The sequence below is a fragment of the Tepidamorphus gemmatus genome, from assembly GCF_004346195.1.
GTDB lineage: Bacteria > Pseudomonadota > Alphaproteobacteria > Rhizobiales > Tepidamorphaceae > Tepidamorphus > Tepidamorphus gemmatus.
Genome location: NZ_SMAK01000014.1, coordinates 1 through 57,066 on the forward strand (window position 1 = coordinate 1; position 57,066 = coordinate 57,066).

Genomic DNA, 57,066 nt, shown 5'->3' on the forward strand with positions numbered 1-57,066 from the left:
GACCGCCGCGGGCTTCGTCGTGCTCAAGCGGCGCTGGGTGGTCGAGCGCAGCTTCGCCTGGATCATGAAGTGCCGCCGCCTGGTGCGCGACTACGCGCAACTCACCGCCGTCGCCGAAGCCCTCATCACCATCGCCGCAACCGCCACGCTGCTCAGAAGATGGCAGTGACCCTTCTCAAACACGCTCTCACGCCCGCCGCTCGCGCGGCCTTCAGGGCTTCCGCCGCGCTCATAGTCGTCCGCTCCACCCGGGCATGCCCGTTTTTTCCGGCTCGGATCGAGGCGGGCAATTTGCGTCCGCACCGTCCGCATCGGTCTCGCCGTTGGATTTCAACGGATTGCTGCGGACGGTTGCACCGTTGCCGCCCATTGCAGTGTCCGCAGGAGCGGCGACCGTCCGCGCCGATGGTGCTGCGAAGCCGTTGGCCGGATTGTTTTTCGGCCGAATCGCGGACGTTGCGGACGATGCGGACGGTTGTATCCCTCCGGTTTTTGGCGCGGATGATGGCCCCGCGATGCGGATGATCCGCGTGCGCGCCCGGCCTTCGCGCTCGAAGCCGATCTCGATGCCGATTTTGCGCAGGAAGGTCGCCGCCCGGCGCAAGCGGCCTGCGAGCGCCCGCGGGCTGTCCGGCCAGGTCTTGGACTTGGAAATGCGCTCGCCCGCCATTTCGGCCAGGGCGCCCAGAAGCTCCGAGGCGGTTCCCGTCCACTCCGTCCGCGCCGCCGTCAGCGCCCGCACCGCGGCGGCGATCGGGTCGGCTTCGATCACCCCCTCGACCGCCTCGTCGCGATTGCCGCAGTAGGCCGACCAGAACGTGCCGGTGGGCCATAGCGCAGTTTCGCAGGCCGAGGCCCACAACGCGAAGTCCGCCATGCGTGGGAGCTTGTTGAGTCTCGTTTGCGGCAGCATCGCCAGACCCTTCGCGACTGCATCGAGCAGCGCGCCGAGGATGCGTGGGCGCTCGGCCTCGAACGCTGCCCACAATTCCTGCTCGGGTCGCCGGCGTTCCTCGGGGATCGGATCGAGCGTGAGAAACAGGGCTCGGTCGGCGAGGTCGGGCCGCGCGACGATGTCCTCGATACCGTTGAGGATCACCGGGCGCGACGCATCGAACAGCATCTCGTCCTGATCGGTATAGAGCTGGCGCACCGCGAAGCCGCCGCCGGTGGCAAGGCGGCAAAGCGTGTCCGAGATCCACGCCGGCAAGCCCGATACGTTGTCGAAGGCAAGGACATGGCCGTTGCCGGCGGCGATGAACAGGTCGCGATCTTCTCGCGGCAACGCCCGTAACGGCGCGGTGTTCGGATCGAGCAGCGCCCTTAGGATCGCCGAGAAGGTGGACTTCGCCGAACCCTGTTCGCCTGAGAGCACCAGCACCGGATAGGGACCGCGATGGCGCAGGCAAGCCAAAGCCCAGGCGACCACCAGCTCGAAATCAGCGTCGGAGCGGACATTGAGGAACGATCGCAGCGTCGCGACCGAACCGCCGAGAACCGGCAACGGCAGGGCCAGCATGCCGGGCGCACGGCGAAAACGCACCGGCGGATTTTCGATCACCCGCCAGCCGGCGGCGTCGATCTCCACCGCCCGCCATGTCTCGTCGCCAAGGTCGAGATAAAGACAGTCAATAAGCGCAGCGACGCGAACATGAACGGTGCGCTCCGGCGCGTCGAAATGCGCCTTGGCCTCGATCACGTTCAACACCGATTGCAGCGCCTCCGAACTTGGCGCGCCGCCCGTTGCCTCGAAATAGCGGCGGGCGAGCCACCGGCGGAAACCCCTGTGGCGGATCGGCCAGGTTTCCCGATGGCCGTTGATGTCGAGGTCGGCGAAGCCGGTGCCGTCTGGCGTATGGAACAGATCGGCAGATTGCGCCAGCTCGATCAGGATGTCGGCCTGCGTCGGCCCGCGCCCGCCCGGCTCGCCGCTTTCCTCGGCGATCGCGTCGTCCAGCGCCGTCACCCGGCATCCAGCCTTCTTCAATTGCGCCCGCAGAGCCTCGAACGCGGCGCGATCGTCTCGCTTAAGTTCGGCGAGGCGTTCGAGCACCTCCGGTGCGAAGGCGGCGCCGGGATCGGCGGCTGTCCTTTCGACGAGGCCTTCCAGCGGGTCGCGAACCTCCTCGGCGGCATCGATGGCCGCGCAGATCGGATCGTCATTGTCGCCATTGTCCAAGGAGCCCATTGCGCCGCCTCCTCGATGCAAGGCGTGCGGCGCATCAGCAGGTCGTTGAAGTCCATACCTTGCGGCGGGCGGGCAATGCGCACGCGCCGGCCCTCTCGCTTCCAGCGCCAGGCGCAATCCTGCGCCGCCGTTTCGCCGGCTTCGTCGCCATCGGCGAGCACGATCACGTCGCGGACCTCGCGCGACAGGTCGAGGGCGCGAAGGCCCGATGTCGAAAGCGCGGCCCAGGCCGGACGACCGCTCGCCTGCTGCGCAGCCAGGCACGTCTCGATGCCTTCGCCGACCATCAGCACGTCACGCGGCTCGGCGAGGCGCACCGCGCCGCCGCGGCACGGCCCGAGCATCACCTTCGCCGGCTCAACCGGCGCTTTCGCGCTTCCGTCGCGTGCCAGGAACGTGCGGTGAATACCGATCGGGTTGCTGTCAACGCCGTGCGTCACCAGCGCCACCATCGCCGGCCAAACGCCGCCAGAAGGATGCTTCAGCCCGGCATGGAAGCGGATCGACGGCGGGATCGGAATGGCAAGGCCGCGCGATCCGAGATAAGTCTCGACTAGCGTCCCCTCGGCCGATTGCGCGCCACGCCAGAGGGCGAGCGCCGCTTCCGTTCGCTTGATGGCATCGCAATCGGGTCCGGCTGGCAGCGGTCGATCGGGCTTGCGGGAAAAGCGGTTTGGCCGTCGCGCGTCCGCGTCCCAGACGCCGCGCGCCCGAAGCGCGGCGATCACGTCGCGCTGATCTCATCCGGCATGGCAGCGCACGAGCACCTTGCCGTCGCGGGCGTCGGCGATCGAGAGGCTCGGTGCACGGTCGTCATGCGCCGGGCAGCGCGCCATCCACGCCGCACCCGCCTTGCGTCCGCCGAGCGCCCTGGCAATGGCTTCAGCGGTCATGGCGCACCTCGCAGTCGTTCGATTTGGAGGGCGCCTCATTATCGTTGGCCGCGGTCCGCTCGGCGTTCGACCATTCGGCAAGAACGGCAAAGAAGCCGGTGACGTTCTCGACGATCTGCCGGGCGTCTTCGCAACTCACGTCGCGGCCGAGGCGCGAACGCCAGAGCCTACGCGTCTGTTCGATCAAGTTGTCGTTTGCGGGTGATGGTTTCATCCGAAGACCTCACGGCCGGCGTCTCGCCGCTCCGTGCTCCTGGCCTCCGGTCTCGGAATCCCACCGATGACGCTGGACCGTAAGTGATCTGCATCTTCGGCGTCCCCGTCGCAGGGATCGCCGGTCGAACCGCCGTCAGTGCGGTACTTCCTCCGCGGGGATCGTGAACTTGTGGCTTTTGCCGGCGCGGATGACGAGGTGGCGCTTGCCGCCATTACCGACCTCGCAGGCGATCGAATAATCGAAGAAGCCGTGCTTCAGACCATCGATGACAAGCCCTTCCAGACGATCGAGCGCCTCGCGAACCTGTCCACGGGCGACTCGTTGAGACGAGGAAGCAATCGATGCCTCAACCATTGTGCAGAAGCCCTTTCATGTCCTTGATGGTGGCGGCGAATGCCTGCGGGCGGACCGTGGCGGCATCGCCGTAGAAAGCCATCACGTCGTCGCGCCGGGTTGGCCGGTCCTGAAACACGAAGACCTTGCGCCGGCCCTCGGAACGAAGATCGAGCAGCTCGTATCCCGCGCAGCGCAGGAAACAGGCGAGATAGAAGTCGCGGGTCTCGAACGCGGTTAGCCGCTCTTCGCCCGGCAGTATCGCTTGTTCAGTTGACACTCAACGGTCCCCTTAAAAAAGTGTCAGAAGCCTTCGGTCAGAAGCCGCTGGCGCGGCACGACACGGTGCAGCAGCCCGAGCTTTTCGAGCCGGATGCGCATCGCGATCGGCGACACAAGGAAGCGCTCGGCAAACGGCCGGGCGAAGCCATCCAGCACCCGATCTTCATCGTCGTCGAAATCGCGACCGATCTCGACTCAGGGATGTTCGATCGGCGTTTCCGGTTGCAGAACGCGCTGCTTGCGGTCGGGAAACGCCTCGTCCCAAGCGGCAAAGACCATCTTGCGCGGCATCAGCAGGCACGAAGCGTAGTAATCCGCCTGCCACTCCACCCGCTCCTTGGCTTGGCTTGAGCGGCAGATGACGGTTGGTCGCGGACGATCGACCAAGAGCGAACCTTGATCTCGGGTTGGACGGACCAGCGGCCGGTGCAGGCGCCAATGGCCACCGCCTTAATGGGCGAGCGTGAACCTGTAGCGCCCCTCGCGTTCGGGCCGTTCTTCGGGATCGAGGCTTTCGTCGATGACGATGCGGCCGGTTTCGAGCCAGATCGCGCCGAACATGTCCGGGTCGAGGCCGATCCCGCTGCGCGGAACATCGAGCAGCCGGTGCAAATCGTCGAGCTCGACATGAAGCTTCAGGTGCTTCTCGACGATATCCTCAATCGGGATCGGCGGGCGCACCTCGATCCCTTTGGCGCGAGCGAACTCGCCAAGCAGGGCCTCGGCGTCGCGCTCGATCACGTCATTGGGGATATAGGGCACTCGAAGGGTCATTCCTGTTCATTCTCATCTGCATCGTCGGTGCGCCGACCGGCGCCTACTTTTCCTTCGCCTTCTGTGCCTGCCGCGCCAGGCGGGCCATGTCCTCTGCCGTCAGCCCTCTTGCCGCCCGCAGGAAATCGGCCATTTCCCGCGGGCGCTCGCGGATGATGTCGGTCAGGTCGGATGCCACGCGGCCCGCCAGCGCCAGCAGCTCGTCGGCATCGTGATCGATGATCGCCGCGATCTTCCTCACCTTGTCCTCCGCCGGCGGCGGAAACTCGTCACGCTCTACCTTCGACAGATAGGTCGGGCTCACCCCGATCTTTTTCGCCATCTCCCGCAGCCCAATCTCCTTCGCCTCCCGCTGGCGGCGGATGAACGCGCCGAACTTTTCCCTCCCGGCCTTCATGGCTTCACGCTCCGTCGTCTGTTTAGGTGTCACTTCACACGCGATTCGCGGGCCGCTGTCAACCAACGACTAAACAGCGATCCAGGGACAATTCACGCCGCCAGCCGCATGTCCCAGATTTCTTCGAGAACGCGCCGAAAATGCGGTTCCGGGGCGAGGCACATGGTTCTATAAGCGTTCAGGAACGGCAGCCAAATCTCAGCTCAGGCCTCATTCGCCGTTTCGCCGGCCCCGTCGCAGGCGGGAGATGCTGCCGTATCCGCTGACAATTGAAGCAGTTGGCGAAGGGTGGCAACGGGTCACTTCCCGAATAGTGGTACAGTTCGGTGGAGGAAGCCGCTTGCGAGCGCACCCTTCGAGGTTCGTCGGAGCGAGTGGCTCGCGGCGATCATCGGGTACGAGCATGACCGGCATGTTCAAGCGCAGGCGTAGCCGGGTGTTCTTGTAACCTTACCCTGCTGCGCTCGGACGGAAGGACCGCGCGATGGAGCGCCGCTCCACCGCATGGCCCCTCGTCCAGCTCCAACTTGCGATCGAGATGATCTCGGTTCCCGTGTCCGACAGGATCGTCCCCGCCGTTCCATGAGCGTCTCCGCCAGCGCCTCGCGCATGCCGCAGAGGTCGAGACCAGGTTCGCCGGCCGCGTGCCACCGCCACGTCGCCATTTCGCTGGCCAGGTGCCTTTCGGCGGCTTCAAGCATCGGACGCAACCCTGGCGCGGCAGACCCGACCACCCCCTCGTCGTCGGCCGTGACGAAGTCTTCGGCTTCTGAACCGACTCGCGACCACTCGACGTCGTTGCTAACTCGGGTACGAACGTATACAATCGTGCGCAGAACGTGGGAGGGCGGAGATGCCGGGTTTCGATGTGGTTGTCGTCGGCGGCGGGAATGCCGCGTTCTGCGCAGCGCTTGCAGCCGAGGAACAAGGGGCGAAGGTCGCCGTTCTGGAGCGCGCGCCCGAAGAGGAGAGCGGCGGCAACAGCCGGTTCACGGCCGGCGCCATCCGCTTTGCCTATCGCGGCGTGGAGGACCTGCGCGAGGTCATGCCCGACCTGACGGAGGAGGAGATCGAGCGCACGGATTTCGGCACCTATACCGAGGACCAGTTCTTCGACGACATGTTCCGCGTCACGCGCTACCGCACCGATCCGGTGCTATGCGAACTTCTCGTCAGGCGCAGCTTCGAGACGATGAAGTGGCTGCGCGGCAAGGGTGTCCGCTTCCAGCCGATCTACGGAAGGCAGGCGTTCAACGTGGACGGCCGATTCAAGTTCTGGGGTGGGTTGACCGTCGAGGCATGGGGCGGTGGCCCCGGCCTCGTCGACACCGAGACCGAGATTGCCCGATCGAAGGGCATCGACATCCGCTATGGCTGCCGTGTGCTGGAGCTGCTCCACGATGGAGGGCGCGTGACCGGCGTGCGCGCGAAGCAGGCCGGACGCATTGTCGAGATCGCGGCAAAGGCCGTCGTGCTCGCCTCGGGAGGATTCGAATCTGATCCGGAACTGCGCGCCCGCTATCTCGGCCCCGGCTGGGAGCTCGCGCGGGTGCGTGGCACGCGCTTCAATACCGGCGACGGCATCGCGATGGCGCGCGCCATCGGTGCGGCCGCCTACGGCAACTGGTCGGGCTGTCATGCCGTCGGCTGGGACTTCAATGCACCGGAGTTCGGCGATCTTGCCGTCGGCGACGGCTTCCAGAAGCACTCCTATCCCTTCGGCATCATGGTCAACGCCAATGGCCGTCGCTTTGTCGACGAAGGGGCCGACTTCCGCAACTATACCTATGCCAAGTACGGACGGGTGATCCTCGAGCAGCCCGGAAACTTCGCCTGGCAGATATTCGACGCCAAGGTGACGCATCTGCTGCGCGACGAATACCGCATCAAGCAGGTCACGCGCGTCGTCGCCGACACGCTGGAGGAGCTTGCCGACAAGCTGGAGGGCGTCGATGCCGCCGCCTTCCTTGAGGAAGTTGCCGTCTACAATGCAGCGGTTTGCACCGAAATCCCGTTCAATCCCAACGTCAAGGACGGGCGCGCCACGCGCGGCCTCGCCGTGCCGAAATCCAACTGGGCCAACACGCTGGACCAAGGTCCGTTCCAGGCGTTCCAGGTCGGCTGCGGCATCACCTTCACCTTCGGCGGGCTGCGCATCAACGAGGATGCGCAGGTTCTGGATGTCGATCTCGCGCCGATCGGCGGTCTGTTCGCTGCCGGCGAGATCGTCGGCGGCCTGTTCTACTTCAACTATCCGGGCGGCACCGGGCTGATGTCCGGCGCCGTGTTCGGTCGCATCGCCGGCACCTCGGCGGCAAGGACAGCCAGGGCCGCTTGAAGGCGGCGGGACGGCATGACGGGCACGGCGCAATGGATGACGGCAGCCGATACGATCTGATCGTGCTGGGAAGCGGCGCTGCCGGCCTCACCGCTGCGCTCACGGCGCGCCTCGCGGGCCTGAGCTGTCTCGTGCTCGAACATGCCGAAACCATCGGTGGAACCAGCGCGCGCTCCTCCGGCACGGTCTGGATCCCCGCCAACCATCACCTCGAGGCGCGCGGCGTTCACAACGACCGCACCGCCGCCGAGACCTATCTGGCCTCGCTGGTTGGCGACCGTGGCGAGGCGGCGATGTGGCGCGCCTTCCTCGATGCCGCGCCGAAGATGCTGTACGATCTGGAATCGCGTTCGGGCCTTGCCTTCCGGCCGTTCATGGCTGCGCCCGACTACCGGCAGGATCATCCAGGCGCTGCTTCGGGCGGGCGGGCACTCGAACCTCCCCCCTTCGACGGCCGGTTGCTTGGCGCCAATTTTGCGCTGCTTGAACCGCCCCTGCCTGAGCTGATGCTGTTCGGCGGAATGATGGTAACGCGCGCCGAAGCGGCGGAGCTGCTACGCGCCGACCGCGCACCGCGCGCCGCGTGGCTTGGCCTCAGACTCATCGCGCGCTACCTCAGCGATCGGCTCCGCCACCACCGCGGCACGCGGCTGGTGCTCGGCAACGCGCTCGTTGCCCACCTCTTCTTCCGCTGCCGCGACACCGGAGTGGAGGTGTTGACAGCCGCGAGGCCGGACGACCTCGTGATCCAGGACGGCCGGGTCGGCGGCGTGCGCTTCACGCATGCCGGTATCGAGCGCATGGCGCATGCGCGCCGCGGCGTGGTCATGGCCGGCGGCGGCTTCCCGGCCAATCGGCAATGGTGCGAGGAGCAGCTGCCTAAGCCCGCGCCCGACCACAGTGTGGCCGCGCCCGGCTGCGACGGCAGCACGATTGCACTGGCGCTCGCTGCCGGCGGTACGCTCGGACCGTCGGGGCTCGACAATGCCTTTTGGTTCCCGGGCTCGGTGATGATCCGGCCGGATGGCTCAACCGCCCTATGGCCGCACATCGTGCTTGACCGGCCGAAGCCCGGTCTCATCGCGGTCGACCGCACGGGCCGGCGCTTCGTCAACGAGGCCGTCTCCTACCACGAGTTCGTGCGCGCGATGTATGCGACGGGGGCAGTTCCGGCCTGGCTCATCTGCGACCGCGCCTTCATCCGGCGCCATGGTCTGGGCCTGATCCGGCCTCGCAGCCCGAAACTCGCGCACTATGTGCGCAACGGTTATCTCAAGGAAGCGGACTCCATCGCCGGACTGGCAGCGCGGATCGGCATTCCGGCCGACGCGCTGGCCGCAACCATTGAGCGTTGGAACAACTTTGCCGCAAGCGGCAAGGATCCGGATTTCGGCAAGGGCGAGTCGATCTACGACAGGGCCGGCGGCGATCCCGATGTCCGGCCGAACCCTTGCGTCGGTCCGATCACAGTGCCGCCCTTCCATGCCGTCGAGATTGCACCGATGCCCCTCGGCACCAGCCGGGGCCTGCGCGCGGATGTCAATGCGCGCGTGCTCGACCGCGACGGCAAGCCGATCCCCGGCCTGTATGTCTGCGGCAACGACATGCAGTCCGCCTTTGGCGGCGAGTATCCCGGGGCGGGCGCGCAGCTCGGTCAGGGCATGACATTTGGCTGGATCGCCGCCAACCACGCGGCCGGTGAACGGAACTGAGGAGAAGGTTCGGAAATGGCACTGCGCAAGGGTGGCGACCTGATCGCCGAGTTCCTGGTCAAGGAGAAGATGCCATACGTCTTCGGCATCTGCGGCCACGGCAATGTCGGGCTGCTCGATTGCCTCTACGAGGTGCGCGACGACGTGAAGCTCGTCTCGCCGCGCCACGAGCAGACTGCAGCCCACATGGCGGACGGATTCTTCCGGGTCAGCCACAGGCCCGCCGCCACGCTGACATCGACCGGGCCAGGCTCGGCCAACCTGATCATGGGCCTCGCCGTGGCGCAGACCGATTCCTCGGCCGTGTTCTCCATCACTGCCAACGTGCCGACCTCGCAGTTCAACCGCGGCCCCTTCCAGGAGCTGAACCACCACCACCAGGCGGATTTCAATAACGTGATCCGTCCGGTGGTGAAGCGCAGCTTCCAGCCGACGCGCGTGGAGATGTTGCCGCTCGCCATGCGGCAGGCTGCCCAGACCATGACCACGGGCCGTCCCGGTCCGGTCAATCTCGACGTGCCCTACAACCTCTTCGTCGAGAGCGCCGAGGTTAAGGAGGAGGCGCCGTGGAACGGCTTCGGCACCCGCCGCAGCGGCACATCGCCCGAAGACATAGCGACCGTGCTCGACTGGCTGCTCGCCGCCGAACGGCCCGTTCTGTTCGTCGGCCACGGCGTGACGCTGTCGGAGGCCGGCAATGAGCTGACGGCGCTGGCCGAGCGCCTGTCGGTGCCCGTCATCTCGTCGCCGAACGGCATGGGCACGATCGACATGCGCCACGAGCTGTCCCTGGGCTTCATCGGGCGAAACGGCGCATATCCTGCCAATCAGGCCGGCCGTCATGCCGATCTGGTGCTCGCCATCGGCGTGCGATTCGATGACCGATCCGCCTCATCCTGGATTCCGGGCTATTCATGGAACTTTCCGCATACGCGGCTCGTCCACGTCGATCTCGACCATGCCGAGCTCGGCCGCAACTATCCGCCCGACCTTGCGATCCTCGCCGATGCTCGCACCTTCCTGCGCCAGCTCCTCGCCGGCGTCGATGCGCGCGGCATTCCGGAGGAACCGAGACTGCAGGCGTGGCATCAGGACATCGCTGGCTGGCGGACAGAATGGGAGGACTTCGTCCGGCCGGGCTTCGAGAGTCATGCGACTCCGATCCGGCCGGAGCGTATCGTTGCCGACTGCCGCGCGGTGCTGCCCGACGACGTCATCATCACGCTTGATTCCGGCGTCCACCACAACTGGTTCATGCAGTTCTGGCAGGCGAGACGACCGCAGTCGATGCTCAACACCTGGGGCTATTCGGGCATGGGTTTTGGCCCGAGCTCGGCGCTCGGCGCCAAGCTCGCAGCACCGGACCGGCCAGTCGTGTCGATCTGCGGTGACGGGGGCTTCACCATGGTGCCGCACGTGCTGTGCACCGCGGTGGAGTACGACATTCCGGTCGTCTGGGTGGTGTGGAACAACTTCGCCTGGGGTGCGATCCGCGATCTCCAGTATGCATACTTCGACAGTCGCGAATACGGCACAGCCTTCTACCACGGGCAAAACCGGGAACCCTACAATCCCGACTTTGCCGCCTGGGCGCGCGCGGCAGGCGTCGACGGCTACACCGTCACCCGCTCGCAGGATTTCGCCGGCGTGCTCGAAATGGCGGTCGCCGCCAACCGTCCGGCGCTGATCGACGTCCATGTCGACGCCAACATTCGCCCGCCGGCGACCGGCGCGTGGGAACTGCCGCCGATCCCGCCGAAGCAACCGGTGTTCGGCCGGCCATGGCGGCCCGGCGACCGCGACTGACATGGATCAACTAGGGAGGTCTACCGATGAGCAAGCCTTACGAGGCCAGCATCCGAAACATTGCCGAGGAGCCCTGGCAGCAGTTTCCCGACCATTTCGGCGGTGCGCTGTCCAAGGCATTGGTGCATCCCGACACGGTCGGCTCGCGCCAGCTTGACTACCGCATCTCCACCTACGCTCCGATGGCCTATGTGGCGAAGCATCAGCACAAGGTGCAGGAGCAGGTCTATCACGTCCTCGAGGGCGAGGGACTGATGGAAATCGGCGACGAGAAGCGGGTGGTGCGGCAACACGATGTCGTCTTCCTGCCGCCAGGCGTGCCGCATTCGATCCAGAACAGCGGGCTCGGCAACCTGACCTTCATCGTCGTCACGACACCGGTGAAGGACGCGTAAGACTCTCCCGTGACGGGATCGGGCGGCGGGCGTGCTTTCGACCGACGGTCCGGTGGCGCGTCGCCCGCTTCAGGCAAGGCATTCCTCAGCTCGCGAGCCGGCTGACGCTGCTGGCGCGCTGCGCCCGCGCCTCCTCGAAGCCTCGCCAGTTCTTGCTCTCGATCAGCTCGCGCGCGCACTCCTTGAGCTCGTTGGCCACCACAACCGCCGCAGCCGTCGACCGCTCTGGCGGCAGACGATGGAGATAGTTGCGGCGCCGGAAGCGCAGGTCCGAGAAGGACAGGCAGCGCCATTCCCGCCCGCGTGCGCCTTCCTGCATCACCGCGCCCATCGGCTTGATGGTCGCGCCCATGCCGCAGAACACGGCATTCATCAGCAGGGACAGCGAATCGATCTCGGCGACGACGTTGCTGGTCAGGCCGCGGTTCTCGAATTCGATGGCAATGCGCTGGCGCAGCCCGTGCGAGCCGGTTGGCAGGATCAGCGGCAGCTCCGCGGCCTCGGCGATCGTGATCGTCCTGCGATGCTGCGGCACCAGCGTTGAATGCGCTGGCAGCATCAGGAAAAGCTCCTCGATCATCAGCGGCTCGACGACGATCTCGGGCAGGTCCTCGCTGCTGAACAGCACCGCGAGGTCGAGCTGGCCCAGCCGCATGAGCTGGCCGATATGGCCGCTCATGCCTTCGACCACGTTGAGCAGGATCGCCGGATAGCGCTCGCGCACGCGGGTGACGAGCGGCAGGCCGATCGCGGCGACCGTGGTGGCAGGCAGGCCGACCGTGACCATGCCCTGCACGGCGGATTCGCTGCGCGCGATCGACAGTGCCTGGTCGAGCTGGCGCAACATGAACTTCGCATGATTGTAAAGGGCAAGCCCGTTCTCCGTCGGCGAAACGCCACGCGACGAGCGGTTGAGCAACGGCTTGCCGACGAGGCTCTCCAGCTTGGCCAGCTGCTGGCTTAGCGCCGGTTGCGCGATGTGCAGCAGGCTCGACGCCTTGGAGAGGCTGCCGGCCTCGACGATCTGAACGAAATAGCGAAGCTGACGGATGTCCATGCGACAGTGAAACTCCGGTTGTTGGTATAAGTTTGGCTTATACCAGCTTCCCTATTCCATATTTCCGCTCGCGGAAAGGGCCTTCTACACTGCCTGAAAAGGATCGTCCGGGCGCAGTTGCATTCGATGCCACGGCGCCAAGCGGTGCGATTCGGCGCATGACACGTCACGTCAGGGAGGAATGACGATGAAGATTTCCGACAGCGGTGCACCGCACGCGTCCGGATACTGGTCCAGGCGCGATGCCCTGAAGGCGGGCGCCGGCGCGGCGGCCGTAGGGTTGCTCGGGTTCCCGGCCATCGTGCGGGCTCAGCCCAAGGCGATTCGAATCGGCCACCTCACCCCGATGACCGGCTTTCTCGGCACGCTGGGCGAGTATGCCGTGCAGGGCATCCAGATGGCTGCGGAGGAGATCAACGCCGCCGGCGGCGTCAACGGTCGTCAGATCGACGTCATGTCCGAGGATTCGATTAATCCCGAGAACGCGGCCACCAAGGCCCAGCGCATGATCGAGCGCGATGGCGTCGACTTCATCGCCGGCGAGATCAGTTCCGCCTCCGCGCTTGCCATCTCTCAGGTCGCAGCGCGCCATCAGAAGCTGTTCATCGCTGTCGGCCCGCGCTCGGACGTTCTGCGCGGGGCAAACTGCAGCAAGTACATGTTCTGCATCGACATCCCGAACACGGTGATGGTCAATGCCGTCGGCAGCGCGCTCAAGCGTGACGGCATGGTCGACGGCAAGAACTTCTATACCCTGACGGCCGATTACGTATTCGGCCACGACCTTCTCGCGGCGGCCAAGAACTTCTTCGCCGCCAACAATGCGACGCTGATCGGCAACGAGCTGATCGCCACCGACGTCACCGATTTCAGTCCGTTCCTGATCAAGGTCCGTCAGGCGCGGCCCGACATCGTCTGCCTCAACCTCGCCGGCAACCAGGTGACGAACTTCATCAAGCAGTACGCCGAGTTCGGGCTGCCGTACCCGACGGTCGGTTTCAACCTCAATACGGCCGACGCCTGGGCGGCCGGTGTCGGCAACCTGACGGGTACGTGGCCGACGGTGTGGTATCACACGCTGGACAACCCGCGCTCGAAGACCTTCGTCGAGGCATTCCAGGCCAAATACAATCGCCTGCCCGAGAATCATGCATGGATCTCCTACATCACACTGAAGATCATGGCGCAGGCGATGGGGGAGGTCGGCTCAGCCGAGACCCCAGCCCTGATCGAGTATCTGGAATCGGGCGCCGAGTTCGACATCCTCAAGGATCGGCCTGCCCATTTCCGCTCGTGGGACCATCAGCTCATCCAGGAAGCATATCCGTTCACGGTGAAGCCCGCGGGCGAGGCGGCCGACGTCTACGACATGATCGTGCTCGGCGACCCGGTTCCGGACGCCTCCGAGCCGCTTGAGAACATCTATCCAACGGCGCAGCAGAACACCTGCACGTTCTGAGCATCGACCAGTCGCGGGCGGTCCATGACGGTCCGCCCGCAGGTCGAACCTCGTGGACCCGATGATGCAATTCGTCTTCCTGCTGGAGCAGGTGGTCAACGGCCTCGTGCTCGGAGGCTACTACCTGCTCATCGCCCTCGGCCTGTCGCTGATCTTCAGCGTCGGCGGCATTGTCAATCTTGCGCACGGCGCCTTCTATGCGCTCGGCGCCTATCTGTCGATCACCATCAGCCGCTGGCTGGGCTTCATGCCCGGCATCGTGATCTCGCCCGTGCTCGTCGCGATGCTTGGCATCGTCTTCGAGCGCCTGATCCTGCGACGCTTCTATCGCGAGGATCCGATCATCAGTCTCCTCGTCACATTCGGGCTCGCCATGGTGGCAGAGCAGGCGCTGCGCATGATCTGGGGCTCCGCGCCGCTGGTTCAGAACCTGCCCCCCGAGTTCCGCGGCCCGGTCATGCTCGGCGAATTCCTGTTCTCCCGCTACCGCCTGACCCTGCTCGCCGTGGTCGTGGTGGTGATGGCCGGTCTGTGGCTGCTCCTCAACAAGACGGCGTTCGGACGCGTCGTGCGCGCCGGCATCCAGCAGCCCGACATGGTCGCGGCGCTGGGTATCCGCCTCCAGCCTTACATGACGACGATCGTCATGCTCGGAGTCGGCCTCGCTGCGCTCGCAGGCGCGCTCTTCGCGCCGATCACCATCGTCCATCCGGCGATGGGCGCAGAAATCCTCACCATCGCCTTCGTCGTCGTAGTCATCGGCGGGCTCGGCAGCTTCTGGGGCGTCGTGCTCGCGGCGGTGCTGGTCGGCGTCGTGCGCGGCGTCACCATCCACTACGCGCCCGCCGCCGGCGAGGCATCCATGTATGTCCTGATGTTCCTCGTGCTGCTGCTGCGCCCGCGCGGCCTCCTCGGCGAGCCGATCGAGAAGTTCGAGAAATGAAGTCCAGACTTCTTGCCAAGTATCAGCCGCTGGTGATCGCCGCTGTCGGCCTGGCGGTGCTCCCCTTCGTTGTGCCGTGGTTCGGCCTGACGGTCAGCACGGCGACGGTGATCGTCGTCCTCACGATCGCCGCCCTCGGCCTGAACATGATGATGGGCTATGCCGGCCTCGTCTCGTTCGGCCATGCCGCCTGGTTCGGGATCGGTGGCTATGCTGCAGCGCTCGCCCAGCGTCACGTCCTTCCCGACCAGATCGTCCTGCCGATCCTGTGCGGCATGGCGTTCGTCGCGCTCCTGTCCGCGATCGTCGGCGCGGTGATGCTGCGCCGCCGCGGCGTCTACTTCGCCCTGATGACGCTGGCGCTCTGCGCGCTCACCTACACGATCTCCTTCCGTTGGACGGCCGTCACCGGCGGCGAAGATGGCCTCGGCGGCTTGCGGCGCGGCTCGATCGGGCCGTTCAGCCTCGACGTGCAGATGAACTACTACATCTTCGTCGCCCTTGTCGGTCTTGCCGCGCTTTACCTGCTCGTGCGCGTCGTCCACTCGCCGTTCGGCCACGTGCTGGTCGCCATCCGCGAGAACCAGGCGCGGGCGACGTTCCAGGGCTATCCGGTCCAGCGCTACAAGCTCGCGGTGTTCGTGCTGTCAGCCACCGTCACCGCGCTTGCCGGCGCGCTGTCGGGCTTCCAGCACTACATAGTGTCGGCCGAGGCGACCTCGATCGAGTTTTCCGGCGAACTTCTTGCCATGGTCGTCATCGGCGGGATGCACCATCACATCCTCGGCCCCGCCGTCGGCGTCATGTTCTACATCCTGTTCCGCGAGCTGTTCTCGATCTGGACGCAGGACTGGCTGTTCTGGTTCGGCCTGATCTTCGTCGCCTTCGTCATGTACTTGCCGGGTGGGATCGTCGGCATCGGCGCCCGGATTCGCGACCGTCTGCGGCCGCCGCCCGAGGAGGACGCGGCGATGAGTCGGCGCAGGATCTATCAAGGCCTGCCCGTGCCGGAGTTCCTGCGGCCACAGCGCCGCGAGGGCGCCGTGCTCGAGGTCGACGACGTGGCGAAGCGCTTTGGCGGCATCCAGGCCGTGAACGGCGCCAGGCTCGCCGTGGAGTCGGGGCAGATCCATGCGCTCATCGGACCGAACGGCGCCGGCAAGACAACATTGTTCAACTTGATTTCTGGCGCCTATGCGCCCGACCGCGGCACGGTCAGGCTCCATGGTCGGCCGATTCACGGGCTGTCTCCCGACGCGATCTGCCAGCAGGGGCTGGCCCGCTCGTTCCAGATCACCAACCTGTTCGAGGGGCTGTCGATCCTCGAGAACCTGCGTCTGTCCGCCCAGGCACGCCATCCAGGTCGCTTCAACTTCTGGCGCGACGTCGACAGCTACACGCAGGTGAACGCCGACACGGCCGAACTGATCCGCTTCCTTGGCCTAGAAGGCATCGAGGACATCAAGGGCAGGGACCTGTCCTATGGCGGCCAGCGGCTCGTCGATCTCGGCATCGCGCTCGCCTCGCGCCCGCAAGTGCTGCTGCTCGACGAGCCGCTGGCGGGCCTCGCCGCAGCCGAGCGCGAGCGCGTTTTCGACCTCGTGCGCACCGTGTCGTCGAACATCCCGGTGCTGCTCGTCGAGCACGATATCGACCGGGTGCTCGCCCTGTCACACCGGGTCACGGTTATGAACCAAGGCGAGGTGCTGGTCTCCGGAAGTCCCGAGGAAATCCGCAACGACCGGCGCGTGCAGGAAATCTACACCGGAAAGGGGGCGCATGCCCTCGCCGGGCGGCCGCCATGCTTGGTGAGCGGCAACGAGGTCGTCCTCTCGGCACAGAAACTCAACACCTTCTACGGCAAGAGCCATATCCTCAACGACGCGACGCTGGAGGTGCGCAAGGGCGAGATCGTCGCGCTGCTCGGCCGCAACGGCGCCGGCAAGTCGACGTTGCTGAAGTCTCTGGCCGGGCTGGTGCCACCGAAGTCGGGCAGCATCATCTTCGAGGGCCGCGAGATCGTCGGGCTGCCTGCCCATGAGGTCGCCCGTCTCGGAATCGGCTACGTGCCGCAGAATCGGGGTCTGTTCGCCGGCATGACGGTCGCCGAGAATCTCGAACTGGGGCGGCTCGCGCGTACCACCGAGTCGCGCGGCGGCGTGGTGTGGAGCGAGGAGCGCATCCTGGAGATGTTTCCGCGCCTTCGCGAGCGCCTGCACACCCATGCCGATTATCTCTCCGGTGGCGAGCAGCAGATGCTGTCCATCGCGCGGGCGCTCTCCGGCAATGTCAGACTGCTGCTGCTCGACGAGCCGTTCGAGGGTCTGGCACCGGCCGTCATCGACGAGCTGTTCGACGTGCTCGACCGGCTGCGCGCCGACCTGCCGATCATCGTCGTGGAGCACAATCTCGACCTCGTCCTGGCGCTCGCCGACCGGGTCTTCGCTCTCGAGCGCGGCGAGGTTTTCCATCAGGGGCCGGCCCACGCGCTGCTCACCGATCTCGAATACCGCAAGCAGATCCTGTGGCTGTGAACGAAGTACGGAAAGGTCCGGCCGTGAACGACACGACGACGAACGCCAACATTGCTGCTTCGCGACAGGCCGAGGCGCGGCTGCTGATCGCCGGACGCTGGGAGCAAGGTGAAGGCTCGCCGGTCCCGATCCTCGACAAGTTCCTGTTGTCGCAGATTGGCGAGGTGCGCCCGGCATCGGCCCGGCAGGTGGAGCTCATGGTGGAGTCGGCTGCCGCTGCCTTCCGCAAGGGGGCACCCATCGCCCACGAGCGCGGCGAGATCCTTTCCCGCGCGGCCGCGATTGTGGCGGCAAGACGCCGGGATTTTGTCGCCACGATGCAATCCGAAGCAGGTTTCACCATTGCCGACGCCGAGGGCGAGGTGACGCGCTGCCTGGAGACGTTGCGGCTTTCTGCCGAGGAGGCGCGGCGGCTGACCGGTGACATGCTGCCGTTCGAGGGGGCACCCGGCCAGGCCGGCCGCCTTGCCTTCACGCTTCGCGTGCCGCTCGGCGTCGTCGCCGCCATCACGCCGTTCAATTCGCCGCTCAACACCGTGGCGCACAAGGTTGCGCCGGCCTTCGCGGCCGGCAACGCGGTGATCCTCAAGCCCTCGACCAGCACGCCGCTGACGGCATGCCTTCTGGCCGAGGCGCTGGTCGAGGCCGGCCTGCCAACCGGCTTCCTCTCCGTCCTCCACGGAGGCGGCGAGGTGGCGCGCTTCCTCCTCGACAACGAGCAGGTGCGCTTCTTCGCCTTCACCGGCAGCACCGAGGTCGGCCGGATCATCCAGGCCGCGGCCGGCCTCAGACGCACGCAGATGGAACTCGGTTCCATCGCCTTCACCATCCTTGGCGAAGACGCCGATCTCGACCGCGCCCTGCCCAAGATCGTCAATGCCGGCTACCGCAAGGCCGGTCAGGTCTGCACGTCGGTACAGATTCTCCTCGTCCACGAGGCACGCCGCGCCGAGGTCGAGCGGCGCCTCGCCCCGATGGTCGCCGCGCTGCGCTGCGGCGATCCACGCGACCCGGCAACCTTTGTCGGGCCGCTGATTGGCGAGCGCGAGGCTGCGCGTGTCGAGGCCTGGATTGGTGAGGCGGTGGCGGGCGGGGCACGCCTGCTCGCCGGCGGCACGCGCAGCGGCCCGGTGGTGGCACCGACCCTGCTGACCGACATCCGTGCCGACATGAAGGTCGGATGCGCGGAAATCTTCGGACCGGTCATCTGTATCGCGCCGTTCGCGACGCTCGACGAGGCGATCGATCGCGTCAATTCCACACCATTCGGGCTGGCCACCGGGCTCTTCACCCAGCGGCTCAACGACGCCTTCGAGGCGGCTCGGCGGCTGGAGGTCGGCGGAGTGCACATCAACGAAACGTCGAGTGCCCGCGTCGACCTGATGCCCTATGGCGGCTCCAAGGACAGCGGCTTCGGGCGAGAAGGACCACACTACGCGATCCGCGAGATGACCGAGGAGCGCGTCGTCTCGATCTCCACCCGCTGAGAAGCGGCTGTTCCAACCAAACCGAGGAAAGCATGACCAGGAAGATCGCCTTCGTTTTCGGCGGCTCGCGCGGCATCGGCGCGGCTTGCGTGACGGCGCTGCGTGCCGACGGCTTCGACGTCGCCTACAGCTATGTGACCAATGCCCCCGTTGCCGCGGAAGACGGGCCTGGCAAGCGTGCCTTCCGGGCCGACATCAGCGATCCGGGCGATGTCGCCCGGTTCTTCGACGAGGCGGGCGCCGCGCTCGGCGGAGCGCCAGACTGCGTGGTCGCCAATGCCGGCATCAACGTTCCGCCGGTACCGCTGGCGCAGTTTCCGCCAGAGGATTTTCACCGACTCATGGAAATCAACGTCGTCGGCGCCTTCAACATCCTGTCGGAAGCGGCACGCAGGATTGCTGACAACGGCTCGATCATCGCGCTGACCACGTCGCTGGTGCGCCACGCTGTGCCGGGCGCCGGCCCCTACAGCGCCTCCAAGGCGGCGGTGGAATGCCTGGTGCGCTCCCTGGCGAAAGAGCTTGCCGGGCGGGGCATCCGCGTCAACGCCGTCGCGCCCGGTCCGGTAGACACCGACCTCTTCCGCACCGGCAAGGACGAGGCGGCGATCCAGCGGTCGGCGGGGCTCAGCCCGTTCAACCGCGTCGGCCGCCCGGAGGAGGTGGCGAACGTCGTGAGCTTCCTGGCGTCGCCGAAGGCGAGCTGGATTCACGGCCAGATCGTGCAGCCGAACGGCGGACTGATCTAGCCTCATCCGCCATTGCACAGCTGCCTCATGTCAACCGGCATGCAGGGGTCCGGTCTGGTCCGGCGCAGATGGGCTTCAGTAATGTCGGCACGCCGCGCGCCGCACGGCCGATTGCCCCGGCCACCGGAACGAAGACGATGGCGTCGTCGCCGACTGGATGTGACCGGCAATCCGTCTGCGCCGTGTCGCAGATCCGGGCGAGCGGCACCTGTTCAACAGTTTCTCATCAGCGAAGGTGGCGTTCGTCATATCGGTGCAGACGCCATTCGCCTCCTGGCCGGCGACCGCCGCCATGCGTTCGGCCGCATCGCTCAGGCGTGAAGGGCCGGGTCGCCTCCCGGCTTGCCCGGCGCTGGGCTCCGGCGCTCGGCAGCAACCTGTGGCGCGCGACCTGGACATCGACGAGCCGTGGTCTTCCGCGGCAGCGCAAAGAGCGGATCGGCCGTCGCCGGGCCGACAGTGAACCTACCCAGGGCCGCCGGACCGTCCTCCAGCCGCAGATGACATCGATGGAGCAGCAGATCGGACACCCTGCCCCTTGAAGTAGATCCGTCCGGGGACGCTCACCCAGGCCGTGAGGAACAATGTGCCGGCGCACGCAGTCGAGGTAGAACCGTCGCCGGTCGGCGTCATGACGCGCTCTCGTGCATGGCGGTGACAGACGGCAGGGAATTCAGCATACTCTTGTACGCATCCGGATACGCCAGTCTGCTCCGCTTGCACAGGCGCTGGGCTGCCTTAACGAACGGAGTTCCTGCCGAACTGGCATCGTGACAGCGCGGCACTCGGAGAACGGCGATGGCAAGACAGGCAAGAACCGCCCGGGACCGGGCCGAACCGCTGAGCACGATGGTGTATCGCAGCCTCGTCGACCGGCTCCGCGCGGGCACCCTCGCGCCCGGCAGCCGTCTGCGCGAGGAAGACATCGCCGCCGAAATGGGCGTCAGCCGCACGCCGGTGCGCGAGGCGCTGACGCGATTTCATGCGCGCGGCCTTGCTACGGCAAGCAGCTACGGTCTTACCGTCACCGAGCTCGATCGCCGGCAGGTGGGCGAGCTGTACGCGATGCGCGCCGTTCTCGAAGGAGCGGCCGCCCGCTTCGCGGCGGAGAATGCCTCGGCCGCCGACCTCGCCGCCATACGCCATGCAGCCGAAATCTTCGAGCAGGAGGCCCACGACGCAGCATCGCTCGCGCGAGCCAATGCGGCCTTCCATGAATCGATCTACCAGACCGCCCGCAACGACTACCTGATGCGGATGCTGGAGGATCTGAACGATTCGCTCGCGCTGCTGCCGCGCACCACCTTTCAGATTCCGGGGCGCAGCGAGGAAGCCAAGCGGGAGCACGCCGCCGTTCTCGACGCGATCGAGCGGCGCGACGCCGACGCTGCCGAGCAGGCGATGCGCAACCACATGCACAAGGCTCTGGTCGGCCGGCTGAAACTGCAGTTCTCGCTGGTCGCGCGGCCGGCATGAACGGCGCCAGGTATCCGCGTGGCCGTTGCGGACGGAGAATGGCCCGCGCGGCATCCGGCCGGAGCGCGCCGGGGACAGCCCGACTCCGGGGCTGCCTCGATGCCTCGACGAGGTGCCGGAAACCGCAAACGGCGGATGCCGATCGGACATGTGTAAATCTCGTGTTACATATGCTTCGTAAACGTGATAGAACACTCGCGAAGAGCAACAGCGCGGGATGGGTCCGATGCTACATGTCCCGGGCCATGGAAACGGCCGGCTCAGGGCACCGGTGGAGCAGCCTGCGGCCCGGTCCGACCGGTCTCGCTCTCACGCCGGCGGACAGCCGTCCGGCCGACGCCGGCATGTCGAGCAGGGCGGGCGGCCGGCGTTCCCGTTCTCGGCCATCGTCGCGCAGGATGACCTCAAGCGGGCTCTGATCCTCGCCGCGATCGACCCGACGATCGGCGGCGTTCTGGCGTTCGGCGATCGCGGCACCGGCAAGTCGACCATCGTCCGCGCACTCGCCGCGCTCTTGCCGCCGATCACTGTCGTCGCGGGCTGCCCCTACAATTGCCGGCCTGGCGCACCGCAGGAGCAGTGCGACACCTGTCGCGATGCGCGTGCCTCCAGAAGCCTCAAGGTGCCGGTTCCGGTCGTCGATCTGCCGCTCGGCGCGACCGAGGACCGGGTCGTCGGCGCACTCGATCTCGAGCGGGCGCTGGTCGCTGGCGAGAAGCGCTTCGAGCCCGGCATTCTGGCGCGGGCCAATCGCGGCTTCCTCTACGTCGACGAGGTAAACCTGCTGGAGGACCATCTGGTCGACCTGTTGCTCGACGTGGCAGCATCCGGCGAGAACGTCGTGGAACGCGAGGGCATCAGCCTGCGTCATCCGGCGCGCTTCGTGCTGATCGGCAGCGGCAATCCGGAGGAGGGCGAACTGCGGCCGCAACTGCTCGACCGCTTCGGGCTCGCCGTCAAGGTCGCGACACCCGATAATCTCGCCGACCGGATCGAGGTCGTCCGGCGGCGCGATGCCTACGACCGCGATCCCGGCGGATTCGCCGCCCTCTGGGCCGGCCGGGAGCGAAGCCTGCGGCGCCGGATTTCGGCAGCCCGGCGGCGGCTGGCGACAGTCGGGACACCGGACGCTGCCCTCGAATCCGCCGCCGGCCTGTGTATGGCGGTCGGCACGGACGGGCTGCGCGCGGAGCTGACGTTGATCCGCGCCGCCCGCGCACTCGCCGCATTCGAGGATCGGCCGGCGGTCGCCGGCGACCATCTGAAGGCGGTCGCCCCACTGGCGCTGCGCCATCGCCTGCGCCGCAATCCGCTCGACGAGACCGGTTCCGGCGCGCGCCTCGAGCGCGCGCTGACCGACCATTTCGGATGACCGGCAGCGGCCCATCGCCGCATGACTGGCCGGACGCGGTGCTGGCCGCCGGCCTCCTCGCCGTCGCCGGCCCGGCCCTGGGCGGCGCCGTCGTCAGGGCCGCGCACGGGCCGGCCCGCGAGCGCTGGAACGACATCCTCGCCGCTCTCATGCCGCCAGCCGCGCCGATCCGCAGGGTGCCCCTTCATATCGACGATGAGCGTCTGATCGGCGGCATCGACCTCGTCGCGAGCCTCGCCGTCGGCCGCCCCGTCGCCGAGCGTGGCCTGCTCGCGGCGGCGGATGGCGGCCTGCTGATCCTGCCAATGGCGGAACGGGCTGACCCGGCGACGGTAGCGAGGATCGGACAGGCGCTCGATAGCGGATCGGTGACGCTCGCGCGTGACGGGCTGTGCCGCCGCTGGCCCGCCCGCTTCGCTGTGGTCGCGTTCGACGAAGGGATCGGCGAGGACGAGACGGTCGCAGAGCCGCTGAGGGAGCGGCTCGGGCTGTGGCTGGATCTGTCGGACACATGTCCGATGGAGCTGGACGTCAAGCCGGCCGACATCGCCGCCGCCGTGGCGGCCGGGCGTGGATGCCTTGCGGCGACACGGCTCGCCAAGGGTGCACCGGACACCCTGTGCACCACCGCGGCGCTGCTCGGCATCGGGTCGCTTCGCGCGCCGATCCTGGCGGCGCGCGCCGCAACGGCAATTGCCGCCCTCGACGGTCGTGACCTGACGGACGAGCGTGATATCGCCCTCGCCGCGAGGCTGGTGCTCGGGCCGCGAGCGACGCAGCTGCCGCAGGATGGTGCGGCGCGCGGCGAGTCCGATCCGACGGGGACTGCTGCCCCCCCGCGGTCCGACCAGACCGCGGAACCCGATGCAGCGGACCGGCCGGTCGAGGAACACGCCGAGGACATCGCCGTCGCTGCCGCCTTTGCCGCCCTGCCCCCCGGATTGCTGGAACGGCTGCGCCACGGCGGCGGCCAGCGCCGGCAGGTGCGGCACGGCGGATCCGGCGCGACCGGCTTGTCCGCACAGCGCGGTCGCGCCCACGGCACGAAACGGACAGCCCCCGGCCGCCCCGATAAGATCGACATCCTCGCCACGCTCCGCGCGGCAGCTCCATGGCAGCGGCTGCGGTCGGCCGGGCGGACCGGGGGTAGCCGCCGCATCGAGGTACGCAAGGACGATCTGCGCGCGATCCGGCGCAAGCAGCGCCGGCAAACCACGACGATCTTCGTCGTCGACGCCTCGGGCTCCTGTGCCCTGCAGCGCCTGGCCGAGGCCAAGGGCGCAGTCGAACTCCTCCTTGCCGACTGCTACGTGCGCCGCGACCATGTGGCGCTGCTGGCGTTTCGCGGCTCCGACGCCGAGATCGTGCTGCCGGCGACCCGCTCCCTGCACCGGGCGCGACGCGACCTTGCCTGCCTGCCGGGCGGCGGCGGCACGCCGCTGGCGAGCGCCATAGAGCGGGCTGCCGAGCTCGCCGACCAGGAACTGCGCCGCGATCGCTCACCGGTGATCGTCCTGCTGACGGACGGACGGGCCAATGTCACCCGCGACAACCGGCGCGACCGCGTGACAGCAACGCGCGAGGCGATCGACGCCGGCAGGGCGCTGGCCAAGGCAGGCGTCGCATCGGTGCTGATCGACACGGCGCTGCGCCCCGACCCCCGGGCGCTCGAACTCGCGCAAGCGATGGGTGCAATCTATCTGCCCATGCCACATGCCGACGCCGCCGGTCTGTCGAGCGCGGCGCGCAAGGCAGCCGGAGCGATGCGGAGCGCTGCGCCATGGCAATGACCGCGAGCCTTCCGGCCTGGCCGGACTGGCCGGGTCGCGATTCGAGCCGTATCGTCGAGGCGGGCGGCGTTTCGTGGCATGTCCAGCAATCCGGCCGCGGCCCCGACCTGCTGCTCGTCCACGGCACGGGTGCCTCCACCCATTCCTGGCGAGGGCTGATGCCATACCTCACCGAACGCTGGCGCGTCACCGCGCCGGACCTGCCGGGACATGGCTTCACCGATCCGATCCGCGACGGCCAGCCGACCTTGCCGGCGATCGCCCATGTGCTGACCGCTCTGGTCGAACAGCTGGCGATCCGGCCGATGGTCGCGGTCGGACATTCGGCAGGGGCCGCGATCCTCGCCCGGATGGCAATCGACGGAGGTATCCGGCCGGCGCTCCTCGTTGCGATCAACGGTGCATTCCTGCCGTTCCGAGGCATCGCGATGCGGATGTTTCCGCAGCTCGCGCGCCTCCTCGTCGCCAACCCCCTCGTCGCGCGAACGCTTGCCCTGTCGTCGAGCGAACGGACGGTGAACCGGATGATCCGCGGCAGCGGCTCCAGCATCGACGAGCACGGGATCGACCTGTACGGACGGCTGTTCCGCGATCACCATCACGTCGCCGGCGCGCTGGAAATGATGGCGAACTGGGACCTCGCGCCGCTGGTGCGCGATCTTCCCCGCCTCGACATTCCCACCCTGCTCATCGTCGGCGAGGGTGACCGCTACGTGGACCCGTCGGAATCCCGGATCGTCGCCCGCCTGATTCGGCAGTGCGAACGGGTCCTGCTGCCCGGTCTCGGCCACCTCATGCACGAGGAGGCACCCGCCAAGATCGCCGACCTCATCCTCGACCGGGCCGAGGCAGCCGGTGCGGATGCCGCGCCATGACGCGCCACGCCCCTCCCCCGGCGTTCCGGGCTGCGGCGGCGGCCAGCCACTCGGCCCCGCACGCGGTCATCATCGGCAGCGGTTTCGGCGGGCTTGCGGCAGCTATCCGGCTGGGTGCGCGGGGCTACCGGGTCACCGTGCTCGAACAGCTGGAGCAGCCCGGCGGGCGGGCTTCGGTATTCCGGCAGGACGGCTTCACCTTCGACGCGGGACCGACCATCGTCACGGCACCCTTCCTGTTCGAAGAGCTCTGGTCGCTGTGCGGGCGCAGGCTCGCGGACGATGTAGACCTGCGACCAATATCGCCCTTCTACGAATTGAGGTTCGACGATGGCAGCCGGTTCCGCTGCGATGCGGACCCGGAATTCATGCGCGCCGAGGTCGCCCGCCTGTCGCCGGGCGACGTGGCCGGATACGAGGCCTTCATGCGGCGCAGCGAGGCGATGTGCCGTGTCGGGTTCGAGGAACTCGGCCATGTGCCGTTTCACCGGCCCGGCAGCATGGTCCGCATCCTGCCCGATCTCGTGCGGCTTGGCGGCCACCGTTCGGTCTATGGCCTCGTTGCCCGCCACGTGCGTGACGAGCGGCTGCGCACGGCGCTGAGCTTCCATCCGCTGCTGATCGGCGGCAATCCGTTCCGGGCGACCGCCATCTACTGCCTGATCGCCCATCTCGAGCGCAGATGGGGGGTGCATTTCGCCATGGGCGGCACCGGCCGGCTGGTGGCGGGCATGGTCCGGCTGATCGAAGACCAGGGCAACGAAATACGCTGCCACGCCCGCGTCGAGAGGATCGCCGTCGACTCCGGCCGGGCGGTCGGCGTGAGGCTCGCCTCCGGCGAGACGGTGGCCGCAGACGTGGTCGTGTCCAACGCCGATTCCGCCACCACCTATCGCGCACTCCTAGCGCCGGGCCGGCGGCGGCGCTGGACGAACCGGCGGATCGACCGGGCGCGCTACTCGATGAGCCTGTTCGTCTGGTATTTCGGCACACGGCGGCAGTTCCCCGAGGTCGGACACCACACGATCCTGCTCGGCCCGCGCTATCGCGGCCTGCTCGCCGACATATTCGACCGCAAGGTGCTCGCGGACGATTTCAGCCTCTACCTGCATCGCCCGACGGCCACCGATCCTTCTCTGGCGCCGGCCGGCTGCGATGCCTTCTACGTGCTGTCGCCTGTACCGCATCTCGACAGCAGGATCGACTGGAGCGTCGCCGCCGAGCCCTATCGCCGGCGCATCGCCGCCTTCCTCGACGCTCGCCTGATGCCGGGTTTCGAGGCCGATATCGTGACCTCGCGACTGATGACGCCCGCCGACTTCCGCGATCGGCTCGCCTCCCACAAGGGGGCGGCGTTCGGGCTCGAACCGGTGCTCACCCAGAGCGCATGGTTCCGGCCGCACAACCGCAGCGAGGAGATCGAGAACCTGTTTCTCGTCGGCGCCGGCACGCATCCCGGCGCGGGCATCCCCGGCGTGCTGTCGTCGGCACGCGTTCTCGACAGGGTCGTACCCGATGCTGTCGCCGCCGCATGACGCCCGGGTGTCCACCGCCCTCGCCGGGGACTTCGTCCACTGCCGCGAAATGATCCGCGGCGGATCGCGGAGCTTTCACGCCGCCTCGCTGCTGTTGCCGACACGCGTGCGGCGGCCGGCCTATGCGCTCTATGCCTTCTGCCGCCTGTCCGACGATGCGGTGGACCTGAACGGCAGCCGGACAGACACGCTCGCACGCCTGCATGAGCGGCTGGAGCGCGCCTATGCGGGACGGCCGCTCGACCATCCGGTCGACCGCGCCTTCGCGGCTACCGTCAGCCGCTTCGCGATCCCGCCCGACCTGCCGCTCGCGCTGCTGGAGGGGCTCGCCTGGGACGCGGCGGGACGGCGCTACGACACGATCGCCGATCTCGAGGCCTATGCGGCGCGGGTGGCAGGCTCGGTCGGCGCGATGATGGCGCTTCTGATGGGCGTCCGTGATCCGCGGCTGCTGGCGCGGGCCTGCGATCTCGGCGTTGCCATGCAATACACCAACATCGCCCGCGACGTCGGCGAGGATGCGCGCAACGGCCGCCTCTACCTGCCAAGACAGTGGCTGACGGAGGAAGGCGTCAATCCAGCCTCCTTCCTCGCCGCGCCCGCCTGCACATCGGCGATCCGGCGCGTGGTCGCCCGCCTGCTCGGCGAGGCGGACCGCCTCTATGCCCGTGCCGATGCCGGCATCGCCGGCCTGCCGATCTCGTGCAGGCCCGCCATCACTGCCGCACGGCTGCTCTATGCGGCGATCGGGCGGGAGGTTGCCCGCAACGGCTTCGATCCGGTCTCCCGGCGGGCCGTCGTGCCGACCCGCCGCAAATGCGCGCTGGTCGCCCGGGCGCTGATCGGTCTGCCGCGCGCCCCGGCACCGGCATCGGCGCCGCCGCTGGCGGCGACGCGGTTCCTGGTTGACGCGGCGCGCGAGGCGCGTCCGCCGACCCGCCCCGCAGCCTGGTGGGACATTGGCGGGCGGGTCGTGTTCGCGATCGAGCTGTTCGACAGGCTGGAGCGGCGCGACCGCCTGCAGCGCGTCATGTCACGCAGCTGACGGATCCAGCGGGAACCCTATGCCGTACGATGGCATTATGATCCTTCCGGCACGGCATTCGGATCCGACACGATGAACCTCTATCCCTATCTCGTCCTCGGCGGCTTCTGTGTCGCCTGCACGCTGGTGGCGCTGAGCGGCGCGCTGTTTCCGCCCGGAGAGTGGTACGAGCGGCTCGCCAAGCCGAGCTGGACGCCACCAAATTGGGTGTTCGGGCCGGTCTGGACCGTGCTCTACGTGATGATCGCCGTTTCGGGCTGGCTGGTCTGGCGCGACTCCGGCTTCTCCGGCGCGCGCACCGCGTTCTTCATCTACGGCGTGCAGCTTGTCCTCAACGGCCTGTGGTCGGCGATCTTCTTCGGCATGAAGCGGCCGGGCCTCGCCATCCTCGACGTGGTTGCGCTCTGGCTGTCGATCGTCGCCACAATCGTCGCATTCCTCCCGCACAGTCCGCTCGCGGCCTGGCTGCTCGTGCCCTATCTCGCCTGGGTGACGCTTGCGACAGCGCTCAACATCTCGGTGTGGCGCCTCAACGCCGCATCTGCTGAGGCGAGAGGCTGAGGGTCGCGGATGACGGGATGGCTGGCGCTCGCGGAACTCCTTCTCGTCTTCGGCGGTGTGCTGGCCTTCGGCATCTGGCAGCTGCGCTGCCTGCGCCGTGACCGGGGCGACGACGGATCGAGCTAAGGCCGCCGTGGCATCCGGAACGGCAGCAGCAGGCGTACCCACTGGCGGGCGAAGCGGTCGAGATCGAGGCTTTCGTGGACGGCGGCGACCTTGCGGCCCTTCCAGGACAGGTGGAGCAGCGAGCGGGCGTAGAAGGGAGAATCCTCGAGGGTACGCACGACATCCGCAGCCGCATCCAGCGGGATGCGCGTGGACCGTCTGATCCCCCACGGCGTCGTCGGCAGCGCACGCGGCGGCGGCATCGCCATGTCATCAACCGACCCGTCATCGGCGATGCGCAGGCATCGGGCGAAGGGGGGACCCTGCCGGGGATCCGTCTCGTAGACGATGACGGTACCCTCCGGCGTGTGCGCGCGCGACCATTGCCAGCTGCGGAACCCGGCTTCGAGAGGCTCGCTGCCGTGGTTTGCATCGAGATAGGCCGTGCCCGTCCAGTGCAGCGCCGGATCGCGCATCTCGACCTCAATCCGTGCCCTCGGGGCGATGGGCCGCCAGTGATGGCGGCCAGCCTCGTCAAGCACGAAGCCCACCGCCGGCATTGGGCGCGGTTCGATGCGGATCAGGCCGAGCACACGGCGCGGAACCGGCACAGCGACCTCGTCGAGATGAATGACGAGGGCGGTGCCGTCCCAGGCAAACCAACTCGAACCGACGGTGAGCGACATCTCATTGCGACCGAGACTGTCGCGGCCGCGCTCGGTCATCGTCCAGCGGCGTCTGCGACCATAAAGCGCCACATTGACCGCAACGTGATCGTCGGGATCGCGGCGCCCCCGCCAGGCGTAATAGGGCGAGAACACCGAGCCGACGAAGGCGATGACCGTCAGCGCGTCCGTACCGTCGTCGCTGATTGCATCGACATACCACCAGGCATAGCCGCCGGGTGGAACCGGCGTGTCGAAGCGTGGTCCCGCAGGAGCGCTTCTGCCGCGAGCCGGCCCGAGATCACAGCCATCGGCGCGCCCGGCCCCGGGTGGATGCTGCCGCCCGCCAGATAGAGGCCCGGAATGCGGCTGCGCGACCCCGGCCGACGAAACGAGGCCATCGCGCCATGTGGCGCCCGCCCGTACAGGGCTCCGCCCGTGCCCGGGAACATCGCGGCGAACTGTGCCGGTGTCGTTATCGCTGGCGGCTCCTGCCAGCTCAGTGTCAATCCGCATCTGGCCATGAGCGCGGTCGCAGCCGTCAAGCACCGGTCGATCTCCTCCTGCTGGAAGCCCCGGACGTCGCCGTTCGGGGGCGCATTGATGATCCAGAACAACCGCTCCGACGCCCCGTCTGCGCGCAGGGTCCCGGCATCGTCGCGATCCTGGGCGCAGACATAGACGGTCGGCGCGTCGGGCAACTGTCCGCGGTCGAAGACATCAACGAACTCCGCCTCGTAGTCGGTGGAGAAGAAGACCGTATGATGCGCCGGCGCGAACCCGTCGGTCCGGGCGAGCATCGAGACGGTCAGCGCGGACTGCGACCTGGCGGCCGGCGGAACCGGATCGCAGGCTGCAGCGACCGCGGCGCCGAAACAGCCGGCGGCATAGGCGCCAGCATCGGCAGTCGACACCACCAGGTCCGCTGCGATGGTTTCGCCGTTGTCGAGCACGAGGCCCGACACGCGACCATCGGCGACGACGATCTCGTCGACGCTGACACCGTGGCGGAACGCAACGCCCCTGGCCTCGGCGAGGTCCTGCATCGCGACGGCGAGGCGATGCATTCCGCCGCGCACCAGCCAGACACCGGATTGCTCGACATGCGCGACCAGCATCAGCGTCGCCGGGGCGCGGAACGGCGAGGCCCCGCAATAGGTGGCGTAGCGGCCGAACAGCTGCCGCAGCCGGGCGTCGCGGAAGTGGCCGCGCAAGACCTTCCACAACGGCGTGAACGGGCGGATCGCCAGTAGGTCGGACGTGCCGGCAAGGCCGAACCGCCGCGCGAGCCCGACCGGCGTCGGCAGGTCTGCGCGGATGAAGGTGTTCTCCAGCGCCTCGAAGATGCGTTGCGCCTCCGCACAGAAGGCGAGATAGCCGCGTGCCTCGGCAGGGCCGGCAAAGGCGGCGATGGCATCGGCAGCAGCCGACCGGCCGTCAGGCAGATCGATCTGCCCGCCACCGTCCCACGCATGGCGGGCGAGAACCGACGCGCGGCGCATCGGCACACGATCTTCGAGCGAGGCGCCGGCGAGGTCGAACAGCTCGTCGAAGACGTCGCGCAGGGTAAGGACCGTGGGACCGGCATCGATCTGCCGTCCGCCGACTTGCTGCTCGCGCATTTTGCCGCCGGACTGCGCCATGCGCTCGACAACCGTCACCTCGAGACCGTGGACGGCCAGTTCCAGCGCGGCGGACAATCCCGCGATACCGGCACCGATGACGATCACCCGTGGGGAGCGCATTCCGCCGATCTCCGTGCGAACCGATGTCCACTTTATCTTACATCAAAAATAGTCAATAGTGATTTACATGCGGGCCTGGAGGAGCGCGAAATGGACCCGACATCTCGAATCGAACTCGCCCTCGAAACTGCGGTCGGACAGGCTGCGACGGAGGACTGCCCGAAGGGCCTTGCCGATGCTCTGCGCTATGCGGTGTTCCCCGGAGGTGCCCGGGTGCGACCGCGCCTGTGCCTGTCGGTCGCCCATGCCTGCGGGGACACCGACCCCGCCCTTGCCGACGCCGCAGCCTCTGCCATCGAACTGCTGCATTGCGCGTCGCTGGTGCACGACGATCTGCCCTGCTTCGACGACGCCGCCATCCGCCGCGGCAAGCCATCGGTCCATCTGGCCTTCGGGGAGCCGATCGCGGTGCTGGCCGGCGACGCGCTGATTGTGCTGGCCTTCGAGACCCTGGCACGGGCGGCGGGATCGGATGCCGCGCGACTCGCCCGCATCGTCGGGCTGATCGGACGCGGTGTCGGTGCGCCCCATGGCATCGCCGCCGGACAAGCCTGGGAATCCGAACCGGACGTGGATCTGGCGCGCTACCACCGGACCAAGACGGGATCGCTGTTTGCGACTGCGACCATGTGCGGGGCAGCGGCAAGCGGCCACGACCCGGTGCCGTGGCAGGCACTCGGCGAGCGGATCGGCGAGGCCTTTCAGGTTGCCGACGACCTGCGCGACGTGGTCGAGGATACCCTGTCGACCGGCAAGCCGTCCGGCCAGGATGCGGCGCGCGCCCGGCCGAGCGCAGTGACGAGCCTCGGCCTCGCCGGCGCGGTGCGCCGTCTCGAGGGGCTTGTCGCAGCGGCCGTCGAGGCGATCCCGCCCTGCCCGGGCCGCGACGAGCTCAGGGACCAGATCCTGCAGGAAAGCCGGCACTTCCTGCCGAAGGGTGTGCCGCTGATTGCGGCATGACCGGCCCGACCGCACCAGCCGGGCGCCTCGACTCCGCAGCCGCGCCGATGACCGGCCAATCAGACCGCCGCCCGTGCGCGCCACTCGATGCCTGGCGGAACTTCCGCAACCGGCTGGTGGCCGATCCGCGCTTCCGGCGCCTGGCGGCCGCGCTGCCCTTCTCCCGCCTTATCGCCGAGCAGGCAACGCGGCGGATCTTCGACCTCTGCGCCGGCTTCACCTATTCGCAGACCCTGTTCGCCTGCGTCGAGCTCGGCATCCTCGCCCGTCTTGCCGACCGGACCATGACCGCAGAGGAGCTGGCGCCTGATGTCGGCCTCTCGGCGCCTGCGATGGAGCGGCTGCTCGCCGCGGCCGCCGCGCTCGGCATCGTCGAGCCGTGCGCCGGCGGGCGCTACGGCCTCGGCCTGACCGGCACGATCATCGCCGCAGAACCGGGGCTTGCCGAGATGATCTCGCACCACCGGCTGCTCTACGCCGATCTCGCCGACCCGGTCGCGCTCCTTCGCGGGCGGAGGGATGGCACGCGTCTGTCTGCGTACTGGGCCTATGCCGGACGGCCGGCCGCCGAGGCCGTGGCGGCGGACACGGACGCCTATACGACGCTGATGGGCGCAACACAGGCCAGCATCGCCGACGCGATCCTCGACGCCTACGACTTCTCGCGCCACCGGCGGCTGCTCGACGTGGCGGGCGGCGACGGCAGCTTCGCCATCGCCGCGATGCAGCGTCATCCGCGACTTGCCGCCACAACCTTCGACCTGCCCTGCGTTGCGGCACGCGCCGAAGCCCGGATCGCAGCTGCGGGGCTCTCGGCCCGCGGGGCAGCGACGGGAGGTGACTTCATTACAGATCCCCTGCCTGGGGGCCACGACGTCGCGACCCTGGTGAGGGTGGCGCTCGATCACGACGAGCCGACCGTGGCGCGGCTGCTTCGCGCGATCCATGCCGCGCTCCCGCGGGGCGGAACCCTGGTGATCGCCGAGCCGATCGCCGGCACCGCCGGGGCCGAACGCATCACCGATACCTATTTCGGGCTCTATCTGCTCGCCATGGGGGGTGGCCGCACACGGACCTTCGACGATTTCCGCACGCTGCTCAAGGCTGCCGGATTTGTGCGCGTGCGCCGCATCGCGACGCGGCAGCGGCTGCTCTGCGGACTGGTTGTCGCGCAGGTCGGGTCGCCGCCCTTGTAAGTTTGTCTTGACGTCTTGAGATGTAAATATAGACTTACAGATGGAGAGTCACCCGACCTGTCAGATGGAGCTGTCAGGCGGGCCGACGAGGCGACGAGCGACAACGATGAACACCCTCGCCATCGTCCTTGAGGAGCCCCGCCAACTGGTGCTGCGCGAGCTCGAGCTCGATGCACTCGGTGACGACGACGTGGCCGTGGCCATCGACTGGAGCGGAATTTCCACGGGCACGGAACGCCTTCTGTGGACTGGCCGGATGCCGGCCTTCCCTGGCATGGGCTATCCCCTGGTGCCCGGTTACGAATCGGTCGGCCGCGTGGTCGCTGCCGGCTCGGCGGCGACGGTTCCGGTGGGTGCACGGGTGTTCGTACCGGGCGCCCGCTGCTTCGGCGAAGTGCGTAGCCTGTTCGGCGGCGCCGCCTCGCATGTGATCGTTCCCGCGACCCGGGTCTGTCGTCTCGACGAGGACATGGGCGAGGAAGCGACACTGCTCGCGCTGGCCGCGACCGCCTGCCGCGCGGTTGCAGCGAACGGCGCCGCACCGCCCGAGCTGATCGTCGGTCACGGCGTGCTCGGTCGCCTGGTCGCGCGAACGAGCCTCGCCTTGCACGGATTGACGCCGACCGTGTGGGAGCACGATCCGGCGCGGCGCGGCGGCACGACCGGATATCCGGTCGTCGATCCGGCCGACGATCACCAGCGAACCTATCGCGTCATCTGCGATGTCAGCGGCGACGCGGCGCTGCTCGACACCCTGATCGGCCGGCTCGCGCCGGGCGGCGAGATCGTGCTGGCAGGCTTCTACGAGAGCCGACCGAGCTTCGACTTCCCAGCCGCCTTCATGCGCGAAGCGCGCCTGCGGATCTCGGCCGAATGGAAGCCGCAGGATCTCGATTTGGCGCTCAGGCTCGTGCGCGCCGGCAGACTCGACCTTTCTGGACTCATCACCCATCGCCGCGCCGCCCGCGACGCGGACGCCGCCTATCGTACGGCCTTCGACGACCCGGGCTGTCTCAAGATGATCCTCGACTGGAGAACGCTGTCATGAACGCGATACCCCCGCCCGTGACTCCGGTCGCGCAACGCACCATGCACGACGTCCTTCGCGAGGAGGCGGCCATCGAACCGGATCCGGTGCACACCGAGCCGGCCCGCAAGGCGACCCAGGTCATCGCCATCTACGGCAAGGGCGGCATCGGCAAGAGCTTCACGCTTGCCAACCTGTCCTACATGATGGCCCAGCAGGGCAAGAAGGTGTTGCTGATCGGCTGCGACCCGAAAAGCGACACCACCTCGCTGTTGTTCGGCGGTCGGGCCTGCCCGACCATCATCGAGACGTCCTCGCGCAAGAAGGCGGCTGGCGAACAGGTCGAGATCGGCGACGTCTGCTTCATCCGCGACGGCGTGTTCGCGATGGAGCTCGGCGGACCTGAAGTCGGCCGCGGCTGCGGCGGACGCGGCATCATCCACGGCTTCGAGCTGCTCGAGAAGCTCGGCTTCCACGACTGGGGCTTCGACTACGTCCTGCTCGACTTCCTCGGCGATGTGGTGTGCGGCGGCTTCGGCCTGCCGATCGCCCGCGACATGTGCCAGAAGGTGATCGTGGTCGGTTCGAACGACCTGCAGTCGCTCTACGTCGCCAACAATGTCTGCTCGGCGGTTCAGTACTTCCGCAAGCTCGGCGGCAATGTCGGCGTCGCCGGCATGGTGGTGAACAAGGATGACGGCACCGGCGAGGCGGCAGCCTTCGCGAACGCCGTCGGTATCCCGGTGCTCGCCTCGATCCCGGCACACGAGGACATCCGCCGCAAGAGCGCGAACTACCAGATCATCGGCATTCCCGGCGGCGAATGGGGCCCGCTGTTCAGCCAACTTGCGACCAATGTCGCGGAGGCGCCGCCGCTGCATCCCACCCCGCTCGACCAGGATGGGCTGCTCGGCCTGTTCAAGAGCGAGACGGTCGGTCGTGACATCGTGCTGACGCCGGCGACGATGGCCGACATGTGCGGCACCGATGTGGTCAGCAGGCCGTCGCTCGAAGTGATCTACGACTCGGTGTGACGGTGATCCGGCCATGAACGCGCCCACCCATCCACCGATCAGCAAAGCGCCGCCAGCGGTCGCCGCCGAGGCCAGCGGCTGTCACGCCGGACGGACGGAGATGCTGCGGGCGGCCGCCTCGGCCGGCAGGAGCGAGACGCTCGCCCGCTATGCCACCGACTATCCGACCGGGCCGCACGACCAGCCGCAGTCCATGTGCCCGGCCTTCGGGTCGCTCCGGGTGGGCTTGCGGATGCGGCGCACCGCCACCGTCCTGTCCGGCTCGGCCTGCTGCGTCTACGGCCTGACCTTCACCTCGCACTTCTACGGGGCGAAACGCACGGTCGGCTACGTCCCGTTCAACTCCGAGACGCTGGTCACGGGAAAGCTGTTCGAGGACATCCGCGACGCGGTTCACGCGCTGGCGGACCCGGCCCTCTACGACGCGATCGTGGTGACCAATCTGTGCGTGCCGACCGCTTCCGGCGTACCGCTGCAGCTCCTGCCGAAGGAGATCAACGGCGTTCGGATCATAGGCATCGACGTTCCGGGCTTTGGCGTGCCGACGCATGCGGAGGCGAAGGACGTGCTTTCCGGCGCGATGCTCGCCTATGCCCGGAGCGAGGCCGAGGCGGGTCCGGTGCAGGCGCCGCGCGCCGGTCCCGCTTCGCGCCCGACGGTAACGCTGCTCGGCGAGATGTTCCCGGCCGACCCGGTCGCCATCGGCCGGATGCTGGAGCCAATGGGACTCGCCGCCGGCCCGGTGGTGCCGACACGGGAGTGGCGCGAACTGTACGCAGCACTGGATTGCGTCGCCGTCGCAGCCATCCATCCCTTCTACACCGCATCGATCCGCGAGTTCGAGACCGCCGGCCGCCCTGTCGTGGGCTCCGCACCGGTCGGCCTCGATGGCACCGCAGCCTGGCTGGAGTCCATCGGGGCCGCCGCAAATGTCGGTGCTACTGCGATCGACGCGGCGAAGGCCGCGGTCCTGCCCGCAATCCGCAGGGCGCTCGCGGCGACACCGATCCGCGGGCGGATTACCGTATCGGGCTACGAGGGCTCGGAACTGCTGATCGCCCGGCTCCTGATCGAGAGCGGCGCCGAGGTGCCCTATGTCGGCACCGCCTGCCCGCGAACGCGCTGGTCGGAGCCCGACCGCGAGTGGCTGGAGGCGCATGGCACAACGGTCTGCTACCGCGCCTCGCTGGAACAGGATCTCGCCGCGCTCGCCGATCTCGGGCCGGATCTGGCGATCGGCACGACCCCGGTGGTGCAGGCGGCCAAGGAGGGCGCTACGCCTGCCCTCTACTTCACCAACCTGATTTCAGCACGGCCGCTGTTCGGCCCGGCTGGCGCCGGTGCACTGGCGCAGGTCGTCAACGCGGCGCTCGGCAACGGCGCCCGAATGGCGGCGATGAAGGCGTTCTTCGAAGGCGTCGGCAGCGGCGATGCGGCCGGCATCTGGGAGGACATGCCGCGCGAACATCCGGATTTCCGGCGCAAGCACCTTGCGCGGATGCGCAAGGCGGCCGCGCTCGCCGAGGAGATCCCGTGATGCTGGTGCTCGATCACGACCGGGCCGGCGGCTACTGGGGATCGGTCTACGTCTTCACGGCGATCAAGGGCCTGCAGGTCGTCATCGATGGGCCAGTCGGCTGCGAGAACCTGCCTGTCACCTCGGTGCTGCACTACACCGATGCGCTGCCGCCGCATGAACTGCCGATCGTCGTGACCGGGCTGTCGGAGGACGAACTCGGCCGGCACGGCACCGAGGCGGCAATGAAGCGGGCGCATGCAACGCTCGACCCGGCGCTGCCCAGTGTCGTCGTCACCGGGTCCATCGCCGAGATGATCGGCGGCGGGGTGACGCCGGAAGGCACCGGCCTGCAGCGCTTCCTGCCGCGCACCATCGACGAGGACCAGTGGCAGAGCGCCAATCGCGCGATGTACTGGCTGTGGAGCGAGTACGGCGCGCCGAAGGGGCGGATGCCGAAGCCGCGGCCGCGGCCCGAGGACGCGAAGCCGCGCGTAAACATCATCGGCCCGATCTACGGTACCTTCAACACCTGGTCGGATCTGGCCGAGATTCGCCGGCTGGTCGAGGGAATCGGTGCGCAGGTCAACATGACCTTCCCGCTCGGCGCGCATCTGTCGGAGATCCCGCGCCTGGTCGATGCGGACGCCAACATCTGCATGTACCGCGAATACGGCCGGATGCTGTGCGAGGCGCTGGAGAAGCCCTACTTCCAGGCGCCGATCGGCCTGCATTCCACGACGGCCTTCCTGCGCGCGCTCGGCGCGACCCTCGGGCTCGACCCCGAACCGTTCATCGCCCGCGAGAAGCACACCACGATCAAGCCGCTGTGGGATCTGTGGCGCTCGGTAACGCAGGACTTCTTCGGCACGGCCTCGTTCGGGATCGTCGCCAACGAGACCTACACGCGAGGCATACGCCACTTCCTCGAGGAAGAAATGGGGTTGCCATGCCACTTCGCGGTGGCGCGTCGGGCAGGCGGGAAAACCGACAACGAGACGGTGCGCGGTCTGATCCGCGAGAAGCCGCCGCTGATCGTGTTCGGCAGCTACAACGAGCGGATGTATCTGGCCGAGGTCGCGGCCAGGTCGGTATTCATCCCGGCCTCGTTCCCCGGCGCGATCATCCGCCGCCATACCGGCACGCCGTTCATGGGCTACGCCGGCGCCACCTACCTCGTGCAGGAGGTTTGCAACGCCCTGTTCGACGCGCTGTTCCACGTCCTGCCGCTGGCCGCCGATCTCGACCGGATCGATCCGACGCCGGCGCGCCGCCACGACGATCTGCCTTGGGACGAGGCGGCACTGGCCGCGCTGGAAGCGACCGTCGAGGCAATGCCGGTGCTGGTGCGCATCTCCGCGGCCAAACGGTTGCGCGACGAGGCCGAGCGCGCGGCGCGCGCGGCAGGCGAAGGCCGTGTCACCGCCGCGCGGCTCGCCCGGTCATCGGCGCAGGTCCGCGAGGTTCACGCCGCATGAGTGCGACACGCGACATCGCCACGGCGACGCGCGTGCCGACGGCCGATGGCATCCGAAGAGGGGAAGGAACGCCAATGCATGACGGAACCCTGCCACTGGCGAGACTGAGCCGGAGCGAACAGGCCTCGTTCCGCCGCATCTACATCGCGAGCTTTCCGCTGTTCCTCGCGGCCGCAGTCATCGCCCGCCTGGTTGCCCCGCTGGCATCCGGCCGCACCGCGGGCCAGCGCAGGTCGGTTTTCGGGGAGGCCAAGGCACTCGCCGATTCCACGATTCCGTTCGCCTTCATGAAGTGAGGCGGACGGATGTGTCCGGCTCGCCGGACACCCAGTGCGTCGCGGCGGAACAACGTCGCGGCGGTTCCAGCCGCATGGCGACATGCGGTTCCGGCCCTCGGGCCAAGTAACGGAGGTCGCAAATGGCCACACCCTCGGACGCATCGTTGTCCGGGCTGACCGAAGGGGAAGCCAGGGAGTTCCACAGCATATTCATGTCGAGCTTCCTGATGTTCGTCGCGGTCGCCATCGTCGCGCACATTCTCGCGTGGCTGTGGCGCCCGTGGCTTCCGCCGGAGGGCGGCTACGCGTCGGTGATGACCGACGTGCAATTCGCCGCGGCCCAACTGCTGACGTTCGTAGGATAGGAGCGGAACACATGTGGAGAATGTGGCTCCTCTTCGATCCTCGGCGGACGCTGGTGGCGCTCTTCACCTTCCTGTTCGTCCTCGCCCTGCTGATCCACTTCATCCTGCTGAGCACCGACCGGTTCAACTGGCTGGAAGGCCCGTCGCCGCGGGCGAGCTCGGTGGAAATGTCGGTGGTGATGCCGGCCTAGACGCAACTGCCGTTCCGGTGAACGGCTGGCGGTGGGCGTGACGGGCAGCCCCGTGATGCCCACCGCAAACAGGGGCCCGGACAACGGGCACGTCGCAAGTCTTCAGGAGAAGGACGGCGCAGATGGCCATGCTCAGCTTCGAACGCAAGTACCGCGTCAGGGGAGGCACCCTGATCGGGGGCGACCTCTTCGACTTCTGGGTCGGGCCGTTCTATGTCGGCTTCTTCGGCGTCACGACCCTGTTCTTCACGGCGCTCGGCACCGCGCTGATCATCTGGGGCGCGGCACTCGGGCCGACATGGAACGTCTGGCTGATCTCGATCGCGCCGCCCGATCTCAGCTACGGCCTGGCTCTCGCCCCGCTGAAGGAAGGAGGCCTGTGGCAGATCATCACCATCTGCGCGATCGGTGCCTTCGTCTCATGGGCTTTGCGCGAGGTCGAGATCTGCCGCAAGCTCGGCATCGGCTACCATGTTCCCTTCGCCTTCTCGGTGGCGATCTTCGCCTATGTGGCGCTGGTGGTGATCCGGCCGCTGCTGCTCGGCGCCTGGGGGCACGGATTTCCCTACGGCATCATCAGCCATCTCGATTGGGTGTCGAACGTCGGCTACCAGTACCTGCACTTCCACTACAATCCCGCCCACATGATCGCCGTGACGTTCTTCTTCACGACGACGCTGGCCTTGTCCCTGCACGGGGCGGTGATCCTGTCGACGCTCAATCCCGGCCCCGGCGAGACGGTCAAGACGCCGGAGGACGAGAACACCTATTTCCGCGACACCATCGGCTACTCGATCGGCCCGCTCGGCATCCATCGCCTCGGATTGTTCCTGGCGCTGAACGCCGGCTTCTGGAGCGCCGTGTGCATCATCATCAGCGGACCGTTCTGGACGCGCGGCTGGCCCGAATGGTGGGGCTGGTGGCTCAACCTGCCGATCTGGCGCTGAGCCTCGGGGAGGGCGAGACATGAGCGAGTATCAGAACATCTTCACCCGCGTTCAGGTGCGTGGCCCGCTCTATGCCGGCACGCCGCTGGAGCGCGGCACGATGGGCCGCGAGAAGGGGTCCGGCTTCGTCCACCTGCTCGGCCGTTTCGGCGACGCCCAGATCGGGCCGATCTATCTCGGCTGGACGGGCATCGCCTCGGTGTTCTGCGGCTTCGTCGCCATCGAGATCATCGGGCTCAACATGTGGGCCTCGGTGAACTGGGATCCGATCCAGTTCATCCGCCAACTGCCGTGGCTCAGCCTCGAGCCGCCGCCGCCGGAGCGCGGCCTGTGCGTCATCTGCCCGCTCAACGAAGGCGGCTGGTGGCAGCTGGCCGGCTTCTTCCTGACCGCCTCCATCCTGCTGTGGTGGGTCAGGATGTACCGGCGTGCGCGTGCGCTGAAGATGGGCACCCATGTGGCCTGGGCCTTCGCCTCGGCGATCTGGCTCTACCTGGTTCTGGGCTTCATCCGGCCGCTGTTGATGGGAAGCTGGAGCGAGGCGGTACCGTTCGGGATCTTCCCGCATCTCGACTGGACCGCGGCTTTCTCGATCCGCTACGGTAATCTGTTCTACAACCCCTTCCACATGCTCTCGATCGTCTTCCTGTACGGCTCGACGCTCCTGTTCGCCATGCATGGTGCGACGATCCTGGCGGTCAGCCGCTACGGCGGCGAGCGCGAGATCGAGCAGGTGGTCGACCGCGGCACGGCCGCGGAACGGGCGGCGCTGTTCTGGCGCTGGACGATGGGCTTCAACGCGACGATGGAATCGATCCACCGCTGGGCCTGGTGGTTCGCCGTGCTCTGCCCGCTGACCGGCGGCATCGGCATCCTGCTCACCGGAACCGTCGTCGACAACTGGTACCTCTGGGGCGTCAAGCACAGCATCGCGCCGTCCTATCCGGCAGTCTTCGGGCCGATCGGCGATCCCTCCGCGATCCAGGGAGCAGGACAATGAAACTCACCCTCACACTCCTCGGCATCGTCGTGGCGAGCCTGCTCGGCATCGCGATGATGACCACCTGGGAACGCCCGCCGATGGACTCGACCCAGCTCGGCTTCCGCGGCACAGGCATGGTGGAGATCACCAATCCGAGGCTCGACGCCAAGGCCGCGGCGATGCGCCCGGCCATCCCCGAACCGCTGCCGCCGGCCGACGACGAGGGCGGGCCGCGCGCGGGGGAAATCTACGAGAACGTCCAGGTGCTGGGCGATCTCACCGAAGGCCAGTTCATCCGCCTGATGAGCGCCATGACGGAATGGGTCGCTCCGCAGGAAGGCTGCGGCTATTGCCACAATCTCGAGAACCTGGCTGAGGACGCGCCCTATACCAAGATCGTCGCGCGGCGGATGCTGCAAATGAACCGCCATATCAACAATGACTGGACCGATCATGTCAGGGAGACCGGCGTCACCTGCTACACCTGCCATCTCGGCAAGCCGGTGCCCGCGAATATCTGGTTCCGCAACGAGGGACCGCCTCAGGCCAGGGGCATGGCCGCCGGCCGCGATGGCCAGAACCTCGCCTCACCGACGGTCGGGCTGACGTCGCTGCCCTACGATCCGTTCAGCGGGCTGCTCGACTACGCCAACCGGATCCGTGTCGTGGGCGCCTCGGCCTTGCCGCAGGGCCCGGGGGCCTCGATCAGGCAGACCGAGACCACCTACGGGCTGATGATCCACATGTCGGAGGCTCTCGGGGTCAATTGCACCTTCTGCCATAACGCCCAGTCGTTCACGACGTGGAGCACAAGCCGGCCGCAGCGCGTGACGGCCTTCCATGGCATCGCAATGGTCCGCGATCTCAACATGCAATACCTGCAGAGCCTGCAGGACGTGTTTCCCGCGGAACGTCTGGGGCCGACGGGTGACGTCGCCAAGATCAACTGCGCCACCTGCCATGCGGGTCAGAACAAGCCGCTCGGCGGGGTGAGCCTGCTCAAGGACTACCCGGAACTGAATTGATCCTGGCGGCACCGTCCGACCCGGACGGAAATCCGTCCGACGCCTGCAGGCGTACCATTTGCGCAGGCCGTATCCGGAGCCCGCTCCGTTGCAACTTCAGGGAGAGCATCCCGTGCGCGAATTGCTGTACATCGCCCTGACGGCATATGTGGCGACAACCATCGGTGCGAATGCCTTCGATCCCGGCGACGCGGATCAGGGCGAGAAGAACTTCCGCCAGTGCCAGGCCTGCCACATGGTCGGTCCACAGGCAAAGAACCGCACCGGACCCATCCTGAACGGGATTGTCGGCCGCCCTGTCGCCTCTGAACCAGGGTTCAACTATGGGAAGGGCATCAAGACCTTTGCCGAAGGCGGAAAGGTCTGGGACGAGGACATGATCTTCGAATATCTGAAGGATCCGTCTGCCTTTATCGGCGGGCCGTCGAAGATGGCGATGAAGTTCCCAGACGAGACGTTCCGTCGCGATGTCGTGACCTATCTGGCGCAGATTGGCGCGGACGGCCAGCGTACCCAGTAGCACCGCTGCCCACCCTCCCGGCGCGTTCGCGACCGACGCATCGATCGTTCAAGCGGGCTCACCGGGACCTGTTCAGATGCGACTTCGCCCCGCGGCGGGTGCAAACGTGGTCAGCCGTGACGGGCAAAGGCAATGGTCGCCTCGCCGAGCAGGACGCCGAATTTCGACATGCGAGCGCGATTGATCACCAGGTCGCCGACCCTGAAGAAGCGGTCGTCGAAACGCATGCGCCAGATCCGGCCGGAAACCGGCAGGTCGATCGCATAGCGCCATTCGATGTGGTCGGGCGCAATCCTGCCGTGCGCCAAGCCGACGATATCGTCAGCGGTGCCGACATAGCGATCTTCGCCGATCGTGCTGATGCGCCAGATGCGCCGTTCGCGGCGACCGTCGTCGTAGACGAATCGCTCGTCGAGGATGAAGTCCTGCGACTCGGCATAACCGTCGGTCTCGGCGATGAACCGCGCCCGGACGTTGCCGAACCGGTCCTGGAAGATGCCGTGGGCGCGCGTGCGTCCCAGAAGCGCGGTCTCGATGCGGAACGGCTCACCATCGATCGGGCGCATCATGTTCATGCCGGCCCCCTTGCGCGCCGCGCTCTGGCCCCACCAGCCGCCCTTTCGCGTCAAGCAATTGAATCCACGTCCATATTACGAGATCGATGTGACTTCGGATCACGCCGGGCTCAGCGAATGCCGGCGAAATGACGCCGGTGGAGATCGACGAGATGGGCAACGAGCGACAGCGACAGGAACAGGATCGTCCAGCCTGCCGCGGCATCGGCGAGAACGCTCCTGATCGCCAGCACCAGACAGGCACCCGCGGCGAGACTCGGCACGACGTCGCGCGCGGCGCGGGCCATCCCGCCGTTGCGGCCAAGCAGCACGACCAGGGCCAGCGCCTCCACAGCAATGACGCCGAGCACGATGTCGACGAACAGCACCATGGCGGCGGATCGTCGCCGGCCCGGTCAGCCGCACGCCCGGACGGGACCGACGCCGGCCGGCCTCATGGCGACACGAGCCGCATCAGATGCGCCATGTCCTTGAAGAAGATGCGCAGATGCGCTCCGGGCCGGCGTCGCACCAGCTGCTTCTCCATATAGGCCGACCAGGTCAGCGCCTGGACATCCGGATCGCGGCAGATGCTGACGAATCGCTCGCGTCGGCTGTCGCTGACATACCAGAAGCGCTGCATGATCCGGAGGATCCAGAAGACCCTGCCGTGCAGCCGCATGAATCGTCTGCGCGCCGTCGCGAGCGCCCGGGGGTTTCCGGTGGCAAGACACTCGGCAACAGCTTCTGCAGCGAGGCGTCCCCCGAGCATCGCGTAATAGATGCCCTCGCCGGAAGCTGGCGCGACGACGCCGGCTGCATCGCCGGCCAGGACGACGTTGCGGCCGTCGTCCCATCGTCGCAGGGATCGCAACGGAATCGGCGCGCCCTCGCGGCGGACCGTCTCGCAGCCTGCCAGGCCCGCCGTCAGCCGGAGCTCGGTCACCGCCTCACGCAGCGAGAAGCCCTTGACGGCAGTCCCGGTGCCGACGCTGGCGGTGTCGCCGTGCGGAAACACCCAGCCGTAGAAGTCGGGTGACAGGCGGCCCTGGTAATAGACGTCGCAGCGCCCGCCGTCATAGCCGGGAAGACCGGGGGGCACACGGACGATCTCGTGATAGGCGAAGACGTACGGCACCCTGCCCTCGCGCGGCAGGGCCGTGCGGGCGACCGCAGAGGCTGCACCGTCGGCGCCGATCACCAGCCGCGCGCGCACCGTCGTCATGCCACCGGCGGGATCGCGATAGGTGACGCGCACGGTGCCATCCGGATCGCGGCTCAGATCCTCGAAGGTGCCGGTGCGCCGCTCGGCGCCGGCCGCGCGGGCCCGCTCCCGCAGCCATTCGTCGAAGATCTCGCGATCGACCATGCCGACATAGCCGCCGGCCGCAATCGGCATGTCAACCTCCCGCGAGCTGGGCGCGACGATGCGGGCCGACGTCACGCGGGCGACCAGCAGGGATTCGGGAATGGCGAACTCGCGGATCAGACGGGGCGGCACCGCGCCCCCGCAAGGCTTGATGCGGCCGGCCCTGTCGAGGAGCAGCACCGCGTGGCCGAGCCGTGCCAGATCCGCGGCGGCAGTCGCACCGGCCGGTCCGCCGCCCGCCACCACGACATCGAACGCTTCAGGTCCGTACATCGCTTCCTCCCTGCAGGATCGCCGGTCCGATCGCGCCGCGACGCGGCGGTGCGACGATCGCCCGGCCGATCCGCATGGCCAGCCCGGCCGACACCAGGAACAGCAGCGCCTCGAGCGCAAACACCGTCGCGTAGGCTGCAGCCGGTGCCTCGAGGACAAGGCGCAGGATGTCCACAACAGCTGTTCCGGCGAATCCGCCGAGACCGAAGGCAATCGCCTGCGCCGCGCCCCAGAGACCCATGCGGATACCCTCGCGCGGCAGATTGCCGATGCTCGCCAACCCCATCATCGATCCGATGGCAGCGACGGCGAAGACCCCGTTGGCGGCACCCAGCATGAAGACGTTCACCGTCAGCGGCCAGCCAGGCCCCACCGAGCCACCGAGCGACAGCAGCGCCAGAGCCAGCGCCGAAGCAACACAGCCGCCGATGGTCCAGCCACGCAACGTGCCAAGGCGCCCCCGCCAGATGCCCGAGCAGGCAAGCGCGACGGCGATCATGCCGATGAACACGCCGCCGTGCTGGATCCCGGACAGCTGGGTCGACTGGCCGGGCGTCATGCCGAAAACCGCGCCGGCAAACGGCTCGAGAACGAGATCCTGGGCACTGTAGGCCAGCATCGACACGAAGACGAAGATCGCGAAACGCCGCGAGTCTGGCTCTGTCCACACCTGGCGGAGGGCATCTGCAAAGCGGCCGGCCACAACCGTCCGCGGTGGAACGACAGCCGTCGCCGGCCCTTCCACCCGCCACAGCGCGACGATTGTGACGAGGACGGCAACCAGCGATACCGTTGCCGTGACGACCACCAGACGCCCGACGGAGAACGGATCGAGGAAGTGCCCGGCAAGCGTCGCGGTCACGACGAAGCCTGCGATCATCATCAGCCAGACGATGGTGGCCGCCGGAGCGCGCCGGGCGGGATCGACGCGAGCGGCGAGAAGCGCCAGCAGGTTGGTACCCGACGCACCGACGCCGATTCCGACGAGCAGGAAGGCCAGGACGGCAACGCAGAGTCCGGCAAACGGACGGGTCCCAATCATCGCGGTGCCGACCGCCGCCAGCGTGCCGCCGGCGGCCAGCACGCCCATGCCGCCCAGAATCCATCCGCTGCGCCGGCCACTCGTGTCCGATCCGTAGCCCCACCGCGGCCTGAGGATCTGGACGCCATAATGCATGGCGACGAGGGCGCCCGGCAGGACCGCCGGAAGGGCGAGTTCGACGACCATCACGCGATTGATGGTCGATGCGGTGAGCACCACGATCGCGCCAAGCGCCGTCTGCACGAGGCCGAGGCGAAGGATCGCGATCCAGCCAAGCGCAGCAACCCCGCTCATGGCCGCAACCCGATCATGCCGGAACCTGAATCGGCCGGACAGCGAAGGCGCTGGCGAGCATCGCCAGAACGAACAGCGAGGTGCCGGTCGCATTGTAGAGCGCGGCGCGTTGGCGGGGGCGCTCGAGCAGCTTGCGCAGGGGAAACAGAAGGACCGCCATCAGCACGACCTGCCCGACGAGCAACGCGGCGACGATCGCCGCGTGCACGGGCCGACCCCAGGCGAGGAGCAGGCAAATCACCACAAGCTGGGGAACAGCCATCACGAGGCAGGCCAGCCGCGTCGCCGCCGCCACGCCAAGCCTGACCGGCAGCGAGCCGACGCCCATGCGTCTGTCGCCGCCGACCGATTTGAAGTCGTTGAGGGTCATGATGCCGTGCGCGCCAATGCTGAACAGCAGCGCCAGCCAGACGACGCGCCAGTCGGGCATGGCGGCCGCCATCACGGCTGCTCCCGTGAACCACGGCAGCCCCTCGTAGCAGAGGCCGACCGCGGCATTGCCGAACCAGCCGTTCTGCTTGAGGCGGAATGGCGGAGCGCTGTAGGCCCAGGCCAGTGCGAGCCCGATCAGCGCGGCGCCGAGCACCCATGGTCCGAGCATGGCCGCCACCAGCAGCGACAGGCCCGACCAGATGATCGCGACATAGAGTCCCCACAGGCCGGGCATCCGGCCCGATGGTATCGGCCGACCGGGCTCGTTGAGCGCATCGACATGGCGATCGAACCAGTCATTGACCGCCTGACTGGTGGCACAGAGCAGCGGTCCGGCCAGCAGCAGGCCGGCGGCGACCAGCCAGAACCGGCCGAGGATGTCGCCACCGCTCGACACGACGCCGCAGCCGAAGGCCCACATCGGGGCGAACCAGGTGATGGGCTTGAGGAGTTCCAGCACCGCCGACGGGGCGGGCCGCTCCGGCGCCCGAATGGAGATGGCGAGGCGCGTCATGAACTGACGCTACAGTTGACATATGTAACTGTCAATTATAATTGACATACCCTCGCATGGCTCATCGGCTGGCCCGGCAACGAAGATCCGGGTGACGACTATCCTGGGCGACGACCATCCGCGAGTCGCCGGAAGCGCCGTCGGGAGCACGCGGTATCAGGAGCGTATCAGGAGTCGAGCTCGCCGAGTCCGTAGCGGCGCAGCTTGGCGTAGAAGCTCTGCCGGCTGAGGCCGAGCATCTGGGCCGCCGAAGCGCGGTTGTCGCGGGTCAACCGCAGCGACGCCTCGATGCACAGCTTCTCGATGACGTCGGTGGCCTCGCGCACGAGGTCCTTCAGCGGCACACGCCCGACCAGTTCGGTCAGCTGGTCGACGGAGTGTGGCAACCCATGCGGAACGCCGTTCAGTTCCCGTGTCGAGCGGCCCACATAGCGGATGATGAAGCCGAGACACGGTGCGTCGCCGTCCGGCACGGACACCGCCGTGATCTCCACGTCCTCCCGCCCTTCGTACTCGCCGCGGATGAACGTCGAGAAGTTGCGCAGCGAACCGTGTTCGCGAAGATTGCTCAACAGCGAATTGGCATCGATCGAGCCGCGGCCGAGCCAGCGCTCCAGCGAATGTCCCTTCGCCTGGTCCTCGGTGGCGAGCTGGGTGAGGTCGAGGAAGGCGGCGTTGCAGGCCAGCACCCTGAGTTCGGGATCGGTGACCACGAAGCCGTCCGGCAGGCCCTGCATGACGCCCTGCAGCAGGGAATTGTGCTTGGGCGCGACGATCGCCGTCTCGTCGTGCGGCAGCGACAGGCGGACGAGATAGTAGGCCGATTCCTCGCGCCGGAAGATCGACGCGGAGACCATGCAGGGCCCGCGATTGTCGCGCAGACAGGCCGCAACCGGGTCGGAATGCCCGGAGGAGTGGAGCGTGGCGAACATCCGCTCGACCGAGCGGGCGCTGTCAGCGTCGAGCAAATCCGTGAAGCTGCGCCCGACGGTGCGATCCTGACTGCGCTGAAGTACGTCGAGGGCCGCCGGATTGACCTCCTGAATCTTGCCCGTGGTCGCGTTGACGATGACAACCGGCTCCGAGGCGAGCTGGAACAACAGCCGATATCTCGTTTCCGCATGCCTGAGGCGGGCGTATTCGCGTTCCATCGTCTGCTGGACTTCCACAAGTCGCTGCTGCAGGGCGGCAAGAGCAACCAGATCGCGGCCTAGGGCCAGGATCCTATCACCTCTCAGGCGCCGAGCGAGATACCGAACCGGAATGTCCGGCCCGGAACCCGCGGGATGGTTGACCTGACGCCAGCGCGCCGGATCGCCGGCAAGGGCGGCATTCACCATCTCCACCACTTTCGGGCGGCTCTCGACCGTCACGATATCGAACCAGTTGCGGCCGCGCCAGCTCTGCGGCTCGAGCCGAGACGCGTCCTCGCTGCTGCAGGCGACATCGCAGATCGTGCCATCCGGCTCCAGAACAAGCGCGACATCCGCAGCCTCCTCGATGAGGAGGCCGATCGTTTCTGGGTCCAGATCACTGAAGGCGGCTGCCGGCGACCTGAACGAAACCCTGCCATTGCGCGAGGCCACGCTTTCCATTGTGCCTCCAGTTCATCGGGCCAGTTCCGTCTCTAGCATCGGCCCTCCACGGCACCAACCATAATTTCCGCAACCCTGACGGCCTCGCGGGCATCGCGGGCCATCGCGTCCGCCCCGACGCGTGCGACCCAGTCAGGGTGGTCGACGAAGACCCTGCCGCCAACGAGGATGCCGACGCCCTGATTGCGCGACTCCCGGCGGATCATCCTGATCACGCCCTCGAGCTGTTGGACAAGACTGTCGGCGCTGATCGACAGGCCGACCAAGGTGAACCAGTCGCGCCGCACGGCTCCCATCAGCTCCTTGCTGGACATCGCCGGCCCTCCGACCACGTCCCATCCGGCCCGCCGCAGAAATGATTCGACGAGGAAGATGCCCAGCGTGTGCTGCTCGCCCGGCATCGCCACCAGCATCGCCCGGCGTGTATCGCCGGACGATACCACCCCCTCGGCCTCGAACGCCGGGGCATGATGGCGCGCGATCTGCTGGAGGCGGGCCAGGCCGATGGTAACGTCGGCGAAGCTGCACAGATCCGCCTTCCACATCTCGCCGAGCAGCTTGGCGGCCGGCGTGATCAGATCGATGTAGATCGACTCGAGCGTCACTCCCTGCGCCTTCATCGCCTCGATATAGGCCTCGCCGATCGAACTGTCATGCAGCAGCACGATCCGGGTCAGCTCGGCCACCGCCTCCGCGCCCGGCTTCCGTTCGGGCGCGGGAGTCGGGCGCAGGCCAGGTTCTTCGGCATGGGCGAGCAGCAAACGAGGTATGACTTCGGAGGCAATCGCCTTCTCGAGATTGGCCTTCCAGCGGACCGAGGCCCGGCGACCGGGCGCTTGACCAGCCCCACCCAATCCCTCGTCCAGACAGTCGCTGTAAAGGTCGCTTATACAGCCGTCCGCAATGTGTGGGTCGGGGCCGCCGTCGTCGTTCATTGCCCACCTCCCTCGCCCGCCGCCAGCAGGCCCCCGTCCGGATGGGTATAACTTATTGTTTTTTCTATTCTTTTATGAAACCGTCCCTGCAGCTGCAAGGACAACCCCATGCCGGAGGTAGTGACTACGATAGCGCCAAGTTGCCGCAGCAGGAAGACGATTCTGGCAAAAATCGGTCGCGAGTGTAAATCTGCATGTACGTAAACATAGATTGACACTCGTTGGAGGCGTTCGTAGAGTCGCGGTGTCGCATTCCGGCGACCAACACAAACGTCCAAAGGGGCGCATCCGATGCAAAGGCGCGCGGACACTGGTCGCACTGGCGGCCCGCTCTACACCCCGCAGGAGCGACTGCGCCGTGACGCCTCCCCCTGGACGACCGTGCAGGCCGTTCTCGCCCCCCTGCAGTTCGTTGTGTTCCTTGCAAGCCTCGTGCTGGTCGTGCGCTATCTGGCGACCGGCGAGGGCTATTCGGCCGCCGTGATCTCGGTCGTGACGAAGACGCTCGTCCTGTACGCGATCATGGTCACCGGCTCGATCTGGGAAAAGGCGGTGTTCGGACGCTGGCTGTTCGCCCCGGCCTTCTACTGGGAAGACGTGTTCTCGATGCTGGTTCTGGCCCTGCACACCGCCTATCTGGCGGCGCTTGCGGCCGGCGTCGGCGGACCTCGCCAACAGATGCTGCTGGCGCTCGCTGCCTACGCCGCCTACGTCGTCAACGCCGTCCAGTTCCTGATCAAGCTGAGAACCGCCCGCCGCGAGGCGCCGACGCCCGGTGGCCGGGCCGGTGAGGTGACGGCATGACCGCGGCGGCCGCCATCGCCTGCCGCGACGCCGCGCCGCTGGCGATCCTGCGCGAGCGCGGCCAGCGCGAGGTGTTCTGCGGGCTCACCGGTATCGTATGGCTGCACCGCAGGATCCAGGATGCGTTCTTTCTCGTCGTGGGATCGCGCACCTGCGCGCATTTGCTGCAATCGGCGGCGGGCGTGATGATCTTCGCCGAACCGCGCTTCGCCACCGCGGTCATGGAGCAACGCGACCTCGCCGGTCTCGCCGACACTCACGACGAGCTCGAACGGATCGTCGCCCGGCTCATCGAGCGGCGCCCGGACATCCGGCTGCTGTTTCTTGTCGGCTCCTGCCCATCCGAGGTCATCAAGCTCGACCTTGCCAGCGCGGCGGCGCGGCTTTCGGTCCGGTATGCGCCGCAGGTCAGGATCCTCGCCTACTCGGGCAGCGGCATCGAGACGACCTTCACTGAGGGCGAGGATGCCTGCCTCGCCGCGCTGGCGGCCGAACTGCCGGCATCGGAGGGCGCCAGCACCCGGTCGCTGATGGTCGTCGGCGCGCTCGCCGACGTGGTCGAGGACCAGTTACGGCGCATCTTCGCAGAGCTCGGCATCGGCCCGGTGCATTTCCTGCCGCCGCGCCGCTGCGCCGACCTTCCGCCGGTCGGTTCGGGCACGCGGCTGCTTCTGGCGCAGCCCTTCCTCAACGAGACGACGCGCGTTCTCGAAGGCCGCGGCGCGCGCCGGCTGTCGGCGCCCTACCCGCTCGGCGCGGACGGTACCGCGGCGTGGCTTGCTGCCGCAGCAAGGGACTTCGCGGTACCGGCGGCAAGGTTCGAGGCGGTCATCCGGCCGGCACGGGAACGGGCGCGCCGCGCGCTGCTGCCGCATCGCGACAGGCTGCAGGGCCGGCGGGTCTTCCTGTTTCCGGACTCCCAGCTCGAACCGCCGCTCGCCCGTTTCCTGGCGGGCGAACTGGGAATGCGGATCGTCGAGATCGGAACCCCCTATCTCAACACGCGCCTGCTGGACGCCGAGCTGCCACTGCTGCCGGCCGAGACGCTGGTGAGCGAGGGGCAGGACGTCGACCGGCAGCTGGACCGTTGCCGTGCCGCAGCGCCCGATCTGGTGGTCTGCGGCCTCGGTCTCGCCAATCCGCTCGAGGCCGAGGGCTTCACGACGAAATGGTCGATAGAGCTCGTCTTCACGCCAATCCAGGGGTTCGAGCAGGCCGGCGATCTCGCCGAGCTGTTCTCCAGACCCCTGCTGCGCCGCGCACGGCTGGAGGTGTGAGGATGAAACTCACCGTATGGACCTACGAGGGACCGCCCCATGTCGGCGCCATGCGCGTCGCGACCGCGATGGACGGGGTGCACTACGTGCTGCATGCGCCGCAGGGCGACACCTATGCCGATCTGGTGTTCACCATGATCGAGCGGCTCGGCAAGCGCCCGCCGGTGACCTACACGACGTTCCAGGCCCGCGACCTCGGCGCGGACACGGCGAACCTCTTCAAGACCGCGACCCGCGAGGCCTGCGACCGGTTCCGTCCCGACGCCATCATCGTTGGCGCGTCGTGCACGGCGGAGCTGCTGCAGGACGATCCCGGCGGCCTCGCCAGGACGCTGGGTCTGCCCGTGCCGGTCATCCCGCTCGAACTCCCCTCCTACCAGCGCAAGGAGAACTGGGGCGCTTCCGAGACCTTCTACCAGCTGGTGCGGGCGATGTGCCAAGCCGAAGTCGCGCCACCGCGCGCCGACCGCGCCGGACGGCCTGTCTGCAACATCCTCGGGCCGACGGCGCTGGGTTTCCGGCATCGCGACGACGTCGCGGAGGTGCGGGGCCTGCTGGCGTCGCTCGGGATCGCGGTCAACGTGACTGCACCGCAGGGTGCTCGCCCGACCGACCTCGCCAGACTGCCGGAGGCCGATTTCAACGTGGTGCTCTACCCCGAGATCGCGGCGGTCGCGGCGCGCTGGCTCGAACGGTCGTTCGGCCAGCCCTTTACCCGGACCGTGCCGATCGGCGTCGGGGCGACCCGCGACTTCATCCGCGAGGTCGCAGCCCTCGCCGGCGTCGATCCGACACCAGCCCTCGATGATGAGCACTCGCGCCTGCCCTGGTATTCGCGCTCGGTCGATTCCACCTATCTCACCGGCAAGCGCGTGTTCGTCTTCGGCGACGCGACCCATGCGATCGCCGCCGCCCGCATCGCGCGCGAGGAACTCGGCTTCGAGGTCGTCGGCCTCGGCACCTATTCGCGCGAGTTCGCCCGCGAGGTGCGGGAGGCAGCTGGCCAGCTGGGGCTCGAGGCGCTGATCACCGACGACTATCTGGAGGTCGAGGCATGCATCGCCGACCTCCAGCCTGAGCTGGTGCTCGGCACCCAGATGGAGCGCCACATCGCCAAGCGCTTCCGCATTCCCTGCGCGGTGATCTCGGCCCCGGTCCATGTCCAGGATTTCCCGGCCCGCCGCTCGCCGCAAATGGGCTGGGAAGGCTCGAACGTCATCTTCGATTGCTGGGTGCATCCGCTGACGATGGGGCTCGAGGAGCATCTCCTGACGATGTTCCGCGAGGACCACGAATTCCACGACGCGGCCGGCCCCTCGCACCTGCAATCCGAGCAGCCCCGGGAGTCGAAACCGGCGGTCGCGCCGGTGAGCGACCTTGCCTGGTCCGGCGAAGCCGAGACGGAGCTGGCCAAGGTACCCTTCTTCGTGCGCGGCAAGGCGCGCCGCAACACCGAGCGCTTCGCGCGCGACCGGGGCCTGTCGGTCATCACGCTGGAGACGCTGTACGATGCCAAGGCGCATTTCGGGCGATAGCGCGCCCGAACGGGCGCAAGACCCGGCGGCGGTGCCGGTCAGGGTCGTCATCGTCACGCTGGACAACCATCTGGCCAGTGCCGTGGATCGCGCCGCCGTGGAACTGCGCCGTTCCATCCCCGGTCTCACGATCGACTTCCATACCGCCTCCGACTGGTCCGAGGATCCCGCGTCGCTCGAGCGCTGCAAGGCGGACATCGCCAGGGGCGACATCATCGTTGCGACAATGCTGTTCCTCGACGAGCATGTCCGGGCGATCGCACCGGCGCTCGAAGCACGACGCGAGCAGTGCGACGCGCTGCTGTGCTGCTTCTCGGCCGGCGAGATCGTGCGCCTGACCAAGGCCGGGCGCTTCTCGATGAGCACCGAGGCGCGCGGCGTGCTGGCAATGCTGAAGCGCCTGCGCGGCAGCCGCAAGGCCGGCGCCTCAAGCGGCCGCGGCCAGATGAGGATGCTGCGCCAGATCCCGCGGATGCTTCGGTTCATTCCGGGCACCGCTCAGGACGTGCGCGCCTACTTCCTGACGTTGCAATACTGGCTGGCGGGGTCGCAGGCCAACGTCGTCGGCATGGTGCGGATGCTGGTCGACCGTTATGCCGCCGGGCCGCGTGCCTGTCTGCGCGGCACGCTGCCGGCGGCGGCGCCGGAATGCTATCCTGAGACGGGTCTCTACCATCCCGACCTGACCGAACGCATCACCGACAGCGCCGGGCGCCTGCCGCGCCCGCAGGCGGCGCGCGGCACGGTCGGGCTGCTGATCATGCGCTCCTACGTGCTGGCCGGGAACACCGCCCACTACGACGCGGTGATCCGCGCCTTCGAGGCGGCCGGACTCGCCGTCGTTCCCGCCTTTGCAGCCGGTCTCGACAGCCGCCCGGCGATCGAGGCGCATTTCTTCCGGAACGGACGCAGTGCCGTCGATGCGGTCGTCTCGCTCACCGGCTTCTCTCTGGTCGGCGGTCCCGCCTACAACGATGCCCGCGCCGCCGAGGAGGTGCTCGCGCGGCTCGATGTACCTTACGTTGCCGCCCATGCCGTTGAATTCCAGACGCTGGAACAATGGGCGGCTTCGGCGCGCGGCCTGACCCCTGTCGAGGCGACGATGATGGTCGCGATCCCCGAAATCGACGGCGCCACTGGTCCGATCTTGTTCGGCGGGCGATCCGACGCGGCGTCGGCCGACATGCCCCGCGACATGCGCCCGCAGCCGGACCGAATCGACCGGCTGGTCGGGCGCATCGACCGGCTGATCACGCTGCGCCGCACGCCGGTCGCCGAGCGCCGCATCGCGATCGTGCTGTTCGGGTTCCCGCCGAATGCGGGCGCGACCGGCACCGCGGCCTATCTCGCCGTGTTCGAGTCGCTGTTCAACACGCTCACTGCGTTGCGCGGTGCAGGATACCGGATCGACATGCCGGACAGCGTCGCGGCGCTGCGCGCGGCGATCCTCGGCGGCAATGCGGAACTGTTCGGCACGGATGCCAATGTCGTCGCCCGCATCAGCGCCGACGATCACGTGCGCAACGAGCCGCACCTGGCCGAGATCGAGGCGCAATGGGGGCCGGCACCCGGCCGTCACCAGAGCGATGGCCGCTCGATCCTGGTGCTCGGGGCGCGATTCGGCAATGTTCTGGTCGGCGTGCAGCCCGCCTTCGGCTACGAGGGTGATCCGATGCGCCTGCTGTTTGAGGCAGGCTTCGCGCCGACCCATGCCTTTGCTGCGTTCTACCGCTACATCCGCGAGGACTTCGCCGCACATGCCGTCCTGCATTTCGGCACCCACGGCGCCCTCGAATTCATGCCGGGCAAGCAGGTCAGCCTATCGGCCGCGTGCTGGCCGGACCGGCTGATCGGCGATCTGCCCAACATCTATCTGTACGCCGCCAACAATCCCTCCGAGGGCACCATCGCCAGGCGGCGGTCGGCGGCCACGCTGGTCAGCTATCTCACGCCGCCGGTGGCGCAGGCCGGCCTCTATCGGGGGCTGATCGACCTCAAGTCGTCGCTGCAGCGCTGGCGGGCGGGATCCGACCTTGCCGCAGCAGACCGCGACGCGCTGGCGGGCCTGATCCAGACCCAGGCCGCCGCCCTTGATCTTGCCACCGACACGCCGGCCTGGACGGCAGCCAGCGAGGCGGAGATCGCCGACCTGTGGGCGAGCCTCCTGGAACTCGAATACACGCTGATCCCGCACGGTCTGCACGTGATCGGCCGCCCTGCGAGCCCGGATCAGCGAGCCGATCTGCTCGTCACCGTCGCGCAGGCCGCACACGGCACCGCGCTGCCGCGCGAGGCCGCGGAGGCGCTGGCCGCGGGCAGCAGCGCAGCGGACGTCGCCGACATCGCCGGAACCGCAGTGTCAGCGGACGTCGCCGAGGCGCTTGCAAGGACGGCGCGGCTGCTCGCCGAGGATCACGAGATCCCCGCGATCCTGCGCGCACTGGACGGCCGGTTCGTGCGTCCTGCGCCCGGCGGGGACCTGATCCGCACCACCGATATCCTGCCGACCGGCCGCAACCTGCACGGCTTCGATCCGTTCCGCATCCCGAGCGCCTTCGCTGTCGCGGACGGCGCCCGCCAGGCCGAGCGGCTGCTTGCCCGTCATTTCGAGGACACCGCCACGCTCCCCGAATCCGTGGCGATCGTGCTGTGGGGTACCGACAACCTGAAGACCGAGGGCGGCCCGATCGCCCAGGCGCTGGCGCTGATCGGCGCGCGACCACGCTTTGACAGCTACGGCCGGCTCGCCGGCGCCGAACTGATCCCGCTGGAGGCGCTGGGACGCCCCCGGATCGACGTGGTGATGACGCTGTCGGGGATCTTCCGTGACCTGCTGCCGCTGCAGACCCGGCTGTTGGCGGAAGCCTGTCTGCTCGCCGCGGAGGCCGACGAGCCGCCCGACCAGAATTTCGTCCGCAAGCACGCCCTCGCCTACCAGGCGACCCAGGGCTGCGACCTCGAGACGGCGGCGCTGCGCGTGTTCTCCAACGCCGACGGTGCGTACGGCTCGAACGTCAATCACCTGATCGACACCGGCTCCTGGGATAACGAGGACCAGCTCGCGGAGACCTACTCGGCCCGCAAGTGCTTCGCCTACGGTCGCACCGGCAAGCCGGTCCGCCAACCCGAGCTGCTCGAGGCAGTCCTCGCCAATGTCGAGCTGACCTATCAGAACCTCGAATCCGTCGAGCTCGGCGTCACCACCGTCGATCACTACTTCGACAGTCTCGGCGGGATCAGCCGCTCGATCGCACGCGCCCGCGGCGCCAGCGTGCCCGTCTATATCGGCGACCAGACGCGCGGCGGCGGACGGGTGCGCACGCTCGCCGAGCAGGTGGCCCTGGAGACGCGAACGCGGGCGCTGAACCCGAAATGGTACGAGGGCATGCTGTCGCACGGTTACGAGGGCGTCCGCCAGATCGAGGCGCATGTCACCAATACGCTGGGCTGGTCGGCAACGACCGGTCAGGTCGCGCCGTGGGTCTACGAACAGCTCACCCGCACCTTCGTGCTCGATCCGAAGATGCGCGCGCGTCTCGCCGCGCTCAATCCCAAGGCGTCGTCGCGGGTCGCCAACCGGCTGATCGAGGCGCACGAGCGGGCCTACTGGACGCCGGACGAATCGACGCTGTCCGCGCTTCGCGACGCGGGCGACGAACTCGAGGACAGGCTGGAAGGCCTGCAGGCGGAGGCTGCCGCATGACCACCGTGCTCGACCGCTATGGACCCGCCCGCTACCGCCGCGACGACGGCGACGGCAGCGTCCAGGTGAAGCTCGATCCCGCGATCCGGATCGAGACCGCCAAGGTGTTCGCCGTCTACGGCAAGGGCGGCATCGGCAAGAGCACCACGTCGTCAAACCTGTCGGTCGCCTTCTCCAAGCTCGGCAAGCGCGTGCTGCAGATCGGCTGCGACCCGAAGCACGATTCGACGTTCACGTTGACCAAGCGGCTGGTGCCGACCGTCATCGATGCGCTGGAATCGGTGGAGTTCCACTCCGAGGAGCTGCGCGTCGAGGACTTCGTGTACGAAGGCTACAATGGCGTCATGTGCGTCGAGGCGGGTGGACCGCCGGCCGGCACGGGCTGCGGTGGCTACGTCGTCGGGCAGACCGTCAAGCTGCTCAAGGAGCACCATCTGCTCGAGGATACCGACGTGGTGATCTTCGATGTGCTGGGCGACGTGGTGTG

Annotated in this window: 54 protein-coding genes (1 of these 54 only partly in view); 36 read left to right on the forward strand and 18 right to left on the reverse strand. The window is 67.8% G+C overall.

All coding sequences use genetic code 11. From position 1 onward, the window contains the following. The coding region (locus EDC22_RS17970; RefSeq protein WP_165926949.1) for a transposase at positions 1-169 on the forward strand (169 nt) is incomplete at its 5' end. Between the two features lie 60 nt (positions 170-229). On the opposite strand, the gene EDC22_RS16210 is transcribed toward EDC22_RS17970, so the two are convergent. From EDC22_RS16210 to EDC22_RS16230, 6 genes are all read right to left on the reverse strand, one after another. After that, a complete protein-coding gene (locus EDC22_RS16210; RefSeq protein WP_245499802.1) occupies positions 230-1,705 on the reverse strand; it encodes a hypothetical protein in 1,476 nt (491 codons plus the stop codon). A 278-nt stretch (positions 1,706-1,983) separates the two neighbouring features. Further along, on the reverse strand, positions 1,984-2,916 hold the full coding sequence (locus tag EDC22_RS16215) for a DUF7146 domain-containing protein (protein ID WP_245499803.1): 933 nt from the start codon (positions 2,914-2,916) through the stop codon (positions 1,984-1,986). Between the two features lie 12 nt (positions 2,917-2,928). Continuing rightward, complete coding sequence (locus tag EDC22_RS18130; protein WP_245499804.1) at positions 2,929-3,081, reverse strand: hypothetical protein; 153 nt, start codon at positions 3,079-3,081, stop codon at positions 2,929-2,931. Then, positions 3,071-3,295, reverse strand: coding sequence for a hypothetical protein (locus EDC22_RS16220; protein WP_132807726.1), 225 nt, complete (start codon positions 3,293-3,295; stop codon positions 3,071-3,073). Before EDC22_RS16220 ends, EDC22_RS18130 begins: the two co-directional genes overlap by 11 nt. 135 nt (positions 3,296-3,430) lie before the next feature. Then, positions 3,431-3,652, reverse strand: coding sequence for a hypothetical protein (locus EDC22_RS16225; protein ID WP_132807727.1), 222 nt, complete (start codon positions 3,650-3,652; stop codon positions 3,431-3,433). Continuing rightward, positions 3,645-3,911 carry a DUF5659 domain-containing protein gene (locus tag EDC22_RS16230; protein ID WP_132807728.1) on the reverse strand — a complete coding sequence of 89 codons (267 nt, stop codon included), beginning with the start codon at positions 3,909-3,911 and terminating at the stop codon, positions 3,645-3,647. Before EDC22_RS16230 ends, EDC22_RS16225 begins: the two co-directional genes overlap by 8 nt. Here EDC22_RS16230 and EDC22_RS18135 point away from each other — a divergent pair. Continuing rightward, positions 3,905-4,264, forward strand: a complete 360-nt coding sequence (locus EDC22_RS18135; protein WP_245499805.1) for a hypothetical protein — start codon at positions 3,905-3,907, stop codon at positions 4,262-4,264. The genes EDC22_RS16230 and EDC22_RS18135 overlap by 7 nt on opposite strands. A gap of 99 nt (positions 4,265-4,363) precedes the next feature. Here the strand turns inward: EDC22_RS18135 and EDC22_RS18140 are convergent, their stop codons facing one another. Both EDC22_RS18140 and EDC22_RS16240 read right to left on the reverse strand, forming a co-directional pair. After that, complete coding sequence (locus EDC22_RS18140) at positions 4,364-4,687, reverse strand: hypothetical protein (protein WP_245499806.1); 324 nt, start codon at positions 4,685-4,687, stop codon at positions 4,364-4,366. Positions 4,688-4,730: 43 nt separating this feature from the next. Further along, on the reverse strand, positions 4,731-5,084 hold the full coding sequence (locus EDC22_RS16240; protein WP_132807778.1) for a helix-turn-helix domain-containing protein: 354 nt from the start codon (positions 5,082-5,084) through the stop codon (positions 4,731-4,733). Between the two features lie 853 nt (positions 5,085-5,937). On the opposite strand from EDC22_RS16240, the gene tcuA reads away from it, so the two are divergent. From tcuA to EDC22_RS16260, 4 genes are read left to right on the forward strand one after another with little or no spacing between them, the layout of a single operon-like run. Then, entirely contained in the window at positions 5,938-7,422 is a 1,485-nt protein-coding gene (tcuA, locus tag EDC22_RS16245) for an FAD-dependent tricarballylate dehydrogenase TcuA (RefSeq protein ID WP_132807729.1), read from the forward strand. 32 nt (positions 7,423-7,454) lie between these two features. After that, entirely contained in the window at positions 7,455-9,134 is a 1,680-nt protein-coding gene (locus EDC22_RS16250; RefSeq protein WP_132807730.1) for an FAD-dependent oxidoreductase, read from the forward strand. A gap of 15 nt (positions 9,135-9,149) precedes the next feature. Then, positions 9,150-10,940, forward strand: coding sequence for a thiamine pyrophosphate-binding protein (locus tag EDC22_RS16255; protein WP_132807731.1), 1,791 nt, complete (start codon positions 9,150-9,152; stop codon positions 10,938-10,940). Between the two features lie 26 nt (positions 10,941-10,966). Continuing rightward, positions 10,967-11,335, forward strand: coding sequence for a cupin domain-containing protein (locus EDC22_RS16260; protein WP_132807732.1), 369 nt, complete (start codon positions 10,967-10,969; stop codon positions 11,333-11,335). Between the two features lie 85 nt (positions 11,336-11,420). Here the strand turns inward: EDC22_RS16260 and EDC22_RS16265 are convergent, their stop codons facing one another. Continuing rightward, the gene (locus EDC22_RS16265; protein WP_132807733.1) at positions 11,421-12,392 is read right to left on the reverse strand and encodes a LysR substrate-binding domain-containing protein; all 972 of its coding nucleotides are present in this window, start codon (positions 12,390-12,392) and stop codon (positions 11,421-11,423) included. 187 nt (positions 12,393-12,579) lie between these two features. Between EDC22_RS16265 and EDC22_RS16270 the strand changes: the two genes are divergently transcribed. From EDC22_RS16270 to EDC22_RS16325, 12 genes are all read left to right on the forward strand, one after another. After that, positions 12,580-13,851: an ABC transporter substrate-binding protein gene (locus tag EDC22_RS16270; RefSeq protein ID WP_132807734.1), complete on the forward strand. Its 1,272-nt coding sequence runs from the start codon at positions 12,580-12,582 to the stop codon at positions 13,849-13,851. 64 nt (positions 13,852-13,915) lie between these two features. Further along, positions 13,916-14,794, forward strand: coding sequence for a branched-chain amino acid ABC transporter permease (locus EDC22_RS16275; RefSeq protein WP_132807735.1), 879 nt, complete (start codon positions 13,916-13,918; stop codon positions 14,792-14,794). Next, on the forward strand, positions 14,791-17,328 hold the full coding sequence (locus tag EDC22_RS16280) for a branched-chain amino acid ABC transporter ATP-binding protein/permease (RefSeq protein ID WP_132807736.1): 2,538 nt from the start codon (positions 14,791-14,793) through the stop codon (positions 17,326-17,328). The genes EDC22_RS16275 and EDC22_RS16280 overlap by 4 nt, the downstream gene beginning before the upstream one ends. 23 nt (positions 17,329-17,351) lie before the next feature. Continuing rightward, on the forward strand, positions 17,352-18,815 hold the full coding sequence (locus tag EDC22_RS16285) for an aldehyde dehydrogenase family protein (protein WP_245499807.1): 1,464 nt from the start codon (positions 17,352-17,354) through the stop codon (positions 18,813-18,815). A 32-nt stretch (positions 18,816-18,847) separates the two neighbouring features. Continuing rightward, positions 18,848-19,564 carry an SDR family oxidoreductase gene (locus tag EDC22_RS16290; RefSeq protein WP_132807737.1) on the forward strand — a complete coding sequence of 239 codons (717 nt, stop codon included), beginning with the start codon at positions 18,848-18,850 and terminating at the stop codon, positions 19,562-19,564. A 798-nt stretch (positions 19,565-20,362) separates the two neighbouring features. After that, positions 20,363-21,040: a GntR family transcriptional regulator gene (locus EDC22_RS16295; RefSeq protein WP_132807738.1), complete on the forward strand. Its 678-nt coding sequence runs from the start codon at positions 20,363-20,365 to the stop codon at positions 21,038-21,040. 226 nt (positions 21,041-21,266) lie between these two features. Further along, positions 21,267-22,412, forward strand: a complete 1,146-nt coding sequence (gene bchI / locus EDC22_RS16300) for a magnesium chelatase ATPase subunit I (protein WP_132807739.1) — start codon at positions 21,267-21,269, stop codon at positions 22,410-22,412. After that, the gene (locus tag EDC22_RS16305; RefSeq protein WP_132807740.1) at positions 22,409-24,202 is read left to right on the forward strand and encodes a magnesium chelatase subunit D; all 1,794 of its coding nucleotides are present in this window, start codon (positions 22,409-22,411) and stop codon (positions 24,200-24,202) included. Before bchI ends, EDC22_RS16305 begins: the two co-directional genes overlap by 4 nt. Continuing rightward, positions 24,193-25,077 (forward strand): alpha/beta fold hydrolase BchO, encoded by an 885-nt coding sequence (gene bchO / locus EDC22_RS16310; protein WP_342635150.1) that lies wholly within the window; start codon positions 24,193-24,195, stop codon positions 25,075-25,077. Before EDC22_RS16305 ends, bchO begins: the two co-directional genes overlap by 10 nt. Further along, entirely contained in the window at positions 25,074-26,612 is a 1,539-nt protein-coding gene (locus EDC22_RS16315; RefSeq protein WP_132807741.1) for a phytoene desaturase, read from the forward strand. Before bchO ends, EDC22_RS16315 begins: the two co-directional genes overlap by 4 nt. Continuing rightward, positions 26,593-27,657 carry a phytoene/squalene synthase family protein gene (locus EDC22_RS16320; RefSeq protein WP_132807742.1) on the forward strand — a complete coding sequence of 355 codons (1,065 nt, stop codon included), beginning with the start codon at positions 26,593-26,595 and terminating at the stop codon, positions 27,655-27,657. Before EDC22_RS16315 ends, EDC22_RS16320 begins: the two co-directional genes overlap by 20 nt. Before the next feature lie 72 nt (positions 27,658-27,729). After that, positions 27,730-28,218, forward strand: coding sequence for a TspO/MBR family protein (locus EDC22_RS16325; protein WP_132807743.1), 489 nt, complete (start codon positions 27,730-27,732; stop codon positions 28,216-28,218). 122 nt (positions 28,219-28,340) lie between these two features. Here the strand turns inward: EDC22_RS16325 and EDC22_RS16330 are convergent, their stop codons facing one another. Both EDC22_RS16330 and crtD read right to left on the reverse strand, forming a co-directional pair. Then, complete coding sequence (locus EDC22_RS16330) at positions 28,341-29,144, reverse strand: hydratase (RefSeq protein ID WP_245499808.1); 804 nt, start codon at positions 29,142-29,144, stop codon at positions 28,341-28,343. A 23-nt stretch (positions 29,145-29,167) separates the two neighbouring features. After that, positions 29,168-30,733: a 1-hydroxycarotenoid 3,4-desaturase CrtD gene (gene crtD / locus EDC22_RS16335; protein WP_132807744.1), complete on the reverse strand. Its 1,566-nt coding sequence runs from the start codon at positions 30,731-30,733 to the stop codon at positions 29,168-29,170. Positions 30,734-30,823: 90 nt separating this feature from the next. Here crtD and EDC22_RS16340 point away from each other — a divergent pair, with 90 nt between their 5' ends. The 13 genes from EDC22_RS16340 (at position 30,824) to EDC22_RS16400 (ending at position 42,252) form a co-directional block, all read left to right on the forward strand. Further along, complete coding sequence (locus tag EDC22_RS16340; protein WP_132807745.1) at positions 30,824-31,693, forward strand: polyprenyl synthetase family protein; 870 nt, start codon at positions 30,824-30,826, stop codon at positions 31,691-31,693. A 47-nt stretch (positions 31,694-31,740) separates the two neighbouring features. Beyond that, a complete protein-coding gene (locus EDC22_RS16345; protein ID WP_132807746.1) occupies positions 31,741-32,889 on the forward strand; it encodes a methyltransferase in 1,149 nt (382 codons plus the stop codon). Positions 32,890-32,995: 106 nt separating this feature from the next. Beyond that, positions 32,996-33,937: a chlorophyll synthesis pathway protein BchC gene (gene bchC / locus EDC22_RS16350; protein ID WP_132807747.1), complete on the forward strand. Its 942-nt coding sequence runs from the start codon at positions 32,996-32,998 to the stop codon at positions 33,935-33,937. Continuing rightward, positions 33,934-34,950 (forward strand): chlorophyllide a reductase iron protein subunit X, encoded by a 1,017-nt coding sequence (locus EDC22_RS16355; RefSeq protein WP_132807748.1) that lies wholly within the window; start codon positions 33,934-33,936, stop codon positions 34,948-34,950. The genes bchC and EDC22_RS16355 overlap by 4 nt, the downstream gene beginning before the upstream one ends. Before the next feature lie 13 nt (positions 34,951-34,963). Beyond that, positions 34,964-36,487, forward strand: coding sequence for a chlorophyllide a reductase subunit Y (gene bchY / locus EDC22_RS16360; protein WP_132807749.1), 1,524 nt, complete (start codon positions 34,964-34,966; stop codon positions 36,485-36,487). Further along, on the forward strand, positions 36,487-37,944 hold the full coding sequence (gene bchZ, locus EDC22_RS16365; protein ID WP_132807750.1) for a chlorophyllide a reductase subunit Z: 1,458 nt from the start codon (positions 36,487-36,489) through the stop codon (positions 37,942-37,944). Before bchY ends, bchZ begins: the two co-directional genes overlap by 1 nt. Then, a complete protein-coding gene (locus EDC22_RS16370; RefSeq protein WP_245499809.1) occupies positions 37,941-38,240 on the forward strand; it encodes a hypothetical protein in 300 nt (99 codons plus the stop codon). The genes bchZ and EDC22_RS16370 overlap by 4 nt, the downstream gene beginning before the upstream one ends. A 122-nt stretch (positions 38,241-38,362) precedes the next feature. Further along, a complete protein-coding gene (gene pufB, locus EDC22_RS16375; protein WP_132807751.1) occupies positions 38,363-38,587 on the forward strand; it encodes a light-harvesting antenna LH1, beta subunit in 225 nt (74 codons plus the stop codon). 11 nt (positions 38,588-38,598) lie between these two features. Beyond that, positions 38,599-38,778, forward strand: coding sequence for a light-harvesting antenna LH1, alpha subunit (pufA, locus tag EDC22_RS16380; protein ID WP_132807752.1), 180 nt, complete (start codon positions 38,599-38,601; stop codon positions 38,776-38,778). Between the two features lie 122 nt (positions 38,779-38,900). Further along, complete coding sequence (gene pufL, locus EDC22_RS16385) at positions 38,901-39,725, forward strand: photosynthetic reaction center subunit L (RefSeq protein ID WP_132807753.1); 825 nt, start codon at positions 38,901-38,903, stop codon at positions 39,723-39,725. Positions 39,726-39,744: 19 nt separating this feature from the next. Next, the gene (gene pufM, locus EDC22_RS16390) at positions 39,745-40,725 is read left to right on the forward strand and encodes a photosynthetic reaction center subunit M (RefSeq protein ID WP_132807754.1); all 981 of its coding nucleotides are present in this window, start codon (positions 39,745-39,747) and stop codon (positions 40,723-40,725) included. Continuing rightward, positions 40,722-41,732 (forward strand): photosynthetic reaction center cytochrome PufC, encoded by a 1,011-nt coding sequence (gene pufC / locus EDC22_RS16395; protein ID WP_132807755.1) that lies wholly within the window; start codon positions 40,722-40,724, stop codon positions 41,730-41,732. Before pufM ends, pufC begins: the two co-directional genes overlap by 4 nt. Before the next feature lie 112 nt (positions 41,733-41,844). Continuing rightward, on the forward strand, positions 41,845-42,252 hold the full coding sequence (locus EDC22_RS16400) for a c-type cytochrome (protein WP_245499810.1): 408 nt from the start codon (positions 41,845-41,847) through the stop codon (positions 42,250-42,252). Between the two features lie 110 nt (positions 42,253-42,362). Here EDC22_RS16400 and EDC22_RS16405 read toward each other — a convergent pair whose 3' ends face one another. The 7 genes from EDC22_RS16405 to EDC22_RS16435 all read right to left on the reverse strand — a co-directional run bounded on the left by EDC22_RS16405 (position 42,363) and on the right by EDC22_RS16435 (position 49,260). Continuing rightward, positions 42,363-42,881 carry a DUF3833 family protein gene (locus tag EDC22_RS16405; protein WP_132807756.1) on the reverse strand — a complete coding sequence of 173 codons (519 nt, stop codon included), beginning with the start codon at positions 42,879-42,881 and terminating at the stop codon, positions 42,363-42,365. Positions 42,882-42,937: 56 nt separating this feature from the next. Next, the gene (locus EDC22_RS16410; protein WP_132807757.1) at positions 42,938-43,198 is read right to left on the reverse strand and encodes a hypothetical protein; all 261 of its coding nucleotides are present in this window, start codon (positions 43,196-43,198) and stop codon (positions 42,938-42,940) included. A 62-nt stretch (positions 43,199-43,260) separates the two neighbouring features. Next, the gene (locus EDC22_RS16415) at positions 43,261-44,448 is read right to left on the reverse strand and encodes a geranylgeranyl diphosphate reductase (RefSeq protein ID WP_132807758.1); all 1,188 of its coding nucleotides are present in this window, start codon (positions 44,446-44,448) and stop codon (positions 43,261-43,263) included. Continuing rightward, positions 44,435-45,784, reverse strand: coding sequence for a BCD family MFS transporter (locus EDC22_RS16420; RefSeq protein ID WP_132807759.1), 1,350 nt, complete (start codon positions 45,782-45,784; stop codon positions 44,435-44,437). Before EDC22_RS16420 ends, EDC22_RS16415 begins: the two co-directional genes overlap by 14 nt. Before the next feature lie 13 nt (positions 45,785-45,797). After that, positions 45,798-46,730, reverse strand: a complete 933-nt coding sequence (gene chlG / locus EDC22_RS16425) for a chlorophyll synthase ChlG (protein ID WP_132807760.1) — start codon at positions 46,728-46,730, stop codon at positions 45,798-45,800. A gap of 167 nt (positions 46,731-46,897) precedes the next feature. Then, positions 46,898-48,325 (reverse strand): transcriptional regulator PpsR, encoded by a 1,428-nt coding sequence (gene ppsR, locus EDC22_RS16430; RefSeq protein WP_132807761.1) that lies wholly within the window; start codon positions 48,323-48,325, stop codon positions 46,898-46,900. Between the two features lie 32 nt (positions 48,326-48,357). Next, complete coding sequence (locus EDC22_RS16435) at positions 48,358-49,260, reverse strand: cobalamin B12-binding domain-containing protein (protein ID WP_132807762.1); 903 nt, start codon at positions 49,258-49,260, stop codon at positions 48,358-48,360. 291 nt (positions 49,261-49,551) lie between these two features. Here EDC22_RS16435 and bchF point away from each other — a divergent pair, with 291 nt between their 5' ends. The 5 genes in view from bchF to bchL are tightly spaced (at most 2 nt apart) and all read left to right on the forward strand, a layout consistent with a single transcriptional unit that may run on beyond the window. Continuing rightward, the gene (gene bchF, locus EDC22_RS16440; protein ID WP_132807763.1) at positions 49,552-50,064 is read left to right on the forward strand and encodes a 2-vinyl bacteriochlorophyllide hydratase; all 513 of its coding nucleotides are present in this window, start codon (positions 49,552-49,554) and stop codon (positions 50,062-50,064) included. Further along, positions 50,061-51,341, forward strand: a complete 1,281-nt coding sequence (locus EDC22_RS16445; protein WP_132807764.1) for a ferredoxin:protochlorophyllide reductase (ATP-dependent) subunit N — start codon at positions 50,061-50,063, stop codon at positions 51,339-51,341. The genes bchF and EDC22_RS16445 overlap by 4 nt, the downstream gene beginning before the upstream one ends. A gap of 2 nt (positions 51,342-51,343) precedes the next feature. Beyond that, positions 51,344-52,876 carry a ferredoxin:protochlorophyllide reductase (ATP-dependent) subunit B gene (gene bchB / locus EDC22_RS16450; RefSeq protein WP_132807765.1) on the forward strand — a complete coding sequence of 511 codons (1,533 nt, stop codon included), beginning with the start codon at positions 51,344-51,346 and terminating at the stop codon, positions 52,874-52,876. After that, complete coding sequence (locus EDC22_RS16455; RefSeq protein WP_132807766.1) at positions 52,851-56,579, forward strand: magnesium chelatase subunit H; 3,729 nt, start codon at positions 52,851-52,853, stop codon at positions 56,577-56,579. The genes bchB and EDC22_RS16455 overlap by 26 nt, the downstream gene beginning before the upstream one ends. Continuing rightward, positions 56,576-57,066 carry the 5' portion of a ferredoxin:protochlorophyllide reductase (ATP-dependent) iron-sulfur ATP-binding protein gene (bchL, locus tag EDC22_RS16460; protein WP_132807767.1) on the forward strand. Its footprint extends 415 nt past the window's final position, so the window shows 491 of its 906 coding nt (coding positions 1-491); its start codon is at positions 56,576-56,578; its stop codon lies beyond the right edge, outside the window. The genes EDC22_RS16455 and bchL overlap by 4 nt, the downstream gene beginning before the upstream one ends.

Coding starts and splice junctions, on each gene's coding strand:
- EDC22_RS16225 (WP_132807727.1), bottom strand. CDS start 3,652: ATGGTTGAGGCATCGATTGCTTCCTCGTCTCAACGAGTCGCCCGTGGA.
- bchI (WP_132807739.1), top strand. CDS start 21,267: ATGCTACATGTCCCGGGCCATGGAAACGGCCGGCTCAGGGCACCGGTG.
- bchC (WP_132807747.1), top strand. CDS start 32,996: ATGAACACCCTCGCCATCGTCCTTGAGGAGCCCCGCCAACTGGTGCTG.
- tcuA (WP_132807729.1), top strand. CDS start 5,938: ATGCCGGGTTTCGATGTGGTTGTCGTCGGCGGCGGGAATGCCGCGTTC.
- EDC22_RS16325 (WP_132807743.1), top strand. CDS start 27,730: ATGAACCTCTATCCCTATCTCGTCCTCGGCGGCTTCTGTGTCGCCTGC.
- EDC22_RS16445 (WP_132807764.1), top strand. CDS start 50,061: ATGACCGCGGCGGCCGCCATCGCCTGCCGCGACGCCGCGCCGCTGGCG.
- EDC22_RS16260 (WP_132807732.1), top strand. CDS start 10,967: ATGAGCAAGCCTTACGAGGCCAGCATCCGAAACATTGCCGAGGAGCCC.
- bchB (WP_132807765.1), top strand. CDS start 51,344: ATGAAACTCACCGTATGGACCTACGAGGGACCGCCCCATGTCGGCGCC.
- EDC22_RS16345 (WP_132807746.1), top strand. CDS start 31,741: ATGACCGGCCAATCAGACCGCCGCCCGTGCGCGCCACTCGATGCCTGG.
- EDC22_RS16420 (WP_132807759.1), bottom strand. CDS start 45,784: ATGAGCGGGGTTGCTGCGCTTGGCTGGATCGCGATCCTTCGCCTCGGC.
- ppsR (WP_132807761.1), bottom strand. CDS start 48,325: ATGGAAAGCGTGGCCTCGCGCAATGGCAGGGTTTCGTTCAGGTCGCCG.
- EDC22_RS16240 (WP_132807778.1), bottom strand. CDS start 5,084: ATGAAGGCCGGGAGGGAAAAGTTCGGCGCGTTCATCCGCCGCCAGCGG.
- EDC22_RS16315 (WP_132807741.1), top strand. CDS start 25,074: ATGACGCGCCACGCCCCTCCCCCGGCGTTCCGGGCTGCGGCGGCGGCC.
- EDC22_RS16255 (WP_132807731.1), top strand. CDS start 9,150: ATGGCACTGCGCAAGGGTGGCGACCTGATCGCCGAGTTCCTGGTCAAG.
- EDC22_RS16270 (WP_132807734.1), top strand. CDS start 12,580: ATGAAGATTTCCGACAGCGGTGCACCGCACGCGTCCGGATACTGGTCC.
- EDC22_RS16320 (WP_132807742.1), top strand. CDS start 26,593: ATGCTGTCGCCGCCGCATGACGCCCGGGTGTCCACCGCCCTCGCCGGG.
- crtD (WP_132807744.1), bottom strand. CDS start 30,733: ATGCGCTCCCCACGGGTGATCGTCATCGGTGCCGGTATCGCGGGATTG.
- pufA (WP_132807752.1), top strand. CDS start 38,599: ATGTGGAGAATGTGGCTCCTCTTCGATCCTCGGCGGACGCTGGTGGCG.
- pufB (WP_132807751.1), top strand. CDS start 38,363: ATGGCCACACCCTCGGACGCATCGTTGTCCGGGCTGACCGAAGGGGAA.
- EDC22_RS18130 (WP_245499804.1), bottom strand. CDS start 3,081: ATGACCGCTGAAGCCATTGCCAGGGCGCTCGGCGGACGCAAGGCGGGT.
- EDC22_RS16410 (WP_132807757.1), bottom strand. CDS start 43,198: ATGGTGCTGTTCGTCGACATCGTGCTCGGCGTCATTGCTGTGGAGGCG.
- pufC (WP_132807755.1), top strand. CDS start 40,722: ATGAAACTCACCCTCACACTCCTCGGCATCGTCGTGGCGAGCCTGCTC.
- chlG (WP_132807760.1), bottom strand. CDS start 46,730: ATGACGCGCCTCGCCATCTCCATTCGGGCGCCGGAGCGGCCCGCCCCG.
- EDC22_RS16355 (WP_132807748.1), top strand. CDS start 33,934: ATGAACGCGATACCCCCGCCCGTGACTCCGGTCGCGCAACGCACCATG.
- bchY (WP_132807749.1), top strand. CDS start 34,964: ATGAACGCGCCCACCCATCCACCGATCAGCAAAGCGCCGCCAGCGGTC.
- EDC22_RS16275 (WP_132807735.1), top strand. CDS start 13,916: ATGCAATTCGTCTTCCTGCTGGAGCAGGTGGTCAACGGCCTCGTGCTC.
- EDC22_RS16370 (WP_245499809.1), top strand. CDS start 37,941: ATGAGTGCGACACGCGACATCGCCACGGCGACGCGCGTGCCGACGGCC.
- EDC22_RS16250 (WP_132807730.1), top strand. CDS start 7,455: ATGGATGACGGCAGCCGATACGATCTGATCGTGCTGGGAAGCGGCGCT.
- EDC22_RS16280 (WP_132807736.1), top strand. CDS start 14,791: ATGAAGTCCAGACTTCTTGCCAAGTATCAGCCGCTGGTGATCGCCGCT.
- EDC22_RS16295 (WP_132807738.1), top strand. CDS start 20,363: ATGGCAAGACAGGCAAGAACCGCCCGGGACCGGGCCGAACCGCTGAGC.
- EDC22_RS16220 (WP_132807726.1), bottom strand. CDS start 3,295: ATGAAACCATCACCCGCAAACGACAACTTGATCGAACAGACGCGTAGG.
- pufL (WP_132807753.1), top strand. CDS start 38,901: ATGGCCATGCTCAGCTTCGAACGCAAGTACCGCGTCAGGGGAGGCACC.
- EDC22_RS16455 (WP_132807766.1), top strand. CDS start 52,851: ATGCCAAGGCGCATTTCGGGCGATAGCGCGCCCGAACGGGCGCAAGAC.
- bchF (WP_132807763.1), top strand. CDS start 49,552: ATGCAAAGGCGCGCGGACACTGGTCGCACTGGCGGCCCGCTCTACACC.
- EDC22_RS16305 (WP_132807740.1), top strand. CDS start 22,409: ATGACCGGCAGCGGCCCATCGCCGCATGACTGGCCGGACGCGGTGCTG.
- EDC22_RS18140 (WP_245499806.1), bottom strand. CDS start 4,687: ATGACCCTTCGAGTGCCCTATATCCCCAATGACGTGATCGAGCGCGAC.
- EDC22_RS16340 (WP_132807745.1), top strand. CDS start 30,824: ATGGACCCGACATCTCGAATCGAACTCGCCCTCGAAACTGCGGTCGGA.
- pufM (WP_132807754.1), top strand. CDS start 39,745: ATGAGCGAGTATCAGAACATCTTCACCCGCGTTCAGGTGCGTGGCCCG.
- bchO (WP_342635150.1), top strand. CDS start 24,193: ATGGCAATGACCGCGAGCCTTCCGGCCTGGCCGGACTGGCCGGGTCGC.
- EDC22_RS16265 (WP_132807733.1), bottom strand. CDS start 12,392: ATGGACATCCGTCAGCTTCGCTATTTCGTTCAGATCGTCGAGGCCGGC.
- EDC22_RS16290 (WP_132807737.1), top strand. CDS start 18,848: ATGACCAGGAAGATCGCCTTCGTTTTCGGCGGCTCGCGCGGCATCGGC.
- EDC22_RS16415 (WP_132807758.1), bottom strand. CDS start 44,448: ATGTACGGACCTGAAGCGTTCGATGTCGTGGTGGCGGGCGGCGGACCG.
- bchZ (WP_132807750.1), top strand. CDS start 36,487: ATGCTGGTGCTCGATCACGACCGGGCCGGCGGCTACTGGGGATCGGTC.
- EDC22_RS16435 (WP_132807762.1), bottom strand. CDS start 49,260: ATGAACGACGACGGCGGCCCCGACCCACACATTGCGGACGGCTGTATA.